Source organism: Paenarthrobacter sp. 22069 (assembly GCF_052046035.1).
Taxonomy (GTDB): Bacteria; Actinomycetota; Actinomycetes; order Actinomycetales; family Micrococcaceae; genus Arthrobacter.
This window is the reverse complement of record NZ_JBQEQF010000015.1, coordinates 56,311-113,981: the sequence shown is the minus strand read 5'-3', so window position 1 is coordinate 113,981 and position 57,671 is coordinate 56,311. Positions and strand designations below refer to the sequence as shown.

Here is a 57,671-nt window from a genome sequence, read left to right as displayed (position 1 = left end):
ACGCGCGAGCCCAAGAAGCGTGGGCCCAAGCCCGGTGCCAAGGCCGCAGCGGAAGCTGCCGGAAAGTCCGGCACCGATGTTGATCCGGACGAGGTCGAAGACGTCGAGGAAGACCTCGACGACATCGTCCTCGAAGAAGGCCCGGAGACACCCGAGGATGCTGACGCCGATCCCGTCAAGGGTGCCGCCGGCAGCGGCAAGGGCTTCGTCTACTCTGACGCAGACGATGATGACGCCCCCGTGCAGCAGGTCATGTCGGCCGGTGCCACGGCCGACCCCGTCAAGGACTACCTCAAGCAGATCGGTAAGGTCGCACTGCTCAACGCCGAGCAGGAAGTCGACCTTGCACTGCGGATCGAGGCCGGCCTGTTTGCCGAAGAAAAGATCGCTGCCGACGACGGTTCCATGGATCCGAAGTACAAGCGTGAACTGGAATTCATCATCCATGACGGCAAGCGCGCCAAGAACCACCTGCTGGAAGCCAACCTCCGCCTGGTGGTCTCGCTGGCCAAGCGCTACACCGGCCGCGGCATGCTCTTCCTGGACCTGATCCAGGAAGGCAACCTGGGCCTGATCCGTGCCGTCGAGAAGTTCGACTACACCAAGGGCTTCAAGTTCTCCACATATGCCACGTGGTGGATCCGGCAAGCAATCACCCGTGCCATGGCCGACCAGGCCCGCACCATCCGAATCCCTGTCCACATGGTTGAGGTCATCAACAAGCTGGCCCGTGTCCAGCGGCAAATGCTGCAGGACCTCGGCCGCGAACCCACGCCGGAAGAGCTGGCGCTGGAACTGGACATGACTCCGGAAAAGGTCGTCGAGGTCCAGAAGTACGGCCGCGAGCCGATTTCGCTGCACACGCCCCTGGGCGAGGACGGCGATTCCGAGTTCGGCGACCTGATCGAGGACTCGGAGGCCGTTGTTCCGGCCGACGCCGTGAGCTTCACCCTCCTGCAGGAGCAGCTGCACTCCGTGCTGGACACCCTCTCCGAACGCGAGGCCGGCGTGGTCGCCATGCGGTTCGGCCTGACCGACGGACAGCCGAAGACTTTAGACGAAATCGGAAAGGTCTACGGCGTGACCCGCGAACGGATCCGCCAGATCGAATCAAAGACCATGTCCAAGCTGCGCCACCCCTCCCGGTCGCAGGTGCTGCGGGACTACCTGGACTAATCCCAGGGACGACGCGACAAGCACTGCTCCTGAACAAGCACTGTTCAAAACAAGCACTGCTCAAAACAAGCACTGCTCAAAACAAGCAGGGCAAGACGCAAAGGGCCGTTCCGGANCCCTTCTTCATCCATGCATGGAAGCCGGCAGTCCCTTAAACGCCTGCGGGACCCCTCCGTAATGGAAGGGTCCCGCGGGGTCGCTGTTACCGATGCCTCATCTAGTCGATCTCGACGGCAGCTTTCTCGTGAAGCTTTCCCGTCTCGTCGTGCCAGCCGGAGCTCAAGGGCTTGAGCGTCGCCTCGACTGCACGCGCGTGGTGGCCGCAGAACAGCAGCTCACCGCCGGAGGACTCGAGTACAACCCGGACATATGCCTGAGCTCCGCAACGGTCGCACCGGTCGAGTGCGTTTAGTGTGCGGTCTGCCACTGCTGTTGTCATGTCGGCCTCCTTAGTAGATCAGTACATCTATATAACCAGTATTCGTATCCAAACCATCGCAAGGATGGGGCAAGTTCGCTGTGCGCGTATCCACAAGGTTCGGTCAAGAATTTCCCAGTTCCGCACATCACGGCCCCTGGTGGCGTGGCGCACACCCGCCGGAGGGTGTGGCAGACGACCGCCGGGGCTGCCGCCGACTACCCTAGAAGATGCGGTCCCGCACCGCTTCGACGTCCCTGAAGGAGTTCATCAACAGTGGCACCCAGCTCTGAGTACACCGCGCGGCACCTTTCCGTCCTGGAAGGCCTCGAAGCCGTCCGCAAGCGCCCGGGCATGTACATCGGCTCAACCGACTCGCGCGGACTCATGCACTGCCTCTGGGAAATCATCGACAACTCCGTGGACGAGGCCCTGGCCGGTTTCGGGCATGACATCCGGATCATCCTGCACGCGGACAACTCCGTGGAGATCCATGACGACGGCCGCGGCATTCCCATCGACAAGGAGCCCAAAACCGGTCTCACCGGCGTCGAAGTGGTCTTCACCAAACTGCACGCCGGCGGCAAGTTCGGCGGCGGCTCCTACACCGCCTCCGGCGGCCTCCACGGCGTCGGCGCGTCCGTAGTGAACGCCCTCTCCGCACGGCTGGACGTCGAGGTGGACCGTGGCGGCAAGACGTACCGGATGTCCTTCCGCCGCGGCGAACCCGGACGGTTCAAGGACACCGGGTCCAAGCTGGATCCGGCGGCGCCGTTCACGCCGTTTGTCGACGACTCCGTGCTGGACGTCGTGGGCAAGGCCAAGCGCGGAGTGACCGGCACCAGGATCAGGTACTGGGCTGACCGGCAGATCTTCACCCCCGACGCGAAGTTCTCCTATGACGACCTGGTTGCCCGCGCGCGGCAGACGTCCTTCCTGGTGCCCGGCCTCAAGCTCACCGTCCGGGACGAGCGCAGGCTCGCGGGCACCCCGGGCGAGGGCGGCCCCCATGAGGAGGTCTTCCACCACGACGGCGGCATCTCCGAGTTCGCCGAGTTCCTTGCCGTGGATCCTGCGGTCACCGACGTGTGGCGGCTGCACGGCTCCGGCAAGTTCAAGGAGACGGTCCCGGTCCTTGACGAGCGCGGGCACAGCCAGCTCGCCGAAGTTGAGCGGGACTGCGAGGTGGACGTGGCCCTGCGTTGGGGCATCGGCTACGACAGCACCGTGCGCAGCTTCGTCAACATCATCTCCACTCCCAAGGGCGGCACCCACCAGTCGGGGTTCGAGCAGGCCCTGGTCAAGACGTTCCGGAAAGCCGTGGAGGCCAACGCCCGCAAGCTCAAGGCCGGAAACGACAAGATCGAAAAGGACGACATCTTCGCAGGCCTGACGGCCGTGCTGACCGTCCGGCTCGCCGAACCGCAGTTCGAAGGACAGACCAAGGAAATCCTTGGCACCAGCGCCGTCCGCGCCATCGTGGCCCGCGTGGTGGAGCGGGAAATCTCAGCCAAGCTGACCTCCAGCAACAAGAACGACAAGTCCCAGTCGTCCCTCCTGCTGGAAAAGATCGTTAACGAGATGAAGTCCCGCATCTCGGCGCGGGTGCACAAGGAAACGCAACGGCGCAAGAACGCGCTGGAAACGTCCTCCATGCCCACCAAGCTGGCCGACTGCCGGACGGACGACGTCGAACGTTCCGAACTGTTCATCGTGGAAGGTGACTCCGCGCTGGGCACCGCCAAGCTGGCCCGTTCCTCCGATTTCCAGGCGCTGCTGCCCATCCGCGGCAAGATCCTGAACGTCCAGAAGGCATCCGTGGGGGATATGCTCTCCAATGCCGAATGCGCCGCCCTGATCCAGGTGGTGGGTGCCGGGTCCGGCCGGAGCTTCGACATCAGCGCGGCACGGTACGGCAAGGTGATCCTCATGACGGACGCCGACGTCGACGGAGCCCACATCCGCACCCTGCTGCTGACCCTCTTCTTCCGGTACATGCGGCCCATGATCCTCGATGGCAGGGTGTTCGCCGCGGTTCCGCCGCTGCACCGGGTGGAGGTGATCAACGCGGGCCAGAAGGCCAACGAGATGATCTACACCTACTCCGAGGCCGAACTCCACGTGCTGCTGGCGCGCCTTGCCAAGGAAGGCAAGCGGTACAAGGAGCCCATCCAGCGGTACAAGGGCCTCGGTGAGATGGATGCCGAGCAGCTGGCCGAGACCACCATGGACCCGCGGCACCGGACCCTGCGCAAGGTGGGGATCGAAAACGCACAGCAGGCGGAGGAGATCTTTGACCTTCTGATGGGCTCGGATGTGTCCCCGCGCAAGGACTTCATCATTGCCGGCGCATCGAGCCTGGACCGGGAACGCATCGACGCCTGACGGCGTCGGCCGAGCCTGAAGGCGTCAGAACAATCCCGAAGGCGTCAGCCCAGCAGGCCCGGAACCACCAGGAGGGCGGTGGGCAGCGCCAACAGCAGGACTGACCCCGCCAGGACCGCGCCGCGGATGGCAGCCGGGAGCTGGGGCTGCGGCGTCAGGAGACGGCTGACCCGCGATGCCGCTGTCCGGACGGCGTCGGAGCCCGGTCCGCCGGATGCCGCCTCAAGCCCGGACAGGGCCAGGCTGGGGGAGGAAGGCCGGATGTCGCCGCCGCCGGCGGGACCCGCTGAACCGCTGGCAACGATGGCGATGGCCTTAATGAGGGTCGCTTTGCTCTCGGTCCGGAGCGCCACGTCATCGGCCAGCATCTCAATCAGCGAGTTCACCGATTCCTGGGCAAGCCGGGTGGTGGGCAGCCAGGGGAGGGCCTGGCGCCACGCGGCGAAGGCCCAGAGCAGCAGGTGGTGCCGTTGGCTCAGGTGCGCATTCTCGTGAATCAGCACGGCACGCAACTCGGCCGGTTCCAGGGCTGCCATCAGGCCATCGGAGAGGACCGTCACGGAGCGGGCACCGCCCGGAAGGCAGTAGGCAACGGGGGAGTCGTGGCTGATGACCAGGGTACCCGCGTCCTGGCCCGACGGTGATGCCAGGAGCGCCAGCAGCTCGCGGTGCCGGCGCCGCTGCCGCTGGATCTTGTAGTAGGTCAGCAGCAGCGTGAAGACCAGGTGGGCTGTGAGCAGGGCAGCCGCGGACAGGGCGAAGATGTGCCAGAATCCCAGGGCCGTGGTGGGTGCATTGAACAGCACCATGCCGGCAAGGGCGCGGAGCCCCGCGATGAGGTTGTCGCCGACGGGTTCCAGGCCGTACACCAGCATGGCGCCGATCATGGACAACCCACCGGCGAGGGCGATGGCCTGCCACAGCAGCATCGCCGTGAACGGCGACCTGGCCGGCCATTGCGCCCGTGACAGCAGGACCGGCACCGGCCAGGCCAGGATGATCGCCAGGACCGCCAGCAGGTACGAGGCCCAGAACATGGTGGGTTAGAGGTGACCCAGCAGTTTGCGCAGCGTCTCGGCTTCACCTTCGGACACGGACCCGATGAAGCGGGCCAGGACGGCCTCGCGGTCGGGCGCTGAGCCGAGGACCTCATGCATGAGTTCCGCGGTATGGTCCGCGCGGCTGGACACTGCCTGGTAGCGGTGCGGGCGGGTTCCACGCTCGCGCTCCACGAGGCCCTTCTTCTCCAGGCGGGAGAGAACGGTCAGTACCGTTGTAACGGCCAGTTCCTTGCCTTCATGGCCCGGTCCGCCCTGGGCCGCCGACGTACGCGCCAGCTGGTCCCGCAGGGTATTAGCCGTAGCCGCTTCCTGGCCCGCCCAGAGCAGATCCATCACTGCCCGTTCCAGTTCACCAAGACTAGCCATTGCACTTTTCCTTTATTTCCCCGCACCGGACGCTGTTTGCGCCGGTGACATCACGCGGTGTTCAACTACTCATCAAATCTACCCCGAAACCGGCCAACCTTCTACACCGGGTAGAACATGTGGCGCGCCGGGCGTTGCCGCGCCATCCTTATGAAGGGGGGCGGTTATCACCCACGTGTCCTCTTGTTCTACACTGTGTAGAAGTTAGAGTTCTACGGCTTGTAGAAGAACTGCATTGGCTCACAGTAGGGACCGCCATGGACGCCTTGGAAATCGCACGCTGGCAATTCGGCATCACCACCGTTTACCACTTCATGATGGTGCCGTTGACCATCGGCCTGGGGCTGGTGGTGGCCGTCATCCAGACCGCCTGGTACCGAACCGGCAAACCGGAATACCTGCGCATGACCAAGTTCTGGGGAAAGCTGTTCCTCATCAACTTCATCATGGGTGTGGCCACCGGCATCGTGCAGGAATTCCAGTTCGGCATGGCCTGGAGCGAATACAGCCGCTTCGTGGGCGACGTTTTCGGCGCTCCGCTGGCCCTTGAGGCCCTGCTGGCCTTCTTCGTTGAGTCAACCTTCCTGGGCCTGTGGATCTTCGGCTGGAAGCAGCTCAAGCCCGCCATCCACCTCGCGTGCCTCTGGGTGGCAGTTATTGGATCGGCGCTCTCCGCCTACTTCATCATCGTGGCGAACAGCTGGATGCAGCACCCGGTGGGCGTGGAAATGATCAACGGCCGGCCCGTCATGACCGATGCGTGGGCCGTCTTCACCAACAACACGGCCCTGGTGGCCGTCCCGCACACCCTGTTCGGCGCCCTCGCCGTGGCCGGCGGCTTCCTGCTGGGGATCGCCTGGTACCACCTGTGGCGGAGGCGGCACGACGGCGTTGACACGGTGGGTGCCGACGGCCGGGTCATCCCGGGTGAAGACGCGCACATCCCGGGGCGTGACCGGGTGGACCACCACGTGTGGATCCGTTCCCTGCGGATCGGCGCCGTGGTGGCCATGATCTCGTTCGCCGGCACTGCCGTGACCGGTGACCTGCAGGGCAAGCTCATGTTCCAGCAGCAGCCCATGAAGATGGCCGCCGCCGAAGCCGCCTGCCACGACGGCACCGGCTTCTCCGTCCTGAGCGTCGGCAATGTGGGATCGAAGAACTGCGACGACGTCGTGGCAGTCATCGAGGTCCCTGGCATCCTGTCCTTCCTTGCCAAGGGTGACTTCACCACCGAAGTCAAGGGCGTCAACAGCCTGCTGCCCGAGTACAAGGCCAACTACGGCAGCAACCTGCCCGACAACCCGATCTACGGTGATCGCGCGGGCCAGGAAATCCAGTACGTGCCCGTCATGGAGGTCACCTACTGGGGATTCCGGATGATGATCGGCTTCGGCGGCCTGGCTGCCCTGGCGGCACTGGTGGCGCTCTGGCTCACCCGCAGGGGCACCGTGCCGGAGTCGCGGTGGCTGATGCGCCTGGCCGTTTTCGGGATCATGGCGCCCTTCGGTGCCAACGCCGCGGGCTGGATCTTCACCGAGATGGGCCGCCAGCCCTTCGTCGTGGCACCCAACCCGGATCCCAGCGGCATCGACCAGGTGTTCATGTTCACCGCGGCCGCCGTATCCCCGGGCGTCTCGGCAGGCGAACTCATCGCCTCGCTGGTGGCCTTGACCGCCGTGTACGCCGTCCTGCTGGTGGTTGAAGTGAAGCTGCTGGTGAAGTACGTCCGCGGCGGCGTGGTCTCCGCGATGCCCGAACTCGGCCACGCACCGGCGGACGAGAACGAGGACGAAACGCCGGGTCCCGGCGACACCAAACCCGCCGACGACGTCCTGGCCTTCGCCTACTAGCAGAGGAACAAACAATGGAACTGCTTCCCACCATATGGTTCATCGCCATCGCGGTGCTGTGGACCGGCTACCTCTTCCTGGAGGGCTTCGACCTGGGCGTCGGAATGCTGATGAAGCTCTTCGCCCGCAACAACACCGAGCGCCGGGTGCTGCTGAACACCATCGGACCTGTCTGGGACGGCAACGAAGTCTGGCTGCTGACCGCCGGCGGGGCCACGTTCGCCGCGTTCCCGCTCTGGTACGCGTCGCTGTTCTCCGCGCTTTACCTGCCGCTGCTGGTGGTCCTGCTGGCCCTGATCTTCCGCGCTGTGGCCTTCGAATACCGCGGCAAGGTGGACACGGACACGTGGCGGAACCGGTGGGACTGGGCCATTGCCCTGGGTTCCTTCTTCGCCGCCTTCGGCGTGGGCGCCGCCCTGGCACTCACCACCACCGGCCTGCCCCTGAACGCCAACGGCGACCGTGAAGGCGGCCCCATGGCCTGGTTCAGCGGCTACGCCCTCCTGGGTGGGGCGGCAGTGGTGGGATTCTCGCTCCTGCACGCCCTCGCCTTCCTGGCCCTCAAGACGGACGGGGACGTGCGGCACCGCGCCCGCCAGTGGTTCGTGCGGCTCCTTCCGGTCCTGCTCCTGCCCATCGCGGCGTGGGCCCTCGCCATCCAGTTCATGGACGGCAAGCCCTGGACCTGGGCCACCGTCGCCCTGGCCGTTGCTGCCGCCGTTACCGCCTGGCTGCTGGCCCGCAACGGCTCCGAAGGCCGGTCCTTCCTGGCCCTGGGCGCCTTCCTGGTACTGGGCACCGCGTCCATCTTCGGGGCCGTGTTCCCTGTGGTGCTGCCCTCCACGCTGGACAGTGCCTTTGACCTGACCATCTCCAACGCCTCCTCCTCGGATTACACCCTGGGACTGATGAGCATCGTGGCAGCATTTGGGCTTCCGCTGGTGATCGCGTACCAGGCCTGGACCTACTGGGTCTTCCGCCGCCGTGTCAGCGCAGCCCACATCCCGGAAGCCCACAGCTTCCTCCCGGCCGTGGCCGCCAAGGCGTTCACCACCAAGGGCTGACATGCGGCCAACCTTTCCCGCCGGTCCGGCCACCCGTTCAGCCATCTACTGGCTGGGATTCCTCGCCGCGCTCAAGGCCCTGTCCCTGGTCCTGATCGGCCAGGCCATGGCCTCCGTCCTGGCCGGCCTGGCGGCGGGAAACCCCGCTTGGGACGCACAGCTGACCGCCGGACTTGCCGGCGTCGTGCTCCGCTCCCTGACGGTCTGGGGGCAGGCCGTGGCCGCCCGCAGGGCAGCCCTGGGCGTGAAGGAAGAACTCCGGGCCGAACTGCTCGAGCGGGCACTACGCACCGGCGTCCGGACTTCCGGTCCCGGCGACGGCGGCTTGGCGGTCCTGGCAACCCGTGGCCTGGACGCGCTGGACAGCTACTACACCCAGTTCCTTCCCGCCCTGGTCAACTGTGCTGCCGTTCCGCTGCTGCTGGGGGCGCGGATCCTCTTCGCCGACTGGGTGAGCGCGCTGGTCATTGTGCTGACGGTGCCACTGATCCCGGTGTTCATGGTTTTGATCGGCCGGTACACCGAGGACAGCGTCCGCCAGGCGCAGGCCTCGCTGGCACGGCTGTCGGCGCACATGCTCGAGCTCGCCAAGGGCCTGCCGGTCCTGGTGGGGCTGGGACGGGCCACCGCCCAGCGCAAGGCCCTCGAGGAAATTTCAGAGGAGTACCGCTCACGCACCATGGGCACCCTGCGGACCGCCTTCCTGTCCGCGCTGGCACTGGAACTCATCGCCACCATCTCCGTGGCCGTGGTGGCCGTCTTCATCGGAGTCCGGCTGGTCCACGGGGACATGCCGCTGGAGGCAGGCCTGCTGGCGCTCCTCCTGGCGCCGGACTGCTACCTCCCGCTGCGTGAGCTGGGTACCGCCCACCACGCCAGCGACGACGGCAGGGTGGCCCTGGCGGAAACCACCGCCGTCACTAATGCGCAGCAACCGGTGCCGCTGCCCGCCGCCAAGGCCGGCAGGCCGGGTGCTCCGCTCGAGGTCACCGCACTCACGGTGACCTATGCCGGGCGCTCCACCGCCGCCGTCGGGCCCCTGACCTTCACCGCCCCGCAGGAGAGGATTACCGCCCTGGACGGCCCCAGCGGCGCCGGCAAAAGCACGGTCCTCGGCGTACTGGCCGGAACCATCGCCGCCGGTGGGGGGACCAGCATCACCGGATCCATCAGCGGCCTGGACCGGCGCAGCGTGGCCTGGGTGACGCAGCATCCCGTCATGGTTGCACCGACCGTCCTGGACGAGGTGCTGCTGTACCTTTCGCCGGACTCCGGCTCCAGCCCCGACCGGTTCGCCGCCGAAGAAGCCGCCCGCCGCTGCCTGGAGCGCGCCGGTGCCGGGCACCTGGCCGGGAAGCACCAGGCGGAGCTGAGCCCGGGCGAACTTCGCCGGGTGGCATTGGCGCGCGGTCTGGCGAGGATCGAGGCCGGGGCCACGCTCCTGCTGCTCGACGAACCCACCGCGCACCTGGACGACGCCTCCGCCGCCATCGTGGAGAACGCCATCCGCCGGCTGCGCGGCCAGGTGACCGTGATCCTGGTAGCCCACAACCAGCGGACCCGGGAACTCGCGGACCAGTTGGTGCCGGTGGCGCTGCCGTCTGGCACCGTGGCGGCAGCGCAGCACGCCCGTATAGTCAACCTGCACGCCAGCTTCTCTGAGTCTTCCACAGGTGGCAGCAGCGCGGACGCCGGCGCACCTGGATGGACCGCCCACCCCCAGTCCGCCCACTCCCAGCCCGCCAGCACCGGGACCGGCAGCACCCAGGCCGGGTCAGGCACTGCCCGTCTCCTGGCCGCCCTCCTGGGCCCGGTCCGCGGCCAGTCCGCGGCGGCTGCGTTCGTCGGCACCCTGGCGGCTGTCTTCGCCGTCGCGCTGTCCGGTTTGTCCGGCTGGCTGATCATCCGGGCCAGCGAGCAGCCGCCCATCCTCTACCTCCTGACCGCCATCGTCGGCGTCCGGTTCTTCGGCATCGGCCGGGCCGTGTTCCGGTACTGGGAACGGCTGCTGCTGCACGACGCAGTCTTCGCCGCGCTCACCCGCCTGCGCGGCCGGCTCTGGGAGTCACTGAGCCGCCGCGCGCTGTCGCTGCGCCGGCTGTTGCAGGGCGGCAACGTTCTGGGCACGGTGATCGACGACGTCGACACGATCCGCGACCTCCTGCCCCGTGTAGTCCTGCCGCCCGTCACTGCGCTCGCAGTGTCCGTCCTTGCCGTGGCCACCACGGCCGTCCTGGTGCCTGCCGCCGTTCCCGCGGTGCTTGCCGCCGTCGCGTGTGGCCTGCTGGTGGCGCCCGCTGCCGCCCTGTGGGGCGACCGCAAGTCCGCCAGCGTGGAGCAGTCCCTGCGATCCGGTGTCCTGCGCCGTGTCGCTGCGGCACTGGATGCACGGGCCGAACTGCACGCCAACGGGGTGGCACCGCGGGTGCTCGAAGCGCTGCTGGCGGAGGACCGGGACGCCACCCGGGCCTCCCGCCGCTCTGCCTGGGCCGACGGGCTGGGCCAGGCCCTTGCCACCGCCGGCTGCGGCACCGCAGCCCTTGCCGCGGCCCGGTTGGCCGGTCCAGAGGTGCTGGGCGACAGGGTGGCTCCGGCCACCGCGGCGGTGGTGGTCCTCCTGCTGCTCGCGCTGGTGGAGCCCTTTGCGGCCATGACGACGGCGGTGCGCCAGTTCCCGGCACTGCGCGCCGTGATGCGCAAAGTGGGGGAGTCCGGTGCCCTTGACGGCGACGCGTCGTCCGATGTTGACGGGCTTAACGGACTGCAGCCGGTTCCGGGCCGGGACGGCGGCGCCCGCGGTGTTGAGCTGGTGGACCTGGCGGCGGCGTGGCCGGGCGGTGCACCGGTCTTCGAGGGCCTGGATGCGGTGGCGGAGCCGGGACGCTGGCTGGCGGTCACCGGGCCATCTGGGTCCGGCAAATCCACGCTGCTCTCCGTGCTCCTGGGCTTCCTGCCCCCGGCCGCGGGCCAGGCCAGGGTCACCGGCCGGGCGGCATGGTGCCCGCAGGAGGCGCACTTGTTCGATTCCACCATCCGCGGAAACCTGCTGCTGGGCCGGCCGTCCCAAGCCGATGCGTCCCAGGCCGGTACAACCACGGACGGTGACAGTGGGCTGGAAGCCGTGCTGGCCGCCGTCGGACTTACTGAACTTGTGGGCCGGCTGCCGGCGGGACTCGACACCCGGATCGGCCCGGGCGGTGCCTTCCTCAGCGGCGGCGAGCGCCAGCGCCTGGCCGTGGCGCGGACCCTGTTGACCGGCGCCGAAGTGATCCTGCTGGATGAGCCCACGGCACACCTGGACGCGGAGGCCGCTGCCCTCATGCTGGCGGACCTGCGGGCGGGGCTGCAGGACCGCACCGTGGTTCTGGTGACCCACAACCCCGCGGACATCCACTCGGGCGATGCCCGGCTGGATCTTGCGGCGTCCTCGGGCCAGCCGCGGGGATCCCTGGCGCCCTCCCGCTGACGCTGAGCCTTCCCGCTGACGCTGAGCCTTCCCGCTGACGCTGCGCCTTCCCGCAGAAGCCTTGCCTGCGGGGCCGCGGGTTAGTGCAGGGGCCCAGTACAGCGGGGTCGGTTCAACTAGCCGTTGACGTCGTGCAGGTGGTGGACCACGTCGTGGAGGAAGTACTGGGCGAGCGTCAGGACCGTGAACTCCGAGCCGTTGCTGCGCAGCCCCCGGCGTCCCCAGTCCTCCTCACGCACGCGGGCGAAGGATTCGGCGGCCTGGTGGCCTTCCGCGGCAAGTTCCGCGCCCACCACGGACGGGTCAGAGTTGGCATAGTCCTTCTCCTCGGCGGTGGCGTCCTGGTCCCAGTTGTCGAACCGGGCGTCGTCCGATTCCAACATGAGGTTCAGCCGCTGGTCGAAGAGCGCGAAGACGTCCCGCACGTGGCAGGCGTACTCCAGCGCGGACCACGTGTCATCATTGGGGCGCTGCGCCACACCCGGCCGGCGAAGGACGGCCCGCCACCGCGGGAGCATGCTTTCGATGCTCCCTGGAACGGTTGCCGGAGTGGCCGTGGAGGCGTCGAAGGAGCATTCCGGGCAGGGGCGGGACAGGACCCAGGTCCAGTCCTTCTCATCAGGCACGATAGGCATGGGAGCAGTCTAGTTCTCCGGCCCGTCCGTCCACGCCATGACCGGACCGACGGCTTCCACGGCCTGGGAGAGCGGGACGCCGGAGCCATCGCGGCGGCCGTGCTCCTGCGGCAGTGACCGGGCCACGCCGGCAGCCGAAGATGCCTTGGCCGGGCCATGCCCCGCCCAGGCAAGCAGCAGCGTGTCCTCGCCCTTCAGGAAACGGTGCGACCGGACCCCTGCCGTGGCGCGGCCCTTGGCCGGGTATTCGGAGAATGCTGTCACCTTGGCCGTGCCCGGCGCCGTTCCGGGCAGGGCGCCGTTGGTCCCGGCAATGGTCACCACGACGGCGGACTCGTCCTTGGGCTGGACGGCACCGAAGAAGATCACCTGGTCACCCGCGGCGAGTTTGATGCCCGACATCCCGCCGGCCGTGCGTCCCTGGGGGCGGACGGCGGAGGCCGGGAACTTCAGCAGCTGGGCTTCCCGGGTGACGAACACCAGCTCGGCGTCGTCCTCGCCTGCGGGAGCCACGCCCACCACGGTGTCCTTGTCCTTGAGGCTGATCACTTCCCAGTCTTCCCGGTTCAGCGGGTAGTCAGGCTGGACGCGCTTCACCACGCCCTGGGCCGTGCCGATGGCCAGGACCTCGTCCAGCCGGACAAAGGCCACCAGGGTCTCGCCCTTGACCAGGGTCAGGAAATCCTTCGCCGGAACACCGCCGGCCAGGTTGGGCAGGCCGGTGACGGGAGGCAGCACCGGCATGTCCATGACCTGCAGGCGCAGCATGCGTCCCAGCGAGGTTACGGCGGCTATTTCGCCGCGGGCCGACGTCTTCACTACAGAGGTGTAGACGTCGTGCTTGCTGCGGGGTCCTGCTTCGGCCAGCGGCTCCTGGTTGCTGGTGCGCGCCACCTGTCCGGAGGCGCTGAGGATGGCCCAGCAGGGGTCGTCGGCGATTTCCAGGGCCAGCGGCGCGGCTTTGGCCTTCCTGCCGTTCGCTCCTGCAAGCTCTGCGGCCACGGTGGGGGAGACGGCCTCGGATTCCAGCAGTACCGTGCGGCGCGGGGTGCCGTGTTCTTCGGCGATGGCGCCCAGCTCGTCGGACACCACCGTGCGCAGCAGTTCCTCGGAGTCCAGGATGGCCTGCAGCTCCGCGATCTCGCGGCGGAGCTCGTCCTGCTCCTTCTCGAGTTCGATCCGGGAGTACTTGGTGAGCTGGCGGAGACGCAGTTCCAGGATGTAGTTGGCCTGGACCTCGGTGAGGTCGTAGATGGACATCAACCGCTCACGGGCAGCCGCGGCCTCGTCCGAGGACCGGATGATCTGGATGACCTCGTCGATGTCCACGATGGCAATGAGGAGGCCCTCCACCAGGTGCAGGCGGTCCTTCTTCTTCCCCAGGCGGAAAACGGTACGCCGGCGGACCACGTTGATCCGGTGGTTCACGTACACGGACAGCAGGTCCACCAGGCCCAGCGTCTGCGGCTGGCCGTCCACCAGCGTGACGTTGTTGATGCCGAAGGAGTCCTCCATCGGCGTGTAACGGTAGAGCTGCTGCAGCACGGCGGTGGGGTTGAAGCCGTTCTTGAGCTCGATGACCAGCCGCAGCCCGTGCTTGCGGTCGGTCAGGTCCACGATGTCGCTGATGCCGGTCAGCTTCTTGGCGTTGACCGCGTCCTTGATCTTTTCGATCACCTTTTCCGGGCCCACCATGTACGGCAGTTCCGTGACCACCAGTCCGGTGCGGCGCGCCGAGAGCTGCTCGATCTCCACCTTGGCCCTGGTCTTGAAGGATCCGCGGCCGGTGGCGTAGGCGTCGCGGATGCCGTCCAGGCCCACGATCCGGCCGCCGCTGGGCAGGTCCGGGCCCGGGACAAACCGCATGAGGTCATCCAGTGTGGCGTCGGGGTTGGCGATCAGGTGCCGGGCAGCGGAGATGACTTCCACCAGGTTGTGCGGGGCCATGTTGGTGGCCATGCCGACGGCGATGCCGGTTGCGCCGTTGACCAGCAGGTTGGGGAAGGCGGCGGGAAGGACATCCGGCTGGGTGAGCTGGTTGTCGTAGTTGGGAACGAAGTCCACCACGTCTTCGTCGAGGTGGTTGGTGAGCGTGAGGGCGGCCGCCGCGAGCCGGGCCTCCGTGTACCGCGGTGCTGCCGGGCCGTCGTCGAGCGAGCCGAAGTTGCCGTGCCCGTCAATGAGCGGCAGCCGCAGCGAGAAGTCCTGCGCCATGCGCACCATGGCGTCGTAAATGGCGGCGTCACCATGGGGGTGCAGCTTGCCCATCACTTCACCCACGACGCGCGCACTCTTGACGTGGCCGCGGTCCGGGCGCAGGCCCATGTCGCTCATCATGTACAGGATGCGGCGCTGTACCGGCTTCAGTCCGTCCCGGGCATCCGGCAGGGCGCGGGAGTAGATCACCGAATACGCGTACTCCAGGAACGATCCCTGCATCTCGGACGTGACGTCGATATCGACGATGTTCTCCGTGTAGCTGTCGTCCACGATGGGCGTTGAATTCTGGCGGCGGGCCATGGGTTTGGTAGATCCTTCTGGGGTTGCTGCGCAGCCTTGCAGGCGTGCTGCGATAGTTTGTGGCTAGGCTAAGCCTATGGTGGATCAGCCCGGGGACGGCGAATATCCGGAACATTGGGAAGCCGATGTCGTCCTGCGCGACGGCGGAACGGCGCACCTGCGCCCCATCCACCCCTCGGACTCCGACGCCGTCCAGGCATTCCACACCGGGCAGTCGCAGAATTCAATTTACATGCGCTTCTTCGCCTTCAAAGCCAGGTTGTCCGCCAAGGAGCTGAAGCGCTTCACGGAAGTGGACTACAAGGACCGGGTGGCGTTCGTCATCACCATCCACGGCGAAATCATCGGCATCGGCCGCTACGACCGGCTGCCCGACCCCACAGAAGCCGAGGTCGCCTTCAACATCGCCGACGCCCACCAGGGCAGGGGCATCGGCTCCATCCTCCTGGAGCACCTGGCTGCCGCCGCCCATGAAAACGGGATCCGGAAGTTCACCGCGGAGGTCCTGCCGGAGAACCGCAAGATGCTGATGGTTTTCTCCGACGCCGGGTACGACGTCAAACGCCACTTCGACGACGGCGTCGTGAGCCTTGAGTTCAACATCGACCCCACCGAAAAATCACGTGCCGTGATGGAATCCCGCGAGCACCGCGCCGAGGCCAGGAGCGTCCGGGAGCTGCTGGCGCCGTCGTCCGTTGCCGTCATCGGGGCCAGCCGCAAATGGGGCACCGTGGGCTACCAGCTGCTGGAGCACATCATCGAAGGCGGCTTCCACGGCACCGTCTATGCCATCAACCCGGAGGCGCTGGAGCTGGCGGGCATGATGTCCTACGGCAAGCTCGCGGACGTCCCGGAACCGGTGCAGCTGGCCATCATCGCCGTGCCGTACGAGGAAGTCCCCGGGGTGGTTGCGGACTGCGCGGCCGCCGGCGTCAAGGGCGTGGTGATCGCCTCTGCGGGATTCGCGGACGACGGCGAGCGCGGGCTGCTCAGGCAGCGCGCCCTGGTGCGCCAGGCAAGGGCGAACGGGATGCGGGTGATCGGTCCGGCCTCCCTGGGCATCGCCAACACCCACCCCGGTGTGTCACTGAATGCCTCGATGGCGCCCACCATGCCGCTGCGCGGCAGCCTGGGCCTGTTCACCCAGTCCGCCGCGATCGGCGTCGCGCTCTACGCAGCCTCCAGCCGGCGCCGGCTGGGACTGTCCAGCCTCCTTTCCGCGGGCAACCGGGCGGACGTCTCGGGTAACGACATGATGCAGTACTGGGAGGACGACGCCGACACCTCCGCCGTGGGCCTGTACCTGGAGTCGATCGGCAACCCCCGCAAGTTCTCCCGCATTGCCCGGCGCTTGGCGCGCACCAAACCGGTCATCGTTGCCAAGTCGGACGCCATGGGGCTGCGCCTTCCTCCCGGCCACGCCGTCCGGACCACCCAGGCGCCGGCGGGGGCGCTGGACGCCATGCTGCGCCAGTCCGGCGTAATCCGTGTGGAAACCATAGAGCAGTTGGTGGACGTGGCGCAGGTGGTGTCAGGCCAGCGGCTTCCCACCGGACCGGACGTCGCAGTCTTCAGCAACTCCCAGGCGCTGGGCAACGTGGTGGCGGACAGCGCCGTCGCGCACGGGCTGGGAGTGGCGCAGGTGGTCTCCGGGCTCGACCTTGACGCCGGCCAGTCGGTGGCCCTGCCCGCTCTGCGGAAGGCCCTCCTGGACGCCCTCGCCTCGGACGCCGTTCATGCCGCCGTCGCCGCCCTGCTCCCTGCCCGCGGCCTTACCGCCGACGCCGTGGCGCAGGTCCTCGCGGAATGTTCCGCCAGTTCAGGGAAACCGGTGGTTGCCGCGTTCACCGGCATCCTGGACCCGGCCACCCATGTGGAGGGGCTGGTGGGCGCCGACGGGTGCACCGTCCCGTGCTTTTCCAATCCCGGAGCTGCGGTTGCCGCGCTCGCAGCCGTGGTCCGCTACGCCGAGTGGGCCGCGCGCGACCAGGGGCAGTTCGTGGAGCCTTCCGGATGCGACCCCCGGCAGGCCGAGGCCGAGCTCGACGCCCTGCTGGAAGACGTGGAGGGCGAGCAGCTCAAGCAGCTGGACCCGGCGGCCGCCGCCAGCCTGCTCGGGCATTACGGCATTTCCGTCCTTCCCTCGGCACCGTTCACCACCCCGGACGAGGCCGTGGCGGCAGCAGACGCCCTGGGCTGGCCCGTAGTGCTCAAGACCACCGAGCCTGCGCTGCGGCACCGGCTGGACCTCGGCGGCGTGCGCCTTGGCATCGAGGACGCGGAATCACTGCGGCTCAACATCGAGCAGATGCGGCGGGCACTCGCAGCCTACGGCGACCCCGCGCTCGAAGTGCAGGCGATGGCGCCGGTGGGGCAGGCCTGCACCTTCCGGGCCATCGAGGATCCGTTGCTGGGCCCGGTCATTTCCTTCGGCCTGGCCGGGGATGCCGTCAACCTGCTGGATGACTGGGCGCACCGGGTGCCGCCGCTCTCCGCGGCGGACGTGCACGACTTCATCCGTTCGCCCCGGGCCTCGCTTAAACTCTTCGGCTACCAGGGCCTGCCGGCCGTTGACGTCCAGGCGCTGGAGGATCTTGCCGGCCGGCTGGCGTGGATGAAGGACAACCATCCCGAGATCGCCCTGGTGGAATTCAACCCTGTTCTGTGCGGGACCGCAGGGGTGACCATCCTGGCCGCGGACGTCCGGATCGGCAACGCTGCGCAACGCACGGACAGCGCCCGAAGGGCCATGCTGGGCTGACGCGGTTAGCAAGTGACCGGACGATCTGTGAAAATGGGGGCATGAGCTTCCAGCCTCCCGCTTCGGCGCCCGAAACGCCCGGCAACGAAAACCAGGCAGTCCGCCAACACAGCTCACACAACCACGGCATCCAGGGCCAGAGCCTGGAAGACGCCCTGCAGAAGGCAGGGTTCTACCCGCGTCTGGTCTCGGACGTCGTCGATGACGCACTCGACGGCCGGGACTGCGTGGCCCACCTGGTGCACCTGGAAACGCACTTCGACCGGGCAGAAGTGCGCCGCCATATCACCGTGCTTGTCCTCACCGCCGACATGCTGGTCATTACCCACGTGGACGACCAGCAGCTCGACGAAGCGGGGGAACAGATCGTCGCCCAGATCTCCACGGAGTCTGTGCCTGTGGCACAGATCCGCTCCGTGGTCCTGAGCTACATGTACGCGCAGCCGCAGAACTACAAGCCCTCGGATCCCGTCCGTGAACTCACCCTGTCCATCGCCTGGTCCGGCGGCCAGCGGCTGGACATGGGCCCCGCGAGCTGCGGCGACCCGCAGTGCGAGGCCGACCACGGTTACACCGGAACCATTGCCCAGGAAGACATCGTGCTGCGCATCAGCGCCGAGGCGGACGGCCTGCAGGCCGTGCAGGACGCCAAGCTCTTCGCCAGGGCCCTGCGGGCGGTCAACACCGGTTCCCCCGCACCCATGTCCCACGCCCAGTCCATGGCGCCGCGGCCGCGGTCAGGAGTGTTCGGCAACCGGCTCAGCCGCGGGCACCAGCAGCGCTGAGATGCCGGAAGACCGCCCTCACGCCGTACCTGCCGCCACCATCGCCGGACGCACTCCTGACCTTCCGCCCCCACCCGCCTACGGGCACCGTTCCATTGCCGAAGTCCTCACCAGCGCCGCAGCATGCCTGGGAGTGGAGGGCTTCACCAACACGTTGGGGCTCCCGGCCGCGGCGCGCGTCTGCGTCGTCCTCGCGGACGGCCTGGGCCGGAACCTGCTCAAGCAAAAAGCAGCGCACACGCCGTTCCTGCGGTCCGTGATGCAGGCCGGGCAGGGCGACGTTCCGGTCTGGCTGGACTCGGCCTTCCCCTCCACCACGGCAGCGGCCTTGTCCAGCTTTGGGACCGGGCTGCCCGCAGGCCAGCACGGCATGGTGGGCTACGACGTCCTGGACCCCGACCAGGACAAGGTGGTCAACCTGCTGGGGAACTGGGACCCGGGTGTGGACCCCGCTGCCTGGCAGCCGTTCCCCACCGTGTTTGAACGCGTCGACGGCAACGTGGCGGTCAGCACCGTCAGCCTCTCCCAGTTCGACGGCTCACCCATGACCCGCGCAGCGCTGCGGGGAGGAAGTTTCATTTCCGGCACCACCTCCCACGCCCGCACCGCAGCGGCGGCCGACACCATGGCAGCCTCCGGCCCGGCCCTTATGTACTTCTACGTCAACGAACTGGACAAGGCGGGGCACCGCTACGGCTGCCGCTCCGAGCAGTGGGAACACCAGCTCGAAGAGCTCGATGCCACGGTCAAACGGCTCAACGCCTCGCTTCCGGCCGGCACACTAATCCTGCTGACGGCCGACCACGGCATGCTGGACGTTGCCGAATCCCAGCGGATCGACTTCTCCGCCTACCCCGAGCTGGTGGACGGCGTCCGTCACACGGCGGGGGAGCCGCGCATGGTGCATCTGTACCTGGACGGCACGGAGCCCACGGAAAGTCCAAGGGCCGGGGACAGTGCCGGCGCAGCCGTTCGGGAGCGGCTGCTGGCCGCCTGGAAAGCGCGCTTCGGTGACCGGGTTTGGGCTTTCACCCGTGAGGAGGCTGTGGCCGGGGGACTTTTTGGTGACGTGCGGCCCGCTGTGGAAGGCAGGATCGGTGACGTCATGATCGCCGCCCGGGACGCCGTCGCGCTTTACGACGGGCGGCGCATGCGGCCGACCGCCATGGAAGTGGTAGGCCAGCACGGCTCCCTGACCAAGGCCGAGCGGGAGGTACCGCTGCTGTGCTTCACCGCCGAAGGAAGGACCAAGCGGCGTGGCTGAGCTGATTTTTTTCTCCGGCACCATGGACTGCGGCAAGTCCACTCTCGCCCTGCAAATGGACTACAACCACCGGGCCCGCGGCCGGGGTGGCGTCCGCTTCAGCCGGAACGACCGCGCCGGTGAGTCCCGGATTTCCAGCCGCCTCGGCCTTGAGACCGACGCGGTGGAGGTGCTGGACTCCACTGACTTCTGGGAGGAAGTCATGCTTCGCCGCACCCGGGGCCAGCGGGTTGACTACCTGATCTGCGACGAGGCCCAGTTCTACACCCCGGAACAGGTTGAGCAGCTGGCCAAGGTGGTGGACGAGATCGACGTCGACGTCTTTGCCTTCGGGATCACCGCTGATTTCCGGACGCGCCTGTTCCCGGGGTCACAGCGGCTGATCGAGCTCGCCGACCGGGTGCAGGTACTGCAGGTGGAAGCGCTGTGCTGGTGCGGCCGCCGCGCCACCCACAATGCCAGGACGGTCGACGGCGTCATGGTCACCGAGGGTGCCCAGGTGGTGGTGGGTGACGTGGACATGGTGGTGGAGGCCGCCGCAGCCCCCGAGGCGGAGCATGTACCGGTGGTGGGCTACGAGACGCTGTGCCGGCGCCACTTCATGCGCAGGGTGACCGCGCACGGTGCGAACCTGATGGCCCAGCAGGACCAGTTGCTGCCGTTCGATGTGGATGCCTGCCTGTGGCAGGGCTCGGGCGGACCGGGGGAGGGCCCATGAGCCACTCGCCGGTCAGTAAGGCGTCGACAGGGTGAACGTTCCGACGGCTCTCGCGCTCTTCCCCCGCGACCTTGCGAGCCCACCCCGCAGCTGGGCTGAGCGAACGTACGATCTCAGGCGCTTCACAACGATGCCCCGTGGGGGACACTTCGCACCACACGAGGAACCTGAACTACTGGCCGACGACATCATGGAGTTTCTTCAGACGTTGTGAGCGGCCTGGGTCCGCTATGGGATTCGCCAGTCGCGACCTGAACCTGCCACTGGCGCCCGAGCCACATCGGTTCACTGAAGTCGTAATCGGCTGCAAGCCCACGCGGGCTTCCTGCGAGTCCATATCGTGGACTTTTTTGTCTCACTTTGTGGATGGTATGCAGAATCAGCATATGGACCCTACGCTCGTGAAAACTGACCATTCCATTACCGGCGCCAGCACCACGATGGCAGCATGGCTCATGCTGACGCTGGGAGTTGCGGCCCAGGCTGCAGGCACGCTGGTCGTGTCAACGCCCGCTTATCTGATTCCGTATCTCCTTTCCGAGCGAGGATTGTCACTGGCGGACGCGGGAATGCTGGCTGCTGCTCCCACTCTTGGAATGGTGTTTACCTTGGTCGCCTGGGGTGCGGCGGCGGACCGTTTCGGAGAGCGATGGGTGATCGCGGGCGGCCTTGCCGGCACGGCGCTCTTCATGCTCCTTGCGGTATCAGCCACTGACACCGTGGGGCTCGGTGCGATGCTCGGGCTGGCGGGTGCAGCATCGGCCAGCAGCAACGCGGCCACCGGGCGCGTGGTCGTCGGATGGTTTCCCCGACCGCGCCGCGGTCTTGCGATGGGTATCCGGCAGATGTCCCAACCGCTGGGGGTCGCCGCCGCTGCCCTGACCGTGCCGATGATGGCCGCACATCACGGTCTGTCCGGGCCCCTGGTCCTTTCGGGTATCACGGCTTCTGTCGTTGCGGTCGCGTGTGCGGTAGGGATCCGGAACCCGCCGCGGGCCATGCAAAACATCACCGTCTCCCGCCACAACCCCTACAAGGGATCGACGTTCCTGTGGCGGATCCACGCGGTGTCGATGCTTCTCGTCGCCCCACAGTTCACCCTGTCCATCTTCGGGCTGGTCTGGCTGACCTCGGCTCTTGGCTGGGCCGCCACCCCCGCCGGCACTGTCATTGCCCTTGCCCAATTCCTCGGTGCGTTGGGAAGGATCGCTGTCGGTCATCTCAGTGATCGAACGGGAAGCCGCGTGACGGTGCTGCGATGGGTCGCTTTCAGCTGCGTCGTGGTGATGCTCCTGCTCGCACTTACCGGATGGCAGGAATGGGCGCTGCCGGGCGCACTGGCCCTAACGCTTGCGACTGTCGTCTCCGTGGCAGATAACGGGCTCGCCTTCACCTCCGTAGCCGAGGCAGCCGGGCCCCGATGGTCCGGTCGCGCGCTCGGCATCCAGAACACCGGACAATTCATCACCGCATCAGCCGTCGGCCCTGTTGTGGGATCACTCGTAGGCCTTCTCGGGTATCCCGCTGCCTTCGCCCTTGCCGCCTTGACCCCCTTGATAGCCCTTCCACTGATCCCAGCAAGAGATCTATGTCCGGGCACTGACAGCACGGCCACTCGAGTCTCCGAGCAGATCGCAGGCGGGGACCATCCCGGCCGGCAACGATCCAGGGTGCAGTAGACGAAGTTCTAACGTTCCCCATTACCCGGGCACACCCCGCGGGCCGCAGGGTGATGAGAACGGCCGACGGGGAGCCAGGGGAGTTCAAGATCGGAAGGGTCCTGTCCTTGAGGAATGGGCTCAAGTACGCAAGATATGCGACGTCCCAAACCGTCGGGGAAGGTGCCACAGGATGGCTGTTTGAATGTCACACCCTCTTGTCATGATGGGTTTATGGGTACAGCGGCGGTGGTGAAGGCGTTCGGGGATATCCGGGCGGCTCTTGCCGTGCTCAATGCTGAAGTGGACGGGGCGGGTTCGGCGCCGTTTTCGGCGGCCGATCCGTTGGCTGGTTTGGCGGATGGGTGCCTGGATATTTTGGCCGGTGCCCGTGAGGTGGAGGCCGGGATTGCGGGGTTGAAGGCGAAGGCGGCGGTGAAGTATTCGGAGTCAGCTTTTGCTGTTGCGGGGCCGGATGCGCCGGTGGTGGCGCAGGAGATGGCGGTCACGGCGGAGATCGGGTGCGTTTTGGCGCTGGGGCCGCGGGCTGCGGGTTCGTTCCTGGCCACTTCCCACGCCCTGACCACCGGTTTGCCGCGGACCTTGGAGGCTTTGCAGGCCGGGACGATCTCGTGGCAGCACGCGGTGGTGATGGCCGATGAAACCGCAGGCCTGGACGCTGCCGGGGCGGCGGCCTTGGAAGCCCATTTCCTTGATCCGGACGCACCGGATGCGGCGCGGGGCTGCCCCTCCGGGGAGTTGCCGGCGCACCGGTTCCGGGTCAAGGCCCGGACGTGGCGGGAACGCCACCACGCCGAGAGCATCGAGGAACGGCACGCCAAAGGGGTGGCGGAGCGGCGGGTGGAGTTCCGGCCGGACCGGGACGGGATGGCCTGGCTTTCGGCGTGCCTGCCCGCGGATCAGGCGCTTGCCGGGTGGAACCGGCTCACCGCGATCGCCCGGTCCTTGCAGGGGCCGGACGAACCCCGGACCCTGACCCAGCTCCGCGCCGACACCTTCGCCGCCGCAATCCTTGGCAGCGGCACCACGGACGCCAGCGGGACTCCCGCCATGACGGACGAATGCGGGACGCACGCTCTCCCTGAAACGGCAGGCCGCACCCTGGCCCGCGACCCCGAGGGACCGGACGTGTTGCGGTCATCGATCCGGGCGCAGGTGCTGGTCACGGTCCCGGTGTTCTCCTTGATGGGCCTGACGGACGAACCGGCGGTGCTGGACGGGTACGGGCCGGTCCCCCCGTCAATGGCCCGGCGGCTCGTCGCTGAGGGTGCGGGGTCGTTCTACCGGGTGTTGGTGGACCCGCGGGACGGGGCGCCGCTGGAAATCGGCAGGACCAGCTACCGGGTCACGAAAGCGATGCGGACCTGGCTGCGGATGCGGGACGGGAAGTGCCCGTTCCCGGGGTGCAGCAACAACTCACTGGATACCGAGGCCGACCACCTCCTCGCCTGGGCCAAGGGCGGCACCACCGGGATCAGCAACCTGGGACAACCCTGCCCCAAACACCACAAACTCCGCCACAGTACAGGCTGGAAACCCACCCCCGCGACCAAGAACGAACCACCCGGCTGGACCTCACCCACCGGCCGCCACTACCAAAGCGAACACCAGGACTGGGAACCACCGCAACGGCCTCCCGGGTTCCTGCCTGATGCACGCAAACTTAGAGAACAGATCCATCTCAAGGAACGGATCCCGATCAAAGAACGCAGTCTCCTCGAAGAAGCTCTCCTTCAACACCTCGCCCGGTGATCAGGCAATCTGCCGAGCGCCGGTCGGTTGAACTGCCCGCTGTCTTGCTGCCGGGCGTGTCGATGTTGGGGCTGGTTCTACTCGGCGACGTTCCCGTACTGGCCAGGACGTTCGACAGGCCGACGTTCTTCTACCGGCCGGGGCCTTCTACTCAGAGACCCGGCGGTAGCGGATGTGGGTGGCAAGGGGAGAGTGGAGCACCTCAACGGGTTCGAAACCGAACGATGCAATCCCGTCGAAGATCCGCTCTCCTGAACCGAGCAGGACCGGCGCGATGTCGAGCGTGAGTTCGTCAACCACCCCGGCGGCCAGCGCCTGCCGAACGGTGGAGGCTCCTCCTGCGATGTCAATGCCCTTGCCGTCGGCAGCGTTGAGGGCCGCAGCGTACGCCGCATCGAAACCATCCGTGACGAAGTGGAACGTTGTCCCGCCCTCCATCCGGATGGGTTCGTGAGGGTGGTGGGTCAGCACGAACACCGGCGCGTGGTACGGCGGTTCCGAACCCCACCAGCCGCTCCACTCCTCATCCCAGTCGCCGCGGACGGGGCCAAACATGTTCCGGCCCATCACGTAGGCCCCCCGCGGACGCATGAGCCATTCGGCGGCCGCTTGGTCGGCGTCGTTGGCACGGGGATCACCAATATGCCAGCCGTGCAGTTCCAGCCCGCGCTTGCCCAGCGGGTTCTCCCTGCTTTGGTCAGGGCCGGCAACAAAGCCGTCCAGTGAGATGGACATGTGACAGGTGGTGTCCGGCACAGCGAGCCTCCCGGGTGATCAGGCCTTGCAGTGGGCCGTGGTGACGGATCCTAGCATCTGCACGTCGCCATGCCCATGGACGGTAAGAAGTAGCCTATTAGTCGCTTCGCGTCCCGAACACGATCTCGTCCCATGAGGGGACGCTCGAGCGCTTGGGCCGTGCAGGCCGTTCCGGCGCCTCGGTTTCCGGCAGCTGTCCGGTCGCGGGGGACGCATCGTCCTGCTTGTTTGCAGGACGACGGGGGTTACTGCCCAGGAGCTCATCGAGCCCAGCTCCGCCTGACGGGGTGCTTCCTGTTCCAGTGGTGGTGCCGGAGGGCTTGGCCGGGGACGCCGCGATGGTGATCTCACGCGTGTCCGTGCTGACGCCGTCGTGAAGCCGCAGGGCCTCGTCGTGGCTGTCCCGGTGCGGCGGAAGAAGGCTGAGCCGGGAGAGCATCGAAGGCCGGGTGTCCCTGCGCCGGATGAAGGAATCACCCTGTGCTGCCGGAGCGTCCCGCTGGTCTTCCTGCGTTTCCGGTTCCGTGGATTCGGGTTCAGCGGCAACCTCGGACGGCCTGGGGTGGGCGGCCGGAACACCGTGGGTGAGCAGCAGGGCCAGGGCGTCGTCCGCATCCTCGTCGACGCCCAGCCGCTGGCCCCGCCGGGACCTGAGCATGTCGAGGAGCCCATCGGATTCCTTGCCGGCGTCCTGTCCGGGAGCGGCCTGGCCGGACGGCGTTTTTGGCGTATCCGCGTCAGTTTCGAAATCAAAGGGGCGGTCGGAGACCGCGGTAAGCCTGCGGGCGGGAACGGGTCCGTCCAGCGGCTCGAGTTCGCTTAGCTGCTGTGCCCAGCGGTTGGTGTTCTGCAGCGTCTTGCGGGCTGGATTGAAGGTCCACAGGGCTGGAGGTTCTTCGCCGATGCCCGAGGTACCGCCGGGCTTGGCCTCGAAACTCGCCGATACCGTCCAGGTGCCGTCCTGGCGCCGCCAGGAGTCCCATTCCACGGTTGCTGGGTCAATGCCGTGGGCGGACAGGCGGTGGGCCACCATGTCGTCCAGCGTTGCCGGGTTGTCGCCGAAGGCGGACCGGTAGACGTCGTGGCCGGGGGAGGGTGCCGCGACTTCAACCTTGCGTGCCTGCTGGGCGACGTATTCGCGCTCCGCCAGGACCGGGCCCTCGTAGCGCTCCACCTTGGCCAGCGGCATTCCGGACAACTCGGCCACGTCCGCGGCGGTGGCGCCGGCGCGGATCCGGGCCTGGATATCCCGGGGGGACATCGGAACCGCCGGGCGGTCTACCCGCGGTTTCGCTGTGGACCGGCTGGCCGTCCTGAGGGCCTCGTCGATCGGCAGCTGGAACATCTCGCCGCCGGGCCCGCTCAACAGGAGATGCGTCCCGTCGTCGTGCACGCCTACAAGCCGTAGATCCTGCATACAAATCCTCCACCCTGGCATTACTATCAATCGAAACTCTGCCATCCGGCGGCGCGGATTTGGCTCAAGGAGCAGGGCGCGCCGTGATTTTCCGCCGATCGGCGGCCGGCCTAGCTTCGGGTGAGGGCTGCCGCCAGCCGGTCCGGGTGGCGGGTGGAGGTCAGCCAGTAGGGGGTGCGGTCGGCGGGGTCAGTGATCTCGATCTTCACTACAGGATCGATCCAGCCCCGGATGCACAGGTAGGCCAGCCCGTTCAGCCGGGTTCCCCGCTCCGCCGTTGCTTCGCCGGACGTGAACTGTTCCACCGTGCCGACGAAGCGGCGTTCAATGGTTGCCCGTCCAACGGTGAGCGTGTCAGCCGTGACCGTGATGGCAGGGGTGGACAGGATCAGGAGGGCAGCGATAACGGCAAAAAGAACCACCGCTGCGGTGTACCCTGCCGCCATGCTGATGGGTGCGAAAACCAGGATGCCCGCGGCCGAGACGCCGGCTGCAATAATCCAGATCCAGGCGCTGGGCCACAGCTTCTCCCTGTAGATGGCAGGCGCCCCTGCGGAGGGTGTGCCGGGTACGGATGGAGACGGGCTTGATTCGGGCATGTCCCCAGCTTTCCACCTTTGTCCGGCTATTTCACATTGGGTCCCTGCCGGCCGGCGGTGGGTGGGGCTACGGCCTACCTAGGACCGATGGAGGGGCGCGGGTTAGAGTGAGTGATTGTGACTGATCATCCCGCCACGGTAGACCTTGTCCCGGACGCAGCATCACCCGCTCCCGGCGCCCCCACCCTGCAGGTCCAGCTGAAGATGCTGGATCCTGGGCTGGAGGCACCCTCTTATGCCCATCCGGGCGACGCCGGCGCGGACCTGCGTGCCCGGCAGGACGTGGTCCTGTTGCCAGGGGAGCGCAAGCTGGTTCCCACGGGCGTCGCCATCGCGCTTCCGTACGGTTTCGTGGCCCTGATCCACCCCCGGTCCGGCCTCGCCACCAAGCATGGCCTGACGATCGTGAACGCTCCGGGCACCGTGGATGCGGGCTACCGGGGCGAGATCTCCGTGACTTTGCTGAACACCGATGCCACCCAGCCGATAGAGCTGCGGCGCGGCGATAGAATTGCCCAAATGGTCATCCAGCGGGTGGAGCATGCCCAATTCATTCCTGTCACCGAGTTGAGCGGATCCGTGCGCGGCTCCGGAGGCTTCGGCTCCACCGGTGGGTTCAACATCCCCGGAGCCTGACCACAGGCTGCATCCGCTGCCACGCCAGCACGTACGACGGCGGGACCTCCAAGGTCCCGGCCGGCAGGTTCCAGCACTGGCATATTTCAGAATTAAGGAGTCACCCATGGTCTTTGGGTTTGGCAGGAAAGCAAAGAACGACGAACTGGCGGAGCCGGCAGAGGAGCTTACTGTCGCCGAGGGCGAAGAAAGCCCAGCAGCCGCCGGCCGGCGGCAGGACGGCCCTTTCGACGAGTCTGAGATCAACAGCCGCGACGGCTTTGTTGACCTCGGCGCCCTGCTGGTCACGCCCAGCGAGGGCCTTCAGCTCCGCCTCGAAGTGGAAGAGGCAACCCAGCGGGTAGTTGCAGTAACCCTGGACCTGAATGGGTCCAGCCTGCAGCTGCAGGCCTTCGCCGCCCCCAAGACCGAAACCCTGTGGGATGAGATCCGTGAACAGATCGGCCAGTCGGTCGGCGCGCAGGGCGGACAGGTCGAAGAGATTGAGGGCGCTTTTGGCACCGAACTGGTGGCCAAGCTGCCGGCCGGCCTCCCGGACGGCAGCCAGGGTTACCGGGTGGCCCGGTTCATTGGCGTCGACGGCCCCCGCTGGTTCCTTCGCGGCGTCCTGGGTGGACCGGCCGCGTTGGAACGCCCCGCCGCCGAACCGCTTGAGGCCCTGTTCAGGCAGGTGGTGGTGGTCCGCGGCGACAGCCCCATGCCGCCGCGCGACCTGCTGCAGCTGCGCCTGCCCAAGGACGCTTCCGCGACTCCTCCACCCGCCGCGCCCACCCTGGAGGAGCCCGAACGTGGTCCCGAAATTACCCAGATCGGCTGAGCCGGCCGCCAAAGCAACCCCGACTGCCGCTGGTGGAATCACGCCCTTGGACCAGTTGCCGGACCGGGGACGTGTCCTTTGCCAGGGGCACGTGGAATCGGTGACCTTCGTTCCCGCTGACCGGACCGCCGAATTCAGCGCCATCGTTTCAGAGGATGACGCCGGGTACCGCGGCGCAGGTGCAGGGCGGGGAAGGCCCCCACGACTGCGCATTGTGTGGCTGGGACGCCGTCGCGTGCCGGGCATCGAAGCCGGCGCGCAAATCCGGGTCGAAGGGATGCTGGCCCGGGGCAAGGACATGCCGACCATTTTCAATCCCCGCTACGAGATACTGTCCCGCCAGGAGCATGAATGAGCGCGCACGAGCCCGAACAGCCCTCAGGCGCTGCAAATCCCGGACGGGGCGGCCAGCCCCAGGATCCAGGCCAGCCCACGGTCGCCGGGATCGCCGCCGGCTATGCCGCAAAGGCGGGACTCCACCGCACCCACGATGGGCGGGTTGACGTTCTGCGGAGCGCCGGGGGAGTGCAGGGCATTGCCGAAAGCATTGTTCCCGGCCTCGTGTACCTGGTCGCTTTCACCATCACGCGTGAGCTCACCCTGTCCTTGGTGGCGGCCCTGGCATCGGCGGCCATCTTCACGGTGGTCCGGCTGGTGCAGCGGCGCCCGCTCACGCAGGCCCTTGCCGGTGTAGTGGGTGTTGGCATTTCCGCCTGGCTGGCCAACACCACCGGCAAAGCGGAGGACTTCTACCTCCCCGGCTTCTTCACCAACGCGGCATACATTCTGGCGATGGTCGTCTCGATTGCCATCAAGTGGCCCGTTGCCGGGCTCCTCTTCGGCTTCATCCGCAATGAGGGCGTGGAGTGGCGAAAGGAACCCGACCGGGTAAAGGCCTACCGCCTGGGAACCTGGATCATCGTGGCGGTCCTGGCGCTTCGCCTCATCGTCCAGGTGCCTCTTTACCTGATGGGCACAGACGGCCTTGCTGCCCTTGCCACCACGCGCCTCATCATGGGCGCGCCGCTGTACATCCTTGGTGTCTGGGTGGCCTGGCTCGTGACCCGGCCGGCTCCAACCGAGGCTGAAACCAGCCCGGCCGCCTGATCCACTAAAGACGCCGGACTCCCGGAAGTTCGTGACCTGTGGCGCCCGCGCGCCTAGCCGTCGAAGCCGTCGTCGTCCGCCACATGCCCGTGGCTGCCGGCGGTGGCGGGCTCGGCGCTGACTGTAGGCCCATCCACGGCGTTAATGCTGCCGGGGGCGGAGGAGAGCAACTCCCGCAGCTTGTCCTCAGCCGCGATGGTGGTGACGAAGAACAGTTCGTCACCGCCGTCGATCACGTCATCCCGGCTGGGCGTGATAGGCGCCTGGTCCCGCAGGATTGCCACGAGGGTGGCGTCCTCGGGCCAGTGGATGTCGCCTACAGTCATGCCGATCACATGGGAATCGTGCGGAACGGTGAATTCCACCAGCGACGCAACGCCGGTCTGCAGCGTCAGCAGGCGGACGAGGTCCCCGATCTCCACGGCTTCCTCCACCAGTGCGGTCATCAGCTGGGGGGTGTTGACGGCCACGTCCACGCCCCACGAGTCGTTGAACATCCAGTCGTTCTTGGGGTTGTTGACACGGCCCACCGTGCGGCCCACGCCGAACTCGGTCTTCGCCAACAGGGACACCACCAGGTTGACTTTGTCATCACCCGTGGCGGAGACCACGACGTCGGCGTCCTCCACCTTGGCGCCCTGCAGCGTGGACAGCTCGCAGGCGTCGCCCACCAGCCAGTGGGCGCCCCGGAGGCCGCTGCGACCAATCACCTCGGGTTTAAGGTCGATCAGCAGGATCTCGTGCTTGTGCGCCAGCAACTCCCGCGCAATGGACGATCCGACGCTGCCGGCGCCGACGATAACGACTTTCACTGGTACTCCTTGGCGGGGGGTTTGGCGAGGATCTGGGCGATCTGGGCGCTGCGCTCCACCTGCAGCATGGCGTGCACTGTGTCACCGTCCTGGTAAGCGGTTCCTGCATCGGGCAACAGGCCCTCGCCGAAACGGGTCAGATAGGCCACCCGGACATCGGCGGCCTTTTCGATGCTGCTGATCCGGTGTCCGATCCAGCCGGCATCCACGTCCAGTTCGGCCAGCACCAGGCGCCCGGAGGGTTCCCGGAAATCGCCCGCGAGGTGCTGTTCCGGGAGGATGCGCCGCAGCACCTGGTCGGCGCTCCAGCGGACCGCCGCCACCGTGGGGATGCCCAGGCGCTGGTAGATCTCGGCGCGGCCAGGATCGTAGATCCTGGCCACCACATGCGGGACGTGGAAGGTTTCCCGGGCCACCCTGGTGGCCAGGATGTTCGAGTTGTCACCGCTGGATACAGCCGCAAAGGCGTAGGCGTCGCTGACTCCTGCCTGCTTGAGGGTATCCCGGTCGAATCCGACCCCAGTAACCTTCCGGCCGGTGAAGCCCTGGCGGAGCCGGCGGAAGGCGCGGTCGTCCTGGTCGATGATGGCCACGGAATGCCCGGCATCCTCCAGCGTGTGCGCCAGCGTTGCCCCCACCCGGCCACATCCCATGATCACGAAATGCGCCACCGTATCTCCTCTGTATCTAAGTCAGGATCGTGCAGCTAGAACTCTACCGGCATGCCCGGGCTTCGGCCTGGCGGGGTCCCGTCATGACATCGTCCGCGAATCAGACTAGCTTTGTGGGGTGTTGACAATACTGAACGCCGTCAAACGCGTGCTGGTGGGCCGGCCCTTCCGGAATGACCGCCTGGCGCATACCCTGCTTCCCAAGAAGATCGCTCTTCCGATTTTCGCCTCGGACGCCCTGTCCTCGGTTGCCTACGCGCCGGACGAGATCCTGCTGACCCTGGCCTTGGCCGGCGTGGGCGCCGTGACCATCTCACCGCTGGTGGGGCTCGCCGTCATGGTGGTGCTGCTGACAGTGGTGGCCTCGTACCGGCAGAACGTCCACGCCTACCCATCGGGTGGCGGCGACTACGAGATCGCCAACGAAAACCTCGGCAAATACGCCGGCCTGACGGTGGCGTCGGCCCTCCTGGTGGACTACGTCCTCACCGTTGCCGTCTCCATGTCCTCGGCGGCCGCGTATCTCACCACGGCTGTACCGTCCCTGCACGGTGAGCAGGCCGTCATAGCCACCGTCGGCGTCGTCATCCTTGCCCTGGTGAACCTGCGCGGCATCAAGGAAGCGGGCAGTGTCTTCGCCGTTCCCACCTACATCTTCATGGCCTCCATCCTGGGAATGACCGCCGTCGGCATCTTCCAGGCCGCAACGGGCCAGCTCGGGGAAGCCCCATCGGCCGCCTTCACCATCGTCCCCGCCGAAGGCTTCGACCAGGGCCTTGTGGGCCTCGCCGGAGCGTTCCTGCTGCTCCGGGCCTTCTCGTCCGGCGCCGCCGCGCTGACCGGCGTCGAAGCCATCAGCAACGGTGTACCCAATTTCCAGCACCCGAAGAGCAAGAACGCCGCCACCACCCTGCTGCTGCTGGGCGTCATCGGCGCCGCCATGCTGGCCGGCATCATCTACCTGGCCAACGCCACCAAGGTCCACATCGTGCTGGACCCCGCAAAGGAATTCCTGCTCAACGGCAACCCGCTGCCCGAGGGCTACATCCAGAACCCGGCCATCAGCCAGATCGCCCAAACTATCTTTGGCGAGGGTTCGATCCCCTTCTACATCGTGGTGGCCGCCACCGGCGTGATCCTGGTGTTCGCGTCCAACACCGCATTCAACGGCTTCCCGGTCCTGGGCTCCATCCTCGCCCAGGACGGCTACCTGCCCCGCCAGCTCCGGACCCGCGGCGACCGGCTGGCGTTCAGCAACGGCGTGCTTGCCCTCGCGGCGGGCGCCCTGGTGCTGATCATTTCGTTCGACGCCGACGTCACCAAACTCATCCAGCTGTACATCGTAGGGGTATTCATCTCCTTCACCCTCAGCCAGCTCGGCATGATCCGGCACTGGGGACGGCAGCTGAAACTGGCCAAGGACAAGGCGGTCCGCCGCCGCATGGTGAAGTCCCGCACCATCAACAGCATCGGCTTCGGCATGACCGGCCTGGTGCTGGTCATCGTCCTCATCACCAAGTTCGAGCAGGGGGCCTGGATCGCCCTGCTGGCCATGTTCATCCTCTTCCTGATCATGTGGAGTATCCGGGCGCACTACGACAACGTGGCCAAGGAACTCGCGGTCGGTGAGGACTCCTCGCCGCGGGCCCTGCCCACGCGGGTACACGCCGTGCTGCTGGTGTCGCACGTCCGCAAGCCCGTCCTGCGTGCCCTCGCCTACGCCCGCGCGTCGCGCCCCTCGCGGCTTGACGCCATCACAGTGGACATCGACCCGGAGGAGACTGCGCACACCATCGCCGACTGGGAAAAGCTCGAAATTCCCGTCCCGCTGACCGTCCTTGCCAGTCCCTACCGCGAGACGGTCACGCCCATCATGGACTACGTCAAGCAGATGCGCCTCGACTCCCCGCGGGACCTCATCGTGGTCTACATCCCCGAATACGTGGTGGGCAAGTGGTGGGAGCAGCTGGTGCACAACCAGACCGCCCTGCGCATCAAGACCCGGCTGCACTTCGAACCGGGTGTCATGGTGGCCAGCGTTCCCTGGCAGCTCAAGTCCTCCGAAGAAGCCAAGAACCTCCAGGACGTCCAGTGACCGCCAGAACTTCCACCGCCGGCGCCCCGGCAACCGACGACGCAGCAACCAGCGACACCGGACACGCAGGCGAAGAGGCGGTGCTCGACGTCGGGCCGGTTGCCCATGGCGGGCACTGCGTTGCACGCCATGAAGGACGCGTCGTCTTCGTCAGGCATGCCGTTCCAGGCGAAAAGGTCCGCGTCCGGCTGACCGACGCGGGGGAGGACGCCAAGTTCTGGCGGGCAGACGTGGTGGAGGTGCTGGACGCATCCCCGGACCGCGTGGAGCACTTCTGGCATGCCGCGGATTCGCTGCGGGCCTGGGGCCACGGCCATCCGCCTGTGGGCGGTGCCGAGTTCGGGCACATGACGCGGGCCAGGCAGCTCAGCCTGAAGGCGGACGTCCTTGCCGAACAACTCACCCGACTGGCTGGCTTCGGGGAGACCCCGTCCGGCTGGACCGGCGCCGTAGAAGGTGTCGGGTCAGGTGCCGACGGCGGGTCCGGCCTCGGGTGGCGCACCCGGGCCAGCTTTTCGGTCACCCCAGGCGGCAGGCTGGGCATGCATGCCCACCGCTCGAACCAGATCCTCCCCGTGCGGGAGATGCCCCTGGCCAGTGACGCCATCAACGCGCTGCAGCTGTGGGACCTGGACCTGCAAGGGATAGAACGCGTTGAGGTGGCCGCGCCGGCCAACGGCTCCCGCCCCCTGGTGCTCCTCGCCCCGGCGTCCAACACCAGGGACAAACGGTTGAAGGCCATCGCTGCGGACGTGCCGGGGGATGCCTCGGTGGCAGCCTTCGATCCCCTGACCGGACAAGTGACTTCGCTCCGGGGACGGGCCTGGGTGCAGGAGTCCGCCGCCGGGCACGATTACCGGGTGACCGGCGAGGGGTTCTGGCAGATCCACCGCGACGCGCCCGGGACCCTTGTGGGGGCTGTCACAGAATTCCTGCAGGGAGGCGGCTTCCTCAAGCCCGGATCGGTGGTGGCAGATCTCTACGCAGGGGCCGGCCTCTTCACCGCCGTCCTGGCCGACGCCGTGGGCGAAACCGGATCCGTGCTGTCCGTCGAGGGGGCCCCGGGGACCAGCCGCGACGCACGGAAAAACCTGCATTCCGTGTCCCAGGTGGAAGTGGTCCAGGGCCGCGTGGAGCGTGTCCTGCGCCAGAAACCGCAGAATTTCGACGCCCTTGTCCTCGACCCGCCGCGGGCGGGAGCCGGGAAGGCGGTGGTCGGCCAACTGGTGGCATCCAAGCCCCGTGCCATTACCTACGTGTCCTGCGACCCGGCCTCGTTTGCCCGTGACCTCGGTTACTTCAGGCGCTCAGGGTGGGAACTCGCCGGGCTCCGGGCCTTCGACCTGTACCCGCATACCCACCACCTCGAGACCGTTGCTCTTCTGACTCCGGCTCCATGATGCCGCTGCGGTTTTGGACTACGATGGCGGTAGTAGTCCCACGTCGCGCCCGTATTCTCGGCCGGCCGTGTGCAATTTTCGGGCCCTGGAACTACTTAGGGCGTCCTAACTAGCAGGCGGTCAACCGCGCGACAAAGATGAAACTGTTGCGAGAGGAGTCCTGCGATGAGCACTGTGGACAGCTTCGGTTCAAAAGGCAAACTTAATGTAGCCGGAACCGAGTATGAAATTTTCCGGTTGAACTCCGTTGAAGGTGCAGAAAACCTTCCGTTCAGCCTCAAGGTATTGCTTGAAAACCTCCTGAGGACCGAGGACGGCGCGAACATCACTGCCGATCACGTTCGCGCTTTGGCAGGTTGGGATCCGAATGCGGAACCCGATACAGAAATCCAGTTCACGCCGGCACGCGTGATCATGCAGGACTTCACCGGCGTTCCCTGCGTGGTTGACCTGGCCACCATGCGTGAAGCGGTCAAGGAGCTTGGCGGCGACCCCAAGCGGGTGAACCCGCTGGCACCCGCCGAAATGGTGATCGACCACTCGGTCCAGATTGATGCCTTCGGCAACTCCGGCGCACTGGAGCGCAACATGGAGATTGAATACCAGCGCAACGGGGAGCGCTACCAGTTCCTGCGTTGGGGCCAGACCGCGTTTGACGACTTCAAGGTGGTTCCCCCGGGAACCGGCATCGTGCACCAGGTCAACATCGAATACCTGGCCCGCACGGTCATGACCCGTGAAGTGGACGGCGCCCTCCGCGCCTACCCCGACACCTGTGTCGGCACCGACTCGCACACCACCATGGTCAACGGCCTGGGCGTGCTGGGCTGGGGCGTGGGCGGCATTGAAGCCGAGGCAGCAATGCTCGGCCAGCCCGTCTCCATGCTCATCCCGCGCGTCGTCGGCTTCAAGCTCAGCGGCAGCATCCCCGCCGGCGCCACCGCCACCGACGTGGTGCTGACCATCACCGAAATGCTCCGCAAGCACGGCGTGGTGGGCAAGTTCGTCGAATTCTACGGCGAAGGCGTAGCCGCGGTGCCGTTGGCAAACCGCGCCACCATTGGCAACATGAGCCCCGAGTTCGGCTCCACTGCCGCCATGTTCCCCATCGACGACGTCACGCTGGACTACCTGCGCCTCACCGGCCGGTCCGAGCAGAACGTCGCCCTCGTCGAGGCCTACGCCAAGGAACAGGGCCTCTGGCACGATGCCTCCCGGGAGATCAAGTTCTCCGAGTACCTGGAACTGGACCTGTCCACCGTAGTCCCGTCCATCGCAGGCCCCAAGCGCCCGCAGGACCGCATCGAGCTGACCGAGGCCAAGGACGAGTTCCGCCACGACCTGCTCAACTACGTCTCGCACGACGCGAACGCGGGCACCTTGGACGAGTCCCTCGAAGAGAGCTTCCCGGCCTCCGACGCCCCGTCGTTCACCTCCGGCGGAACGCACGTCTCGGACACCGACCGCGAACCGCCGAAGTACTCGGCCGCACACGGCGGCGCCGGGCGGATCTCCAGCCCGGTGCCCGTGAAGATGGCTGACGGCCGCGAGTTCGAGCTGGACCACGGCGCGGTGACCATCGCATCCATCACGTCCTGCACCAACACGTCCAACCCTTCGGTCATGCTGGCCGCCGCGGTCCTGGCGCGCAACGCCGTCGAAAAGGGCCTCACCGCCAAGCCGTGGGTCAAGACCTCCGTCGCCCCCGGGTCCAAGGTCGTCACCGACTACTACGAGAAGTCGGGTTTGACCCCCTACCTGGAGAAGCTTGGCTTCTACATCGTGGGCTACGGCTGCGCCACCTGCATCGGCAACTCCGGTCCGCTGGAAGCGGAGATCTCCGAGGCCATCCAGGCCAACGACCTCGCCGTCTCCGCGGTCCTGTCCGGCAACCGCAACTTCGAAGGCCGCATCAACCCGGACGTCAAGATGAACTACCTGGCCTCCCCGCCGCTCGTCATCGCCTACGCCCTGGCCGGTTCGATGGACTTCGACTTCGAGACCGATCCCCTCGGCAAGGATGAAGCCGGCAATGACGTCTTCCTGAAGGACATCTGGCCCAACCCGGTCGAGGTCCAGCAGGTCATCGATTCCTCGATCGACAAGGACATGTTCACCAAGGGCTACGAGGGAGTCTTCGACGGCGACGACCGCTGGAAGGCACTGGACACCCCGGCGGGCGACACCTTCGCCTGGGATCCGAACTCCACGTACGTCCGGAAGCCCCCGTACTTCGAGGGCATGCAGGCGCAGCCGGAACCGGTCAAGGACATCACCGGCGCCCGCGTGCTCCTGAAGCTCGGCGACTCCGTCACCACGGACCACATCTCCCCGGCCGGTTCGTTCAAGTCCGACACCCCCGCCGGCCAGTACCTGCTGGCCAACGGTGTGGAGCGCAAGGACTTCAACTCCTACGGCTCACGCCGTGGCAACCACGAGGTGATGATCCGCGGCACGTTCGCGAACATCCGTATCAAGAACCAGCTCCTGGACGGCGTCGAGGGTGGCTTCACCCGCGACTTCACCCAGGCTGACGGCCCGCAGGCCTACGTCTACGACGCCGCCCAGAACTACCAGGCAGCCGGCACCCCGCTGGTGGTCCTGGCCGGCAAGGAGTACGGTTCCGGTTCGTCCCGTGACTGGGCAGCCAAGGGTACCGCCCTGCTGGGCGTCAAGGCCGTCATCGCCGAGAGCTACGAGCGCATCCACCGCTCCAACCTCATCGGCATGGGCGTCCTGCCGCTGCAGTTCCCGGCCGGCGAGAACGCTGCCAGCCTGGGCCTGTCCGGCACGGAAACCTTCTCGGTGGAGGGCGTTACCGCCCTGAACGAGGGCACCACGCCCAAGACCCTGAAGGTCACCGCCACCGCCGAGGACGGCTCCTCGAAGTCCTTCGACGCCGTCCTGCGCATCGATACCCCGGGTGAAGCGGACTACTACCGCAACGGCGGCATCCTGCAGTACGTGCTGCGCCAGATCTCCGCGAACTAGCGGGATCTGCCAGCAGGCAGCAGCCACCCCGAAGCCCCGGCCGGTCACGGACCAGCCGGGGCTTCGGCTTTTCAGCCACGTCCGGCCCTGCGAACCGAGGCGTTAGAGTTAAACGGCACGTCTACCACCCAAAGGAGGGGTCATTGGGAATCTTGGACACCATCCGGAATCCGCAGGACCTGAACGAGTTGACCGAGGAACAGCTGGAGCAGCTGGCTTCGGAGATCAGGGAATTCCTGATCACGAACGTCTCGCAGACGGGCGGCCACCTCGGACCCAACCTCGGCGTCGTGGAACTGACGCTGGCCGTGCACCGCATCTTCGAATCTCCCCGTGACAGCATCGTCTTCGACACAGGGCATCAGTCCTACGTCCACAAACTGCTCACCGGGCGCCGGGATTTCAGCACCCTCCGCCAGGAAGGCGGCCTTTCCGGCTACCCCTCCAGGGCGGAGTCGGAACATGACATAGTCGAAAGCTCCCACGCGTCCTCCTCGCTGTCCTGGGCCGACGGCATCTCCCGCGCCCGGCAGTTGACCCGGGAGGGCGACCGGCATGTCGTCGCGGTCGTGGGTGACGGCGCCCTCACCGGCGGCATGGCCTGGGAAGCCATCAACAACATCGCCGCGGACAAGAAGCGCCGCGTGGTCATTGTGGTCAACGACAACGGCCGCTCCTACGCCCCCACGGTGGGCGGATTCGCCGACTACCTCGCATCGCTGCGCCCCACCATCGACTCCTTCCGCGCTGCCCCCGCCTACGAGCGAGCGCTGGACTGGTGGAAGAAGAGGCTGCAGAACGGCGGCCCCGTGGGACAGTTCACCTACAAGAGCCTGCATGCCATGAAGAAGGGCATCAAGGACTGGTGGGCGCCGCAGGGCATGTTCGAGGACCTGGGCATGAAATACATCGGCCCGGTGGACGGCCACAACCTCCAGGCAATGGAGCACGCCCTGTCCACCGCAAGGAACTACGGCGGCCCCGTCATCGTGCACGCCATGACGGAAAAGGGCCACGGCTACGCTCCCGCCCGCGCCCATGAAGCCGACCAGTTCCACGCCGTGGGCATCATCGATCCTGAAACGGGCGAACCCACGGGCAGCGGCGGCGCCCAGTCCTGGACCTCCGTGTTCGCAGACGAGATCGCCGCCATTGCCGATGAGCGTGCGGATATCGTTGGCATCACCGGCGCCATGCTGATCCCGGTGGGCCTGCATAAGTTCGCCGCCAAGCACCCCGGGCGGGTCATCGACGTCGGCATCGCTGAGCAGCACGCCCTCACCGCCGCCGCCGGCATGGCCTTCGGCGGCCTGCACCCGGTGGTAGCCGTCTACGCCACCTTCCTGAACCGTGCCTTCGACCAGTTGCTCATGGACGTTGCCCTCCACAAGGCCGGCGTCACCATCGTCCTGGACCGTGCCGGCGTCACCGGACCGGACGGCGCCAGCCACCACGGCATGTGGGACATGGCAATGGTCCAGATCGTCCCCGGCCTCCACCTGGCCGCTCCCCGTGACGCCTCGCGCCTCCGCGAGGAACTGCGCGAGGCCGTGGCTGTCAGCGACGCTCCCACTGTGGTCCGCTACTCCAAGGGCTCTGTGGGCCCCGAAGTCGAAGCCCTCGAGCGCCTCGGCGACGGCGTGGACGTCCTGGCCCGCCGGCCGTCCGGTTCCACCGAAAATGACGTGCTGATCGTCAGCGTCGGCGCCATGTCCGAACTGGCCCTTGACGTCTCCGCCCGGCTCGGTGCCCAGGGCATCAGCACCACCGTGGTGGATCCCCGCTGGGTCCTGCCCGTCCGCCGTTCCATCGTTGCGCTGGCCTCGCACCACCGCCTGGTGGTCTGTATCGAAGACGGCGTCCGCGCCGGCGGCGTCGGCTCGCGCATCCGGCAGGAAATGCGTGCCGCAGGTGTGGACACCGCCCTGAACGAGGTTGGCCTGCCCGTGGAGTTCCTGGATCACGGCACCCGCAACCAGGTGCTCGAGCGTGTTGGGCTGACCGCCCAGCAAATCACGCACGACGTCGTCGCGCAGGTTCTGGGCACCAAGGTTCCCTTCGCGCGGCCCTTGCCCGGGCAGCAGCACCCCACGACCGGCAGCCTTCCGATCCTGTGAGGGACGAAGACGAACTGAAGTACCCGGGCCCAGCCGGGGAGTCCGGACCGGTTCTGCACACCACCACAACGCGGGTTCCCAACGGCCTGCAGCCGGGCCAGCTGGTGGTTTCCCGCAACCGGAAGTGGAACGGCAAGGCCCACTGGGTGGTACCCGGGCGCTACCTGGGAGAGGACCAGCATGGCTGGTGGATCTTCCAGGGCACCAACGAATTCTGCTCCCGCCCCGGCGCCGCCTTCTATACGCGCTCCGACGCCGTGCTGCTGGTGCCGCGCGAGGGTGACTGGGTTGCCACCTTCTACGACTCCGCCCATCCCAACGGCGTACGCGTCTATGTGGACCTGGCTGTAGGGCACGAATGGACGCACGTCCGCCCCACCGTCACCGAGTTCCATGTGATCGACATGGACCTGGACGTCATCCGCACCGCAGACCGCGGCGTCTTCATCGATGACCAGGACGAATTTGCAGAGCACAGCGTCTCCATGCATTACCCGCAGCGGCTGATTGAGGACATCCAATCCGCCGCGGACGGGCTGTACCAGGCCGTGAAGGCGCAGCATGCGCCTTTCGACGGCACCGACGTCGAATGGTTTACAAAAGGACGCACATGAGCGGCATTGTCAGGGTCTACAAGCGCGACGACGAAGGCGTCCTGCATTTCCGGGAGGCCTGGTTTGACGAGGACTACTCGCAGTTCGTGATGAACTTCGGCGTGGTGGGGCACCAGAGCAAGACCGAGGAAACGGACGTCCCCGACGCCGACGCTGCGGGGGGCCTCCTGGACGCCTTTGCCGTGCAGTGCACGGAGGACGGGTACGCCGAGATTCCCGCTGAGGAACAGTTCTGGGTGGTGGCCCAGTTCGCGCTCAAGACCCGGGAAGGCACGGAACGTGACCGGCGCCTTGAGCAAAAGGCCAAGGACGCCCTCATCAGCCATCTGGCGTGGCGCGGCCTTGGAACAGTGGAGCGTTCGGAATTCACGGACTACAAGCTCAGCATCTTCTGCCTGTGCCCCGACGTGAACAAGGCCGTCAACGCCATCAAGATCTGCGCGCGGGGAGAAGACCTTGACTTCACCAAGCTCAGCATCGGCGCCGCGCCCCATACCGACCCGGACCACTACAAACTCAAGCACTCCGCCAAGCCCGCCAGCAGCTTCAGCGTTTAGGAGACCTTCGTTGACCAGTTACCGCCGCGTTGGAAAATCAGGCCTTACCGTCTCCACCGTGGGCTTGGGCTGCAACAACCTGGGCCGTGCCAACACGGCAACGGAATCGCAGGACGCCACGGACGCCGTGGTCAACACAGCCATCGATTCCGGGATCACCCTGTTCGACGTCGCCGACACCTACGGCCGGGAACCGGGACTGAGCGAAACCATGCTGGGCAAGGCGCTGGGGAGCCGGCGCGGGGAGGTTGTGGTTGCCACCAAGTTCGGCATGGACATGAAAGGCGCCAGCGGGCCGGACTTCGGCGCCCGCGGATCCCGCCGGTACATCATCCAGGCGGTGGAGGCCTCGCTGCGGCGGCTCGGCACGGACTGGATCGACCTCTACCAGTTCCACACCCCGGACCCGCTGACCCCCATCGACGAAACCCTTGCGGCGCTGGACACGCTGGTCAGTAGCGGCAAGGTCCGCTACATTGGCCACTCCAACAGGACCGGCTGGCAGATCGCCCAGGCGGAGTACGTGGCCCGGGAACTGGGCGCGGCACGCTTCATCTCCACGCAGAACCACTACAACCTGCTGGACCGGCGTGCAGAACTGGAGGTGACCCCGGCCGCGGAGGAGTTCGGCCTGGGCGTCCTGCCGTACTTCCCGCTGGCCAACGGCCTGCTGACCGGCAAGTACGCTCCAGGCCACGCTCCCGAAGGGTCCCGGCTCAGCCACACACGCACCAACATGGTGGACGACGCCGACTGGGACCAGCTTGGCCGGTTCAGTACCTTCGCGAAGGAAAGGGGCCTGACGGAGATCGAGGTGGCCTTCTCCTGGCTCGCCGCCCAGCCTTCGGTGGCCAGCGTAATCGCCGGCGCCACCAGGCCCGAACAGGTCAGGCAGAACGCGGAAGCGGTAAACTGGGCGCCCAGGCCGGAAGACCTGGCCGAGCTGGACGGAATTTTCCCTGCCGTGCCCAAGGTTGCGCTCTTCTAGGCAGCCGTGCCCGCTTATCTGCTGGATGTCGATACCGGCATCGACGATGCCTTGGCCCTTGCCTACCTTGCCGCCCTCCCGGACACCGAGTTCGTGGCGGTCACGGCCACCCCGGGCAACGTCGACGCCGACCAGGTGGCCCGAAACACCCTCGCGCTGCTGGAACTCTGCGGCCGGCCTGGCGTCGAGGTCGCAGTGGGTGCCCGCAAGCCTTTGTCCATCCCGCTGCTCACCACTCCTGAAACCCACGGGCCGCAGGGGATCGGCTACGCCGTCCTGCCTGACCCTGCCGGAGAGCTGAGCCCGCGGAACGCCGTGGATCTGTGGATCGAGCAGGCGCGGGCCAGGCCGGGGGAGCTCACCGCGCTCATCACCGCCCCGCTGACCAACTTCGCCCTGGCGCTGCGGAAGGAGCCTGAACTTCCCGACCTCCTGGCCACGGTGGTGATCATGGGCGGAGCCTTCTACCACCAGGGCAACACCACCCCCACCGCCGAGTGGAACACGCACGTGGACCCGCACGCCGCCAAGGAGGTCTATGCCGCGTACCGGGGCCGGCCGCTGGAGAAACTTCCCATCGTCTGCTCCCTGGACACCACGGAACGGATGGAGCTGCACCCTGCCCACGTCGCGGCGCTTGCCCAGGCCGCCGGCGCCGTGCCCCCCGAACTCGTGCTCCCCGAAGACCCCGAGGGCCGCCGCAGCTCTTCCGGCAACACCCTCATCAGGCACCTCTCGGATGCCCTGCGCTTCTATTTCGAGTTCCACCGGCACTACGACCAGGGGTACCTGGCCCATGTCCACGACTTCTTTGCGGCGGGCGTCGCTGCAGGCACGTTGGAGTACGAGGTGCGGCCCGCTACGGTGGACGTCGAAACAGACTCGCCGCTCCTGGTCGGGACTACCGTGGCCGACTTCCGCCGGCTCTGGGGTGCACCCCCGAACGCCAGGATTGTGACCGGCAACAACCCGGAGCAGGCGTTCCGCGAACTCGTGTCCGCCGTCGGACTTCTTGCCCGCCGGGTGGGGTGAACCGGTAAACCGCACTGGAATAACCGGAGCATTCCGTAAGGAACGGTGCCGGAGGACGGCCGGTAGAATGGGCCACGGACCCACCCGGCGCATGTGCCGCCGGACGCTGCCGAGGTGACATAGGCAGCCCCACCCCGGCCCCCCGCAGAGCCGGGCCACCGCCTGCACCCAAAGGAATACTTCCCATGTCATCGCCCTCTTTGACGCTCCCGTCCCGGGAACGCCCCGCTGGCCGCCGCCGGATCCTGGAGATCCTCGGCGCCCTGGCCATCGCCGCCACCTACGTCTACCTGGTGCTCAACCAGCCGGCCGACATCACCGGTGGTCCGGGCAGCGCCTCTGCCCTGATTGCGCTCACCGGTTTCCTCGCCGGCGCCGTCCTGCTGATCGCCGCCGTCCTGCCCACGCTTCCGGCGTCCACCCTGGTGTTGATCCCCGTGGCCCTGGTCCTGAACATCGTGCTGGGCCAGTTCGTGGGCAGCACCCTGGTTCCCTTCTACCTCGACGCCATCGGCACTGTGCTGATTGCCGTCCTGGCTGGTCCGGCCGCGGGAGCCGCCACCGGCGCCCTCAGCAGCATCGTCTGGTCCTTCTTCAACCCGACCGTCCTTCCGTTCGCCGCCGGCGCCGCGCTGATCGGCTGCCTGGCGGGCGTCGCCGCCCGCTACGGCCTCTTCCGCCGCTTCTACCTCGCCCCCGTGGCAGGCTTCGTCACCGGCATCATCGCCGGCGTGGTGTCCGCCCCGGTGGCCGCCTTCGTCTACGGCGGAACCTCGGGTGTTGCCACCGGGGCGATCGTCAGCGCGTTCCGGGCCATGGGGGACACCCTCCTGGCGGCCGTCACCAAGCAGGCACTGCTCTCGGACCCCATGGACAAGGCCATCGTGTTCACCATCGTGGCCGTCCTGGTCTATGCGCTGCCCCGCCGGGCGCGCCAGCAGTTCCCCTTTATCCGGCGCCACCGCGTCCTGGCCGGCACCACGCCGTCGGACGCTCCCGCCAAGGGCGGGGCAGCGGGCCCTGCGCAGGGCACTGCCCACGATTCGGCGCGGAACGGCTGACCGACCCCTGTGGCCACACCTTCCCCAGGCAGGCCCGCCGCGCCGGCCAGGCGGGAGGGCCTGAACCCCTTGACGTCGTTCACCGCCGCCGCGGCCACGGCGGCCATCACGACGGCGGCCGGCAGTTGGGCGCTGTCCCTCGCCGTGATTGCCGCCAGCCTGGGCCTGTCCACGGTGGGCGGCACCGCGCGCCGCATGCTGCCGGCCGCAGCAGCAATCCTGGTCCCGTTCAGCCTGTCACTGCTCGTGCTGCACGGGCTGTTCTTCCCCGAAGGCAGGACAGTACTGGCGGCGTGGGGACCTGCCCGCGTCACGGCAGAGGGCCTGGACTTCGCCGTGCAACGGATCCTGCAGCTCGCCGCCCTGGTCCTGTCCCTGCTGGTCTTCTCCTTCAGCGTCAGCGTGCCGGACCTGGTGGCTGCGTTGTCAGCCCGGGGCGTCCAGGGACGGTTCGCTTTCGTGCTCGCGTCCACCCTGACCCTGCTTCCCGCCATCGCGGACCGGGCACAGCGGATCCGGCAGGCCCAGGAGTCCCGCGGCCTGGTGGTCTCCCACAGCCTACTGTCCAGGATCGCCGCGTTCCGGCTGCAGGCGGTTCCCCTGGTCCTGGCGCTGGTCGAGGATGCGGCCACCCGGGCTGCCGCCCTCGAGTCTCGGGGCCTCAGCAGCACCGGGCCGCGGACCAGCTATCGGGTGGTCGCTGATTCCGGCCTGCAGAGGTTGGTACGGGCGGTGCTGGTATTGGCTGCGCTGACGGCAGTTGCGGCAAGGGTGGCGCAGGCGGCCGCAGGTGGCTGAGCGCACGGCGGCGGCGGGCCCGGACAGCGAGGGCAATGCAGACGGCCCCGGCGGTGCTGCGGACAACCCTGTTCCCGGCGGGCCTGTCCTGGCCGCCGGCATCCGTGATTTCACCTTCCATGAGGGGCGGACGCCGGCCCTGCGCGACGTGGCTGTTTCCGTTTCGCCCGGCTCCTTCACCGCCATCCTGGGCGCGTCCGGAAGCGGCAAGTCCACGCTGGGCCGCCTCCTCTCCGGCTGGCTGCCGCCGGGCGGCCACGGCATGCTGGCCGGGTTCCTCGAGTTGTCCGGGACGAGGCTGGACTTCGACGGCGGCGCCGGGGACCCGCGGGTGGACCCGGCGCAGTGGGGGCGGTATGTGGGCTTCGTTCCGCAGGACGCGGCCGTGGTGCTGTCCACGGTGCGTGCCACGGTGGCCGAGGAACTGGCGTTCGGCCTGGAAAACGCCGGCGTGGAGCGCGGCGCGATGGAGTCGGCGGTGGAGCGTACGGCCGGGCTGCTGGGACTGCGGGACCAGCTGGACCGGGACCCGTCGCGGCTCTCCGGCGGCCAGTTGCGCCGCCTGGCCATCGGCTGCGCCATCATTGCCGGGCCGCCCGTGCTGATCATGGATGAGCCCTTTGCTTCGCTTGACGCGGCAGGGACCACCAGGCTGGCCGCCCTGGTGCGGGACCTCCTGGAACGGGGCACCGCCGTCGTGGTCCTCAGCCAGGCCGTTGACCCGCCGCTGCTGGAAGCGGATACCTGGGTGGTGTTGGCGGATGGAACGGTGGCTGCAAGCGGGGCGCCCGCGGAAATGGCGCCGGAAACGGGACTGTTGCCGCCCGCCATCCGACGCCTGCCCGTGGAAGGCGCGGACACGGCACCGCACGACTCGAAACACCCGGACCGGGAGCGTCCCGGTGCCGGCCGCCCGGCAGCAGGAGCGCAGTTTCGGGCGCAGCCCGGGCCTCCCGCGCTGCAGCTCCGGGGCGTGTCGTTCGCGTACCGGCAGGCACCGGCGCACGGCATGCGGTGGGGGAAGCCCAGGCGGGAGCCGAACCTGGATGCGGCCCTGGTGCTGCGCGACGTGCACCTGGCTGTCCAGCCCGGGGAGATCGTGGCTGTCACAGGGCCGAACGGTGCCGGGAAATCAACCCTGCTGCGGCACTTCAATGGGCTCCTGCGACCCGCCTCCGGTGCAGTGCTGGTGAATGGCACGGACATTGCGCGCGACCCTGTTGGAAAGACGGCCGCTTCCGTGGGCCTGCTCTTCCAGCAGCCGCGCGACCAGTTGTTTGAGCGCACCGTGCTCCGGGAGGTCAGCTTCGGGCTGGACCGCCTGGTGGGGCAGGGCATGGCGGGGGACCGGGCAGCCGCCGCCCTGGAGGCAACAGGCCTGGCTGATGCCGCCGGGGAACACCCCGCGGAACTCCCGGCGTCCGCCCAGCGCCTCCTGGCCTTGGCCACCGTCCTGGCCCGCAGGCCTTCCGTCCTTGCCTTGGACGAGCCCACCGTGGCCCTCGACGGGGACGGGCTGGCCCTGCTGGACGCCGCCGTCGGGTCAGCAGCGGCGGAGGGCGCCGCCGTCGTGCTGGTCACCCATGACCTGGGCTACGCACGGACGACGGCGCACCGCATCCTGGCGCTTGACGGCGGCCGGCTGGTGCCGGCCTGACCGCAGCGAACGCCTTGAAAGCGGCCCTTGCCTAGACTTCGGCGGGGGAGGCGATGCCCGGGGCAAGGAAGCGCCTGCCGTTGACCCGCTCGGACGCGCCCACCCGGTCCAGGTACGGCGTGATACCGCCCAGGAACATGGGCCAGCCGGCGCCCAGGATCATGCAGAGGTCGATGTCCTCTGGCCCGGCCACCACGCCCTCGTCCAGCATCAGGCCTATCTCTTCGGCCAACGCATCCTGGACCCGCCGCAGGACCTCCCCGGCCGTCGAAGGGCTGGTGCCAAAGGACATCACCTGGAGGGTGGAGTCCGGGATGGCCCGGAAGCCGTCCGGGGCGGTCTCCCACAGGGTCTTGACGTTGTTGTCGATGAGTTTCTTCAGGTTCGGGGAGACCGGGAAGCGCTCACCGAAGGCCGCATTCAGGGATTCCTGGACGTGCTGCGCTACAGGCAGGCCCACCATGGCCAGCAGCGTGAAGGGTGTCATGGGCAGGCCCATGGGCCGCAGCGCATTGTCCGCCACCTCGGCTGGGGTGCCCTCGTCGAAGGCGGCCGTCACTTCACCCATGAGACGCAGCAGGATGCGGTTGACCACGAAGGCCGCCGCGTCCTTGACCAGCACGCCCGTCTTCTTCAGCGCCTTTGCGAGCTCGAATGCGGTGGCCAGTACGGCGTCGTCCGTGCGGGGAGCACGGACGATTTCCAGCAGCGGCATGACGGCCACCGGATTGAAGAAGTGGAAGCCCACCAGCCGTTCCGGGTGCTGCAGGTCTTCCGCCATTTGCGTCACCGATAGGGAGGAGGTGTTCGTGGCCAGGATGCACGCCGGCGCAACGATCCCTTCCAGCTCGGCGAACACCTGCTTCTTGATGTGCAGTTCTTCGAAGACCGCCTCGATGACGAAGTCGGCGTCCGCGAAGACCTCCTTGGAGACGGATCCTGTCACGAGTGCCTTGGTCCGGTTGGCGGCGTCCTGGCTGATGCGCTGCTTGGCCAGCAGCTTGTCCACCTCGGCGTGGACATACGCCACGCCCTTGTCCACCCGGGCCTGGTCGATGTCGGTCAGCACCACCGGCACCTTCAGCTGCCGGGCGAAGACCAGCGCCAGCTGGCTGGCCATCAGGCCGGCACCCACGACGCCCACCTTGGTGACGGGACGGGCGAGCTTGCGGTCCGGGGCGCCGGCAGGACGCTTGGCGCGCTTCTGGACCAGGTCCAGGAACGCGTAGACGGTGGACCGGAACTCATCGGTCTGCATCAGGTCGGCCAGCGTTTCGCATTCCAGTGCGGCGGACTCCGCGGCGGTCATGGTGCGGTTGGCCTCGAGCAGGTCCAGGACCTTGGCGGGGGCGGGGGAGGCGTTGGAGGTCTTAGCCTCGACGAAGGCCCGCCCGGCATCGACGGACGCAGCCCAGCGGGCTTCGCTGTCCGGGGAGGAGGGGTCGACGGCGTTGGGCCGTTCCGGGACCACGTCGCCGGAGATGACACCCGAGGCCCAGGCGAGGGACTGCTCCAGGAAATCTGCGGGCTCGAAGAGCGCGTCAGCGGCGCCCAGCTTGAACGCCTGCGCGCCGGACAGTGTCCGGTTGTTGCTGAGCGGGTTCTCGATCATGACCTTGACGGCATTCTCCGGCCCCACCAGGCGGGGAAGGATGTACACGCCGCCCCAGCCGGGAACCAGGCCCAGGAACGCCTCCGGAAGTGCCAGGGCTCCCGCGCCGCTGGACACGGTGCGGTACGTGGACTGCAGGGCGATCTCCAGGCCGCCGCCCAGTGCAGCGCCGTTGATGAAGGCGAAGCTGGGGACGCCGAGGTTGGCCAGGGTGGCATAGACGTCGTGGCCCAGCTGTGCCATCCACAGGCCGTGTTCACGCTGTTCCAGCGACTTCACGGCGGAAAGGTCCGCGCCTGCCACCAGATAGTGCGGCTTGCCGGTGACGCCGACGCCCACGATCTCGCCGCGGGCTGCACGCTCCCGCAGCCCCTCCAACACCGTGCCGAGCTCCACCAGCGTGTTGGGGCCAAGGGTGGTGGGCTTCGTGTGGTCGAGGTCGTTGTCCAGTGTCACCAGGGCGAAAGTTCCCGGGCCTGGTTTACCTTCCGGTCCGGGCAGCGCGATGTCCTGGACGTAGGAGTGGGTCACGGTCTCGTTGGGGAAGAGGTCCGCCAACTTGCAGTAATCTGCGGCGCTCATGCCGGGGCTCCTTCGGATGCAGCTGCAGCGGAATTCCTGGAGGGGGTTCCGCTGTACTCGGGGTGGTGCGGGTTCTCCCAGATCATGGTCCCGCCCATGCCCAAACCTACGCACATCGTGGTGATTCCGTAACGCACGGAGGGATCTTCCTCAAACTGTCGGGCCAATTGGATCATCAGCCGGACGCCTGAGGAGGCAAGGGGGTGGCCCACGGCGATCGCGCCGCCGTACCGGTTGACCCGGGGGTCGTCGTCGGCGATGCCGTAGTGGTCAAGGAAGCTCAGGACCTGGACCGCGAAGGCCTCGTTGATCTCGAACAGGCCGATGTCATCGATGCTGAGTCCCGCGTTTTTCAGTGCCTTTTCCGTGGCGGGAACAGGTCCTATGCCCATGACCTCCGGTTCCACACCGGCGTAGGCGTAGCTGACCAGCCGCATTTTTACGGGCAGGCCCAGCTCCGCGGCGGCGTCGGAGGAGGCGAGGACGGCGGCGGTTGCGCCGTCGTTCAATCCGGCCGAGTTCCCGGCGGTGACCCTGCCGTGGGCACGGAACGGTGTCCGCAGGCCGGCGAGGTCCGCCATGCTGGTGCCGGGCCGGGGCGGTTCGTCCTTGCTGTGGACGGTCCAGCCTTCGCCGGGCTTGCGGGCGGCGACGGGAACAAGGTCGGGCTGGATCTTCCCGTCCCGGTAGGCGGCGGCCAGCTTGTTCTGGGAGGCCACGGCGTAGGCATCGGTGCGCTGTTTGGTGATGGCCGGGAACCGGTCATGCAGGTTCTCGGCTGTGTTGCCCATGTTGAGCGCGGCAGGGTCAACCAGGCGCTCGGACATGAAGCGCGGGTTTGGGTCGGCGCCCGCGCCCATGGGGTGGTGTCCCATGTGCTCCACGCCGCCGGCGATCACAACGTCGTAGGCGCCGAAGCCGATGCTGCCGGCGGTAGTGGAGACGGCAGTCATGGCGCCTGCACACATGCGGTCGATGGCGAAGCCCGGGACCGTGCGCGGCAGGCCGGCGAGCAGGGCGGCGGTGCGGCCGAGGGTGAGGCCCTGGTCGCCCGTCTGCGTGGTTGCCGCGATGGCTACCTCGTCAATGCGGTCCGCCGGCAGCGATGGGTTGCGGCGAAGCAGGCCGCGGATGCATTTCACCACCAGGTCATCGGCCCGGGTTCCGGCGTAGATTCCTTTCTCGCCGGCCCTGCCGAAGGGTGTGCGGATGCCGTCAACAAAGACGACGTCGCGGACAGTGCGCGGGGATGCGCCGCTTCCGTGCTGGCTCACGTGTAACTCCTCATCGAGACGTAGCGCCGGGGTGCATGCCGGAGAACGGCTGCAACCTGGCGTCGGTCCCACCGATGTTACTCGCGAGTAACTTAGCCCGCAAGGGCTGGAGCGGAGGTTACTGGGCGCCCCCGGCGGCGACTGCTTTCGTTTCCTTGGCGGGCAGCGGCTGCGGATCCAGGAAGGCGCCGGCAATCAGCGGGGCGGTAAGGTCCACCTGCCACGCCCGGGCGCCCAGTGCGCGGAGTTCAGCCGCGATGGAATCGACGGTGACCTCAGCCGGCGGCCGCCAGGCAACACGCCGCAGGTAATCGGGGGTGAGGAGGTTTTCCAAGGGAAGGTTCAGCTGTTCGGCCTTCTCCTGGAGGAGTGGCCGGGCGGTGGCCAGCCGGGCGGCCGCTTCCGGGTCCCGGTCTGCCCAGACCCGCGGGGGTGGCGGCGCATTGGTGGCCAGGTGCAGCGGCGGCAGCTCTTCCAGGGCCCGGGCGGCAGCAATGCAGCGCAGCCACCGCGGTGCTTCGCGCTGGGCGGCGCGTCCGTGGAACCCCTTCGTGGCAAGCAGCTGCGGGACGGTGGAGGGCATGGCCTTCGCGGCAGCTACGAGGGCGGAATCCGGAATGAGCCGGCCGGGCGCCACATCGCGCTTTTGTGCCAGCGAGTCGCGTTCGAGCCACAGTTCACGGACGGCGGCCAGCTGGCGCCGGTCCCTGATCTGATGCAGGCCCGAGGTCTTCCGCCAGGGATCCACCCGTGGCGGCGCAATGCCCGCTTCGAGGATGGCGGCAAACTCCTGCTCGGCGTACTCAAGTTTCCCGTCCGCCTGCAGGAGTTCGATGAGTTCTTCGCGCAGTTCGGTGAGGACTTCAACATCCAGTGCGGCATAGCGCAGCCACGGCTCCGGGAGGGGACGGGTGGACCAGTCGGCGGCGGAGTGTTCCTTGGCCAACCCGAATCCGAGCAGCTGCTCGATCACCGCGGCCAGGCCGACGCGCGGGAGGCCAGCCAGGCGGGCGGCGAGTTCGGTGTCGAAGAGCTTGTCCGGCCACATGCCGAGCTCGGATAGGCAGGGCAGGTCCTGGGTGGCGGCGTGCAGTATCCATTCCACGCCGCGCAGTGCGTCGTTGATGATGTCCAGGTTTCCGAACGGCTCCGGGTCGATCAGCCAGGTCCCGGCGCCCTCGCGGCGGATCTGGACCAGGAAGGCGCGCTGGCCGTAGCGGAATCCCGAGGCACGTTCGGCGTCCACCCCGGCCGGGCCGGTGCCGGCAGCGATGGCAGCGGCGCAGCGCTCCAGGCCGGATTGGGTTTCGATGACCAGTGGAACGCCGTCCCGCGGCGAGTCAAGGTCGATGATTTCGGGGATGGGGCTGTCAAAGCCCTCCACCGTGATGTGGGGTGCGGCATCAGCAGCCGGGACGCCGGCTGTGGTGTTTTCCGGAATGTTTGGGGTCATGATGCCCCCAGTTTACCGGGCTGCCCCATAACCGTTCTGCTGGCTGCGCCGGCGGGGCGGGAGGGCGGTGACGCCGTCGGGGAGCGGCGGGAGCCCGGCGAAGGTGCACACCATGTCCGACCACGCCTCGAGATGGGCCTGGACGTCGGCAGATGCAGGTGTCCAGGAGGCCCTCAGCTCGATGTCGATGGAACCCGGCCGGCCGGCCAGGGTACCGAAGCTCTCGGACAGGACCCTGGTGGCCGTGCCTCCGGCTGCCCGGTAGGCCGCCTTGTGGTTTTCCAGTGCCTCCACCAGCCAGGTCCAGGCCACGGTCCCGAGCATCTGGTCGTTGCCCATTTCGGGTTCCAGTTCGGCGCGGATGTAGGTGACGATCCGGAACTCGCCGTCCCACACCGCTGAGCCGTCCGGGTCATGCAGCAGGATGAAGCGCCCGGTGGCAAGCTCCGTCTCGTCCTCGTCAGCCGGCCCCGAACCGGCAGTGCCGGAGGCGGCGGCGAAAGCCATGGCCGCGGGTCCGTGCACAGGTGTGGCCGGGGCGCCGGCACCGGGCGCCATGACTTCGGCGCCCAGCGCCACGGCAAAGGGTGCCAGGCGGGCGGGGGCAGGGATCTCCGCGAGGCGCAGTTCCTTGCGGCACTGGGCTTTCCGGAGGGTTCCCAAGGCGTGGAGAAAATCCGGCGGAACCTGGTCAAGTGCGTTCACCATGGCAGATTACGGGGCAGATGGGGGCGGAGCGGGAAGGCTCGCCGTCAGCGGCCGGTCACCCGGCCTGGCCGTCCTTGTGGTCCCGCAGTTCATGCCGGATTGCGGCGGCAAAGGCATCAACGTCCTCCTCTGTGGTGTCGAAGGAGCACATCCACCGGACTTCCCCTGCGGCCTCGTCCCAGTCGTAGAACCGGAAGGAACTGCGCAGCCTGTCCGCAGCGCCGGGGGGAAGGATGGCGAAGACTCCGTTTGATTCCGTTTTCTGGGTGGGCCGGACGCCGTCGATGGTGTCGACGGCGGCGCGCAACCGGGCAGCCATGGCATTGGCGTGGGAGGCCGAGCGCAGCCACAGGTCGCCTTCCAGCAGGGCGATGAACTGGGCGGACAGGAACCGCATCTTGGAGGCCAGCTGCATGTCCATCTTGCGCAGGTAGACCAGGCCGTGGGCCGCCTCGGGGTTCAGCGCCACCACCACTTCGCCGAACAGCAGCCCGTTTTTGGTGCCGCCGAAGGACAGGATATCCACGCCGGCGTCCGTGGTGAACGCCCTCAGGGGCACGCCCAGGTGCGCCGCGGCGTTGGCCAGCCGCGCGCCGTCCATGTGCAGCTTCATCCCTTTGGCATGCACATGCTCGGCGATGGCCCGCACTTCCCCAGGGGTGTAGCAGGTGCCCAGTTCCGTGGTTTGGGTGATGGAGACGGCGAGCGGCTGGGCGCGGTGCTCGTCGCCCCAGCCCCAGGCTTCCCTGTCGATCAGTTCGGGCGTCAGCTTGCCGTCGGGGGTGGGCACGTGCAGGAGCTTGAGGCCACCGACGCGCTCCGGCGCGCCGTTCTCGTCCATGTTGATGTGGGCGGTGGAGGCGCACACCACGGCACCCCACCTGGGCAGCAGGGACTGCAGCGACAGGACGTTGGCGCCGGTGCCGTTGAAGACCGGGAAACATTCAATGCCGGGTCCGAAGTGTTCGGCCATCAGTTCCTGCAACCGGGCGGTGTAGTCATCCTCGCCGTACGAGACCTGGTGCCCCTCATTGGCGGCCGCCAATGCTGCCAGGACTTCGGGGTGGACGCCGGAGTAGTTGTCGGAGGCGAAGCCGCGGACTGTGGGATCGTGCAGCCGCAGCGCCGCGCCGGTTTCTGCTGTTGTCGTCATGGGGTTGCTCACGCTTTCAGTCTAGGTTCAGTCGCTGCCGCGGTCAGTCCGCCAGCCGGAGCCTGGCGCCATTGAGTTCGGCGGCCGGTGCATCAAAGAGGCGTACGACGGCGGCGGCCAGGTAGGCAACGTCCGTCGCGCCAGGGAACTTCCGCTCCGGGTGGGCGCGGCGCAGTGCATCATCCACCAGGGCCTTAACCACGAGGATGGTGGCGGCGGCCTGTCCGCCGCCCGCCTCAGAGGTCCGGCGGAAACCGTCCGCCATGGCCATGGTCCACGCTTCCGCCGCGGCCTTGGCCGCCACGTAGTTGGCCACCGCCGCGGTTGGCTTGTCCACGGCGGTGGAGGAGACGATGGCGAACCTGCCGGCCGGAGATGCGGCGACGTCGTCAAAAAAGACGCGTGACACGTTGCGGAGCGTGGTGACGGCGCCGCGTTCCAGGAAGTCCCAATCGTCGTCGGACTGGTCAGCGATGCCCTTGGCGCCGCGCCAGCCGCCCACCAGGTGGATCACGGCGTCAACGGGCCCGACGGCGGCGCCGACCTCCGCCCGAAGCTGCCGCACGCCGTCGAAATCGGTGAGGTCGCACGTGAAGGGCGTGACGCCGTCGCCCGCCTGCTGCGCAGCGGCTGTGATCCGGGTACGGTCCGAGCCCACAGTGGCCACGCGGTATCCCGCCAGGGCAAGCGCCCGCGCCACGGCGACTCCGGACGCCCCGCTGCCACCGGTCACCATGATGTTAAGCGGACCGGTGGCTCCCGGGTCCCCGGGCGCGGTGCTCACAGCGCGGAGCGGCCGGTGATGCCGGCGGTGGACTCGATGACCGGGCGCATCTTCTTCTCCAGTGCTTCGTAGAACATGGACAGCGGGAATTCGTCGTCCAGGACCTGGTCCGTCAGGCCCCGGGGCGTTCCAGCCAGCGGCAACGCATCGGGACCCTTGGCCCAGGCTGATGCCGGGTTGGGGGTCACGGTTGCCGACACCAGCTGGTAGGCCGCCAGCCAATGGGCGGTCTTGGGCCGGTCGATGGAGCGCCAGTACAGGTCGTCGATGCTGGCTCCCAACGCGATGACGGCGTCCGCCACCTCATCCCAGTCGATGGTAAGCCGGGTGTCAGTCCAGTGCAGCACGTGCTGCTGGTGAAGCCAGGCAAACAGGAATTGGCCGCCCAGGCCATCGTAGTTGCGGACCCGGCTGCCGGTGATGGCGAACCGGAAGATGCGGTCGAAGATGATGGCGTACTGCACCAGTTTCGCGTGCCGCCGGGCATCGGGATCGGCGTCCTCGTCCTTTTCGATCCGTACCGACTCCCGGAATGCTGTGAGGTCGCAGCGAAGTTCCTCCAGCGAGTACAGGAAGTACGGCATGCGCTGCTTGATCATGAAGGGATCGAACGGCAGGTCGCCGCGCATGTGTGTCCGGTCATGGATCAGGTCCCACATGACAAAGGTCGCTTCGGTGAGGTCCTGGTCGGCGAGCAGTTCCGCGGCGCCCTCGGGCAGTTCCAGCGAAGTGATGTCCGCGGCAGCCTTCAGGACCCGGCGGAAGCGGGCGGCTTCACGGTCGGCGAAGATGGCACCCCAGGTGAAGGTGGGGGTCTTGCTGACGGCTACGGTCTCCGGGAAAAGGACGGCGGAGTTGGTGTCGTAGCCAGGCGTGAAGTCAACGAAGCGGATGGGGACGAACAGCTTGTTCGAGTAGGCGTCCGCTTCCAGGCCGGCGATGAAGTCGGGCCAGATGACCTCGACCAGCACGGCCTCCACCAGCCGGCTGCTGCTGCCGTTCTGGGTGTACATGGGGAAGACCACCAGGTGCTGCAGGCCGTCATGGCGCTGATCCTGCGGCTGGAAGGCCAGCAGTGAGGACAGGAAATCCGGGACACCGAATCCGCCCTCTGCCCAAGCCTCGAAATCGGCGCAGGCGGCATCAAGGTAGGCGTCATCGTGGGGGAAGGCGGGTGCGAGGGCACGGATGGCGGCCACGATGGTCTCCACGTAACCGGAGGCCTCGGGATGGTCGGCGGCGTGCGGCACGGAGCCGTCCTGGACCTGGAGGGCCTGCAGGGCGGTTGCTGCGCCCTTGAGCCGGAGCCAGTCCTGGTTCCCGGGGGAAATTCCGGTAACGGCGGTGGTCAGAGTCTCTGTCATCGTCGGCTGCCTTTCTGGTTGCTTGCTTCTCTGGCGAGCGTAACAAGCAACCAGAAGGACTTATGCCAAAAAGGGACTTCCATAAGTAATGCTTAGCCTGGGTGGCTTAGGCGCAGGTCCGAGGCTCATCCTTTACTGGGGGATCGACCGGGTGGGCCGGCGGCCGCGGGAAGCCGTAAGTTCAGGACCCGGCTTTTTCTGCGGCATCATCCTTGGGGACCAGCCGCAGCGAGATGGAGTTGATGCAGTAGCGCTGGTCGGTGGGCGTCCCGTAGCCCTCGCCTTCGAACACATGGCCCAGGTGGGAGTCGCAGGTGCCGCAGCGGACTTCGATCCTTTCCATCCCCAGGGTCCGGTCGTGGATATAGCGCACCTTGCCCTCGGCCAGCGGAGCCCAGAATGACGGCCAGCCGCAGTGCGAATCAAACTTCTCGCTGCTGGTGAAGAGTTCGGCGCCGCACGCCCGGCACTGGTACACGCCCTCGGTGTGGGTGTCCCAGTATTCGCCGGTGTAGGGCCGTTCGGTGCCGGCCTGGCGCAGGACGCGGTATTCCTCCGGGGTCAGTTCCTCCCGCCACTGGCCGTCGCTCTTCTCGACGGTGCCTGCCTGACTCCCTGTGCCGGCTGCGGTGGTGTCCTCTTGGGTGCCATGGGATGTCCCGCCCGCAACGCCTGGTCCCTTGTTGCCGAAGATGCTGTTTCCAAAGATGCTCATGCCATTCCCAACGCTCAGGAGTCGCCGATAAATCCCGAGCCCGCGTACAGGTGGAGCACCGGGACGCCAAGCTGGTCCTGGGCCTTGTTGGCCCAGTCGGTGTGGAAGGTATCAGCCACTGCATGCGGCCTGGTGATCACTACGGCCTGGGCGGCCCCGGTTTCCCGGACTGTGGCAACCAGGCCGTCCACGGCTCTGCCCTCCACTATCTGGCCCGTCACTCCGGCGCCCAGTCCCGCAAGCGCAGCGAGTGACGCGGCAAGGGTTTCATCCGCATGTGCGCGTTCCTCGGCGGCATCCGGGTTGCGGCCGGCCAGGTCCCGGAACGCCTTTGCCACGTCCAGCATGGACAGGTTCTCAAGGAAGTCCACCAGCAGGTGCCGCTCCGTGTTGGCCGGCACCAGGACAAGCAGGCGGCTGTCCGCCCCATCCACCAGCCGTTCAATATTCACGCGGTCGTCCGCGCCCAGGGGTTCTTCGGTCAGGATGACGATGGGATCACTCATGGCCTTAGCCTAGCGCCGCCCCGTCACGCCCGCACTGGGGATCCGCAACAGGCGCACAAACGAAGGCAGCGGCATGCCGGGACCGTCCGAAAATGCCGGTATCTGCGGCGGCGCCGGTAAGAATAGACCCATGGCACCTTTCCGGCGAGCGCGCCCTGCAATGACTGCACCCCCGAGTGATTCCCGGGGAGTTTCGCCGGGGGCGAAGTGGGCCATTGCCGGGGCGATCGCAGGAGGATCGGTGGCAAGCCTGCTGGGAGCCGGCTCCTCGGCGCTCGCCGTGTATTTCGCCCGCCGCGTGATCACGCCGGCGCGGCAGCGTGCTGCCGACAAGGAAGTGCTCGCCGTGATCCGGGACGGGCAAAAGCAACAGGTGATCCTGGCCGCCAACGATGACACCACCGTGGACGGGGTCTACGGGTTCTTTTTCGACGGCGGCAAGGGCCATGCCCGCATCGGCCGCATTGTTTCGTACTCACCGGCGGAACGGACTGTCCTGCGGGAGGTGGAAGCGGTCTACAGCGGGGACCTCTCCACCGCCCGCTGGGGCTGGTGGAGCGGGGCAACCTATCCTGACCCCGCCGCCGTCGGTATTCCGGCAGAGGATGTGCTGATTCCGGTGGAGCGGGGCGAAGCGCCCGCGTGGCTGGTGCGGGCTGAAGGGACGGCCCGTACCTGGGCCATCATGGTGCACGGCCGCGGGGCCACGCGGCAGGAAGCGCTCCGGGCGGTAGGGCCGGCGCTGGAACTGGGCCTGACCAGCCTGGTCGTGTCCTACCGCAATGACGGATTGGCACCGTCGGCCGACGACGGACGGTACGGGCTTGGCTCGACTGAGTGGCAGGACATCGAAGCTGCCATCGAATACGCGCTGGCCAATGGTGCCGAGGACATTGTGCTGTTTGGCTGGTCCATGGGCGGGGCGATTTGCCTGCAGACGGCCGACCTCTCCCGGTACCGGCACGTGATCCGGGCCATGGTGCTGGATGCGCCCGTGATCGACTGGGTCACCGTGCTGGCACACCATGCACAGCTCAACCGGATCCCTTCGCTGGTGGGCCGGTACGGGCAGCTCATGCTGGGCCATCCTCTGGGGCGCCGGCTCACCGGCCTGTCGGCGCCCGTGGACCTGAAGGTCATGGACTGGGTGTCGCGCGCGGTCGAACTGCGGACGCCAACTCTGATCGTCCACAGCGTCGACGACGAGTACGTGCCGTACGGACCCTCCGCTCTGCTCGCGGAACGGAACCCGGACATGGTGACATTCGAAAAGTTCAACCACGCCCGGCACACGAAGGAGTGGAATGTTGATCCGGAGCGCTGGGAACGGGTGGTGAAAGCCTGGTTGCGGCAGCAGCTTGCTCCCCGCCTTAACCCCGGCTCAACTGCGGGCCCGGGCGTGGCCACCGGGCAAACGCCCGCGGGGGAGTGACATGGCACAACGCGCGGCCCGAACGGTGACGGTCCGCGGCCGGGAGCTGGCCGCTGGACT

At 67.4% G+C, this 57,671-nt stretch carries 47 protein-coding genes (2 of these 47 only partly in view); 28 read left to right on the top strand and 19 right to left on the bottom strand.

All coding sequences use genetic code 11. The annotated features are described in order from the left end of the window. On the top strand, positions 1-1,176 hold the 3' portion of the coding sequence (locus tag ACTJK0_RS13910) for an RNA polymerase sigma factor (protein WP_440745555.1). 141 nt of this gene lie to the left of the window's left edge; the window shows 1,176 of its 1,317 coding nt (coding positions 142-1,317); its start codon lies off the left edge, out of view; its stop codon occupies positions 1,174-1,176. Between the two features lie 217 nt (positions 1,177-1,393). Here the strand turns inward: ACTJK0_RS13910 and ACTJK0_RS13905 are convergent, their stop codons facing one another. Next, the gene (locus ACTJK0_RS13905) at positions 1,394-1,615 is read right to left on the bottom strand and encodes a DUF7455 domain-containing protein (RefSeq protein WP_018769678.1); all 222 of its coding nucleotides are present in this window, start codon (positions 1,613-1,615) and stop codon (positions 1,394-1,396) included. A 255-nt stretch (positions 1,616-1,870) separates the two neighbouring features. Here ACTJK0_RS13905 and ACTJK0_RS13900 point away from each other — a divergent pair, with 255 nt between their 5' ends. Next, a complete protein-coding gene (locus ACTJK0_RS13900; protein WP_440745554.1) occupies positions 1,871-3,979 on the top strand; it encodes a DNA gyrase/topoisomerase IV subunit B in 2,109 nt (702 codons plus the stop codon). A gap of 44 nt (positions 3,980-4,023) precedes the next feature. On the opposite strand, the gene ACTJK0_RS13895 is transcribed toward ACTJK0_RS13900, so the two are convergent. After that, positions 4,024-5,016 (bottom strand): M56 family metallopeptidase, encoded by a 993-nt coding sequence (locus tag ACTJK0_RS13895; RefSeq protein WP_110544547.1) that lies wholly within the window; start codon positions 5,014-5,016, stop codon positions 4,024-4,026. A 6-nt stretch (positions 5,017-5,022) separates the two neighbouring features. Continuing rightward, positions 5,023-5,406: a BlaI/MecI/CopY family transcriptional regulator gene (locus ACTJK0_RS13890; protein WP_018769682.1), complete on the bottom strand. Its 384-nt coding sequence runs from the start codon at positions 5,404-5,406 to the stop codon at positions 5,023-5,025. A gap of 257 nt (positions 5,407-5,663) precedes the next feature. Between ACTJK0_RS13890 and ACTJK0_RS13885 the strand changes: the two genes are divergently transcribed. From ACTJK0_RS13885 to cydD, 3 genes are read left to right on the top strand one after another with little or no spacing between them, the layout of a single operon-like run. Then, positions 5,664-7,259, top strand: coding sequence for a cytochrome ubiquinol oxidase subunit I (locus ACTJK0_RS13885; protein ID WP_110544545.1), 1,596 nt, complete (start codon positions 5,664-5,666; stop codon positions 7,257-7,259). A gap of 14 nt (positions 7,260-7,273) precedes the next feature. Continuing rightward, positions 7,274-8,323 carry a cytochrome d ubiquinol oxidase subunit II gene (cydB, locus tag ACTJK0_RS13880; RefSeq protein ID WP_110544543.1) on the top strand — a complete coding sequence of 350 codons (1,050 nt, stop codon included), beginning with the start codon at positions 7,274-7,276 and terminating at the stop codon, positions 8,321-8,323. A gap of 1 nt (position 8,324) precedes the next feature. Beyond that, on the top strand, positions 8,325-11,789 hold the full coding sequence (gene cydD / locus ACTJK0_RS13875; RefSeq protein ID WP_440745553.1) for a thiol reductant ABC exporter subunit CydD: 3,465 nt from the start codon (positions 8,325-8,327) through the stop codon (positions 11,787-11,789). 116 nt (positions 11,790-11,905) lie between these two features. Here cydD and ACTJK0_RS13870 read toward each other — a convergent pair whose 3' ends face one another. Both ACTJK0_RS13870 and ACTJK0_RS13865 read right to left on the bottom strand, forming a co-directional pair. After that, positions 11,906-12,424, bottom strand: coding sequence for a DinB family protein (locus tag ACTJK0_RS13870; protein WP_110544540.1), 519 nt, complete (start codon positions 12,422-12,424; stop codon positions 11,906-11,908). A 9-nt stretch (positions 12,425-12,433) separates the two neighbouring features. Beyond that, positions 12,434-14,944, bottom strand: a complete 2,511-nt coding sequence (locus ACTJK0_RS13865) for a DNA topoisomerase IV subunit A (protein WP_110544538.1) — start codon at positions 14,942-14,944, stop codon at positions 12,434-12,436. A 76-nt stretch (positions 14,945-15,020) separates the two neighbouring features. Here ACTJK0_RS13865 and ACTJK0_RS13860 point away from each other — a divergent pair, with 76 nt between their 5' ends. The 6 genes from ACTJK0_RS13860 to ACTJK0_RS13835 all read left to right on the top strand — a co-directional run bounded on the left by ACTJK0_RS13860 (position 15,021) and on the right by ACTJK0_RS13835 (position 23,903). Beyond that, positions 15,021-17,705 carry a bifunctional acetate--CoA ligase family protein/GNAT family N-acetyltransferase gene (locus ACTJK0_RS13860; RefSeq protein WP_440745552.1) on the top strand — a complete coding sequence of 895 codons (2,685 nt, stop codon included), beginning with the start codon at positions 15,021-15,023 and terminating at the stop codon, positions 17,703-17,705. 41 nt (positions 17,706-17,746) lie between these two features. Next, the gene (locus tag ACTJK0_RS13855; protein ID WP_110544535.1) at positions 17,747-18,490 is read left to right on the top strand and encodes a DUF5998 family protein; all 744 of its coding nucleotides are present in this window, start codon (positions 17,747-17,749) and stop codon (positions 18,488-18,490) included. A 1-nt stretch (position 18,491) separates the two neighbouring features. Further along, the gene (locus ACTJK0_RS13850; protein WP_440745551.1) at positions 18,492-19,754 is read left to right on the top strand and encodes an alkaline phosphatase family protein; all 1,263 of its coding nucleotides are present in this window, start codon (positions 18,492-18,494) and stop codon (positions 19,752-19,754) included. Then, entirely contained in the window at positions 19,747-20,472 is a 726-nt protein-coding gene (locus tag ACTJK0_RS13845) for a thymidine kinase (RefSeq protein ID WP_440745550.1), read from the top strand. The genes ACTJK0_RS13850 and ACTJK0_RS13845 overlap by 8 nt, the downstream gene beginning before the upstream one ends. Positions 20,473-20,873: 401 nt before the next feature. After that, positions 20,874-22,151, top strand: coding sequence for an MFS transporter (locus ACTJK0_RS13840; protein WP_440745549.1), 1,278 nt, complete (start codon positions 20,874-20,876; stop codon positions 22,149-22,151). Between the two features lie 213 nt (positions 22,152-22,364). Continuing rightward, positions 22,365-23,903 carry a DUF222 domain-containing protein gene (locus tag ACTJK0_RS13835; protein ID WP_440745548.1) on the top strand — a complete coding sequence of 513 codons (1,539 nt, stop codon included), beginning with the start codon at positions 22,365-22,367 and terminating at the stop codon, positions 23,901-23,903. 147 nt (positions 23,904-24,050) lie between these two features. On the opposite strand, the gene ACTJK0_RS13830 is transcribed toward ACTJK0_RS13835, so the two are convergent. The 3 genes from ACTJK0_RS13830 to ACTJK0_RS13820 all read right to left on the bottom strand — a co-directional run bounded on the left by ACTJK0_RS13830 (position 24,051) and on the right by ACTJK0_RS13820 (position 26,675). After that, positions 24,051-24,638 (bottom strand): dihydrofolate reductase family protein, encoded by a 588-nt coding sequence (locus ACTJK0_RS13830; protein ID WP_440745547.1) that lies wholly within the window; start codon positions 24,636-24,638, stop codon positions 24,051-24,053. A gap of 118 nt (positions 24,639-24,756) precedes the next feature. Beyond that, entirely contained in the window at positions 24,757-26,076 is a 1,320-nt protein-coding gene (gene sepH, locus ACTJK0_RS13825; protein ID WP_440745546.1) for a septation protein SepH, read from the bottom strand. Between the two features lie 110 nt (positions 26,077-26,186). Then, on the bottom strand, positions 26,187-26,675 hold the full coding sequence (locus ACTJK0_RS13820; protein ID WP_440745545.1) for a DUF3093 domain-containing protein: 489 nt from the start codon (positions 26,673-26,675) through the stop codon (positions 26,187-26,189). Between the two features lie 117 nt (positions 26,676-26,792). Between ACTJK0_RS13820 and dut the strand changes: the two genes are divergently transcribed. From dut to ACTJK0_RS13800, 4 genes are all read left to right on the top strand, one after another. Further along, positions 26,793-27,311, top strand: a complete 519-nt coding sequence (dut, locus tag ACTJK0_RS13815; protein ID WP_440745544.1) for a dUTP diphosphatase — start codon at positions 26,793-26,795, stop codon at positions 27,309-27,311. Positions 27,312-27,417: 106 nt separating this feature from the next. Next, positions 27,418-28,128, top strand: coding sequence for a DUF3710 domain-containing protein (locus ACTJK0_RS13810; protein ID WP_440745543.1), 711 nt, complete (start codon positions 27,418-27,420; stop codon positions 28,126-28,128). A gap of 46 nt (positions 28,129-28,174) precedes the next feature. After that, positions 28,175-28,483, top strand: coding sequence for a hypothetical protein (locus tag ACTJK0_RS13805; RefSeq protein WP_440745542.1), 309 nt, complete (start codon positions 28,175-28,177; stop codon positions 28,481-28,483). Continuing rightward, positions 28,480-29,235: a DUF3159 domain-containing protein gene (locus ACTJK0_RS13800; RefSeq protein WP_440745541.1), complete on the top strand. Its 756-nt coding sequence runs from the start codon at positions 28,480-28,482 to the stop codon at positions 29,233-29,235. Before ACTJK0_RS13805 ends, ACTJK0_RS13800 begins: the two co-directional genes overlap by 4 nt. A 53-nt stretch (positions 29,236-29,288) precedes the next feature. On the opposite strand, the gene ACTJK0_RS13795 is transcribed toward ACTJK0_RS13800, so the two are convergent. Beyond that, a complete protein-coding gene (locus tag ACTJK0_RS13795) occupies positions 29,289-30,047 on the bottom strand; it encodes an NAD-binding protein (protein WP_110544517.1) in 759 nt (252 codons plus the stop codon). Continuing rightward, positions 30,044-30,718 carry a potassium channel family protein gene (locus ACTJK0_RS13790; protein ID WP_110544515.1) on the bottom strand — a complete coding sequence of 225 codons (675 nt, stop codon included), beginning with the start codon at positions 30,716-30,718 and terminating at the stop codon, positions 30,044-30,046. Before ACTJK0_RS13790 ends, ACTJK0_RS13795 begins: the two co-directional genes overlap by 4 nt. A 118-nt stretch (positions 30,719-30,836) precedes the next feature. Between ACTJK0_RS13790 and ACTJK0_RS13785 the strand changes: the two genes are divergently transcribed. From ACTJK0_RS13785 to ACTJK0_RS13735, 11 genes are all read left to right on the top strand, one after another. After that, a complete protein-coding gene (locus ACTJK0_RS13785) occupies positions 30,837-32,813 on the top strand; it encodes an APC family permease (protein ID WP_440745540.1) in 1,977 nt (658 codons plus the stop codon). After that, the gene (locus ACTJK0_RS13780) at positions 32,810-34,213 is read left to right on the top strand and encodes a class I SAM-dependent RNA methyltransferase (protein WP_440745539.1); all 1,404 of its coding nucleotides are present in this window, start codon (positions 32,810-32,812) and stop codon (positions 34,211-34,213) included. Before ACTJK0_RS13785 ends, ACTJK0_RS13780 begins: the two co-directional genes overlap by 4 nt. Positions 34,214-34,378: 165 nt before the next feature. Beyond that, positions 34,379-37,204 (top strand): aconitate hydratase, encoded by a 2,826-nt coding sequence (locus ACTJK0_RS13775; RefSeq protein WP_110544509.1) that lies wholly within the window; start codon positions 34,379-34,381, stop codon positions 37,202-37,204. Between the two features lie 143 nt (positions 37,205-37,347). Next, entirely contained in the window at positions 37,348-39,321 is a 1,974-nt protein-coding gene (gene dxs / locus ACTJK0_RS13770) for a 1-deoxy-D-xylulose-5-phosphate synthase (RefSeq protein WP_440745538.1), read from the top strand. Then, positions 39,318-39,935 carry a YgaC family protein gene (locus ACTJK0_RS13765; RefSeq protein WP_181422486.1) on the top strand — a complete coding sequence of 206 codons (618 nt, stop codon included), beginning with the start codon at positions 39,318-39,320 and terminating at the stop codon, positions 39,933-39,935. Before dxs ends, ACTJK0_RS13765 begins: the two co-directional genes overlap by 4 nt. Continuing rightward, positions 39,932-40,492, top strand: a complete 561-nt coding sequence (locus tag ACTJK0_RS13760) for a hypothetical protein (RefSeq protein WP_110544506.1) — start codon at positions 39,932-39,934, stop codon at positions 40,490-40,492. Before ACTJK0_RS13765 ends, ACTJK0_RS13760 begins: the two co-directional genes overlap by 4 nt. A 10-nt stretch (positions 40,493-40,502) precedes the next feature. Further along, positions 40,503-41,480 carry an aldo/keto reductase gene (locus ACTJK0_RS13755; RefSeq protein WP_110544504.1) on the top strand — a complete coding sequence of 326 codons (978 nt, stop codon included), beginning with the start codon at positions 40,503-40,505 and terminating at the stop codon, positions 41,478-41,480. Positions 41,481-41,486: 6 nt separating this feature from the next. Beyond that, entirely contained in the window at positions 41,487-42,512 is a 1,026-nt protein-coding gene (locus tag ACTJK0_RS13750) for a nucleoside hydrolase (protein ID WP_110544502.1), read from the top strand. A 185-nt stretch (positions 42,513-42,697) separates the two neighbouring features. Continuing rightward, positions 42,698-43,573: an ECF transporter S component gene (locus ACTJK0_RS13745; protein WP_110544500.1), complete on the top strand. Its 876-nt coding sequence runs from the start codon at positions 42,698-42,700 to the stop codon at positions 43,571-43,573. A gap of 60 nt (positions 43,574-43,633) precedes the next feature. Then, complete coding sequence (locus tag ACTJK0_RS13740) at positions 43,634-44,371, top strand: energy-coupling factor transporter transmembrane component T (RefSeq protein WP_440745566.1); 738 nt, start codon at positions 43,634-43,636, stop codon at positions 44,369-44,371. Then, a complete protein-coding gene (locus tag ACTJK0_RS13735; RefSeq protein ID WP_110544497.1) occupies positions 44,364-46,028 on the top strand; it encodes an ATP-binding cassette domain-containing protein in 1,665 nt (554 codons plus the stop codon). The genes ACTJK0_RS13740 and ACTJK0_RS13735 overlap by 8 nt, the downstream gene beginning before the upstream one ends. Positions 46,029-46,059: 31 nt before the next feature. Here the strand turns inward: ACTJK0_RS13735 and ACTJK0_RS13730 are convergent, their stop codons facing one another. The 9 genes from ACTJK0_RS13730 to ACTJK0_RS13690 all read right to left on the bottom strand — a co-directional run bounded on the left by ACTJK0_RS13730 (position 46,060) and on the right by ACTJK0_RS13690 (position 56,179). After that, complete coding sequence (locus ACTJK0_RS13730; protein WP_440745537.1) at positions 46,060-48,222, bottom strand: 3-hydroxyacyl-CoA dehydrogenase NAD-binding domain-containing protein; 2,163 nt, start codon at positions 48,220-48,222, stop codon at positions 46,060-46,062. Then, positions 48,219-49,496 carry a thiolase family protein gene (locus ACTJK0_RS13725; protein ID WP_440745536.1) on the bottom strand — a complete coding sequence of 426 codons (1,278 nt, stop codon included), beginning with the start codon at positions 49,494-49,496 and terminating at the stop codon, positions 48,219-48,221. The genes ACTJK0_RS13730 and ACTJK0_RS13725 overlap by 4 nt, the downstream gene beginning before the upstream one ends. A 118-nt stretch (positions 49,497-49,614) precedes the next feature. Then, positions 49,615-50,949 (bottom strand): HRDC domain-containing protein, encoded by a 1,335-nt coding sequence (locus tag ACTJK0_RS13720; RefSeq protein WP_110544491.1) that lies wholly within the window; start codon positions 50,947-50,949, stop codon positions 49,615-49,617. Between the two features lie 12 nt (positions 50,950-50,961). Continuing rightward, positions 50,962-51,657, bottom strand: coding sequence for a DUF3000 domain-containing protein (locus ACTJK0_RS13715; RefSeq protein WP_110544489.1), 696 nt, complete (start codon positions 51,655-51,657; stop codon positions 50,962-50,964). Between the two features lie 55 nt (positions 51,658-51,712). Continuing rightward, positions 51,713-52,810 (bottom strand): threonine aldolase family protein, encoded by a 1,098-nt coding sequence (locus ACTJK0_RS13710; protein WP_110544488.1) that lies wholly within the window; start codon positions 52,808-52,810, stop codon positions 51,713-51,715. Positions 52,811-52,853: 43 nt separating this feature from the next. Continuing rightward, positions 52,854-53,546: an SDR family NAD(P)-dependent oxidoreductase gene (locus tag ACTJK0_RS13705; protein WP_440745565.1), complete on the bottom strand. Its 693-nt coding sequence runs from the start codon at positions 53,544-53,546 to the stop codon at positions 52,854-52,856. Between the two features lie 44 nt (positions 53,547-53,590). Next, the gene (locus ACTJK0_RS13700) at positions 53,591-54,958 is read right to left on the bottom strand and encodes a DUF6421 family protein (protein ID WP_440745535.1); all 1,368 of its coding nucleotides are present in this window, start codon (positions 54,956-54,958) and stop codon (positions 53,591-53,593) included. A 181-nt stretch (positions 54,959-55,139) separates the two neighbouring features. Then, complete coding sequence (gene msrB / locus ACTJK0_RS13695) at positions 55,140-55,673, bottom strand: peptide-methionine (R)-S-oxide reductase MsrB (protein WP_440745534.1); 534 nt, start codon at positions 55,671-55,673, stop codon at positions 55,140-55,142. A gap of 14 nt (positions 55,674-55,687) precedes the next feature. Continuing rightward, a complete protein-coding gene (locus tag ACTJK0_RS13690; RefSeq protein ID WP_440745533.1) occupies positions 55,688-56,179 on the bottom strand; it encodes a hypothetical protein in 492 nt (163 codons plus the stop codon). A 160-nt stretch (positions 56,180-56,339) separates the two neighbouring features. Here ACTJK0_RS13690 and ACTJK0_RS13685 point away from each other — a divergent pair, with 160 nt between their 5' ends. Both ACTJK0_RS13685 and ACTJK0_RS13680 read left to right on the top strand, forming a co-directional pair. Continuing rightward, a complete protein-coding gene (locus tag ACTJK0_RS13685; protein ID WP_440745532.1) occupies positions 56,340-57,611 on the top strand; it encodes an alpha/beta hydrolase family protein in 1,272 nt (423 codons plus the stop codon). 1 nt (position 57,612) lies between these two features. Beyond that, on the top strand, positions 57,613-57,671 hold the start of the coding sequence (locus ACTJK0_RS13680) for a succinic semialdehyde dehydrogenase (RefSeq protein WP_440745531.1). Its footprint extends 1,510 nt past the window's final position; the window shows 59 of its 1,569 coding nt (coding positions 1-59); the start codon lies at positions 57,613-57,615; the stop codon falls past the right edge of the window.

Excerpts from the sequence above, each read along its gene's own strand:
- ACTJK0_RS13905 (WP_018769678.1), bottom strand. The coding sequence starts at position 1,615 with ATGACAACAGCAGTGGCAGACCGCACACTAAACGCACTCGACCGGTGC.
- ACTJK0_RS13895 (WP_110544547.1), bottom strand. The coding sequence starts at position 5,016 with ATGTTCTGGGCCTCGTACCTGCTGGCGGTCCTGGCGATCATCCTGGCC.
- ACTJK0_RS13890 (WP_018769682.1), bottom strand. The coding sequence starts at position 5,406 with ATGGCTAGTCTTGGTGAACTGGAACGGGCAGTGATGGATCTGCTCTGG.
- ACTJK0_RS13885 (WP_110544545.1), top strand. The coding sequence starts at position 5,664 with ATGGACGCCTTGGAAATCGCACGCTGGCAATTCGGCATCACCACCGTT.
- cydB (WP_110544543.1), top strand. The coding sequence starts at position 7,274 with ATGGAACTGCTTCCCACCATATGGTTCATCGCCATCGCGGTGCTGTGG.
- cydD (WP_440745553.1), top strand. The coding sequence starts at position 8,325 with ATGCGGCCAACCTTTCCCGCCGGTCCGGCCACCCGTTCAGCCATCTAC.
- ACTJK0_RS13870 (WP_110544540.1), bottom strand. The coding sequence starts at position 12,424 with ATGCCTATCGTGCCTGATGAGAAGGACTGGACCTGGGTCCTGTCCCGC.
- ACTJK0_RS13865 (WP_110544538.1), bottom strand. The coding sequence starts at position 14,944 with ATGGCCCGCCGCCAGAATTCAACGCCCATCGTGGACGACAGCTACACG.
- ACTJK0_RS13860 (WP_440745552.1), top strand. The coding sequence starts at position 15,021 with ATGGTGGATCAGCCCGGGGACGGCGAATATCCGGAACATTGGGAAGCC.
- ACTJK0_RS13855 (WP_110544535.1), top strand. The coding sequence starts at position 17,747 with ATGAGCTTCCAGCCTCCCGCTTCGGCGCCCGAAACGCCCGGCAACGAA.
- ACTJK0_RS13850 (WP_440745551.1), top strand. The coding sequence starts at position 18,492 with ATGCCGGAAGACCGCCCTCACGCCGTACCTGCCGCCACCATCGCCGGA.
- ACTJK0_RS13835 (WP_440745548.1), top strand. The coding sequence starts at position 22,365 with ATGGGTACAGCGGCGGTGGTGAAGGCGTTCGGGGATATCCGGGCGGCT.
- ACTJK0_RS13830 (WP_440745547.1), bottom strand. The coding sequence starts at position 24,638 with ATGTCCATCTCACTGGACGGCTTTGTTGCCGGCCCTGACCAAAGCAGG.
- sepH (WP_440745546.1), bottom strand. The coding sequence starts at position 26,076 with ATGCAGGATCTACGGCTTGTAGGCGTGCACGACGACGGGACGCATCTC.
- ACTJK0_RS13820 (WP_440745545.1), bottom strand. The coding sequence starts at position 26,675 with ATGCCCGAATCAAGCCCGTCTCCATCCGTACCCGGCACACCCTCCGCA.
- ACTJK0_RS13810 (WP_440745543.1), top strand. The coding sequence starts at position 27,418 with ATGGTCTTTGGGTTTGGCAGGAAAGCAAAGAACGACGAACTGGCGGAG.
- ACTJK0_RS13800 (WP_440745541.1), top strand. The coding sequence starts at position 28,480 with ATGAGCGCGCACGAGCCCGAACAGCCCTCAGGCGCTGCAAATCCCGGA.
- ACTJK0_RS13775 (WP_110544509.1), top strand. The coding sequence starts at position 34,379 with ATGAGCACTGTGGACAGCTTCGGTTCAAAAGGCAAACTTAATGTAGCC.
- ACTJK0_RS13760 (WP_110544506.1), top strand. The coding sequence starts at position 39,932 with ATGAGCGGCATTGTCAGGGTCTACAAGCGCGACGACGAAGGCGTCCTG.
- ACTJK0_RS13745 (WP_110544500.1), top strand. The coding sequence starts at position 42,698 with ATGTCATCGCCCTCTTTGACGCTCCCGTCCCGGGAACGCCCCGCTGGC.
- ACTJK0_RS13730 (WP_440745537.1), bottom strand. The coding sequence starts at position 48,222 with ATGAGCGCCGCAGATTACTGCAAGTTGGCGGACCTCTTCCCCAACGAG.
- ACTJK0_RS13720 (WP_110544491.1), bottom strand. The coding sequence starts at position 50,949 with ATGACCCCAAACATTCCGGAAAACACCACAGCCGGCGTCCCGGCTGCT.
- ACTJK0_RS13715 (WP_110544489.1), bottom strand. The coding sequence starts at position 51,657 with ATGGTGAACGCACTTGACCAGGTTCCGCCGGATTTTCTCCACGCCTTG.
- ACTJK0_RS13710 (WP_110544488.1), bottom strand. The coding sequence starts at position 52,810 with ATGACGACAACAGCAGAAACCGGCGCGGCGCTGCGGCTGCACGATCCC.
- ACTJK0_RS13705 (WP_440745565.1), bottom strand. The coding sequence starts at position 53,546 with ATGGTGACCGGTGGCAGCGGGGCGTCCGGAGTCGCCGTGGCGCGGGCG.
- ACTJK0_RS13700 (WP_440745535.1), bottom strand. The coding sequence starts at position 54,958 with ATGACAGAGACTCTGACCACCGCCGTTACCGGAATTTCCCCCGGGAAC.
- msrB (WP_440745534.1), bottom strand. The coding sequence starts at position 55,673 with ATGAGCATCTTTGGAAACAGCATCTTCGGCAACAAGGGACCAGGCGTT.
- ACTJK0_RS13690 (WP_440745533.1), bottom strand. The coding sequence starts at position 56,179 with ATGAGTGATCCCATCGTCATCCTGACCGAAGAACCCCTGGGCGCGGAC.
- ACTJK0_RS13685 (WP_440745532.1), top strand. The coding sequence starts at position 56,340 with ATGACTGCACCCCCGAGTGATTCCCGGGGAGTTTCGCCGGGGGCGAAG.